Raw genomic sequence first — 55896 nt, forward strand, 5'->3', positions numbered from 1 at the left:
TCTTTGCTCCTTGAAAGATTAAAAGAGTCGGGTCTCTCTGTATCCCGGCATTATCCATCATATAACGCCAAAAAGTAAGCGATGACAAACACATTACATGTAAGCAGTCACGGCATCACATTCTGTTAAACCTAAGTTTAGCCGATATACACAACTTCAACCTGACTTTATCGTTGTCGACAACGTTGATGCAAACGCCGCGGAGTACCTGTCCGCGGCATCGGCTAACGCTTATACACCTCATCCTTCAAGCTGCCTCTGCGTTGGCAGCGCGCATTTCCCCCGGTCGCCTACTCGCTGTTCGCTCCCGGGACGCATTCACTTGCCGCCTTGACGTAGCATGAATGATTTTGTGTATATATTTTATAGTTTTGCGCTGACCCAGGCTTGCACACTGGCTAACGCTGCAGGCAGAGCAGCCGCGTCCGTACCACCGGCTTGCGCCATGTCCGGACGACCACCACCCTTACCGCCCACCTGCTGAGCGACCATACCTACCAGTTCCCCTGCTTTGACACGGTCGGTCACGTCCTTAGACACGCCAGCAATCAGAGAAACCTTACCTTCTGCCGCCGTAGCCAGCACGATAATGGTGGAACCCAGCTGATTTTTCAGATCATCAACCATGGTACGCAGCATTTTCGGCTCGACGCCGGCAAGCTCACTCACCAACAGCTTAACGCCATTGATATCAACCGCCTTGCTGGAAAGATTCGCACTTTCCTGCGCGGCAGCCTGTTCTTTCAGCTGCTGAAGCTCTTTCTCCAGTTGACGGGTACGTTCCAGTACGGAACGAACTTTATCGCCCAGATTCTGGCTGTCGCCCTTCAGCAGATGCGCAATTTCGCTTAAACGATCGCTTTGAGCGTGAACGGAAGCAATGGCGCCTTCACCCGTTACCGCTTCGATACGACGAACGCCCGCTGCGGTACCCGACTCGGAAACAATACGGAACAAGCCAATGTCACCGGTGCGACTGGCGTGCGTACCACCGCAAAGCTCGGTAGAGAAATCGCCCATGCTCAGCACGCGAACACGCTCGTCATATTTCTCACCAAACAGCGCCATCGCGCCTTTCGCTTTAGCGGCGTCCAGATCCATCACATTTGTTTCCACCGGCAGGTTACGGCGGATCTGCGCATTCACCAGATCTTCGACCGCACGAATCTCCGACGGTTTCATCGCTTCGTTATGAGAAAAATCAAAACGCAGCAGTTTATCGTTCACCAGCGAACCTTTCTGCGCAACGTGCGTGCCCAAAACCTGGCGCAGCGCGGCGTGCATCAGGTGCGTCGCCGAGTGATTCAGACGAATACGATCGCGACGCGCTTCGTCCACGTCAGCCTGTACTGCATCGCCCACTTTCAGAGAACCCGCAGACAACGTGCCGAGATGACCGATCGCCTGACCATATTTTTGCGTGTCGCTGACAGCAAAGGCAAAGCCTGCGCCTTTCAGTTCGCCTTTATCACCAACCTGACCGCCGGACTCGGCATAGAATGGCGTCTGGTCCAGAACCACAACCGCGTCCTGACCGGCGTTGATTACGTCAACCGCTTTGCCATCCACAAACAGTGCGGTGACCTTGCCGTTCAGTTCCAGATGGTCGTAGCCTTTAAACTCAGACGCGCTGTCTACGCGGATCATCGCGTTATAGTCAGCGCCAAAGCCGCTGGCTTCACGGGCGCGACGCCGTTGTTCTTCCATCGCCGCTTCAAAACCCGCTTCATCCACTTTGATGTTGCGCTCGCGGCAAACGTCTGCCGTCAGGTCAACCGGGAAGCCGTAGGTATCGTACAGACGGAAAGCCGTTTCACCGTCCAGCGTGTCGCCCGTCAACTTCGCCAGTTCTTCGTCCAACAGCGCCAGACCGCGCTCCAGAGTACGGGCAAATTGCTCTTCTTCGGTTTTCAGCACCTGCTCAACCTGAGCCTGCTGGCGCTTCAATTCTTCACCCGCCGATCCCATGACGTCAATCAGCGGACCGACCAGCTTGTAGAAGAACGTCTCTTTCGCGCCAAGCATGTTGCCATGGCGCACCGCACGACGAATGATGCGGCGCAGCACGTAGCCGCGGTTTTCGTTCGACGGCATCACGCCATCGGCGATCAGGAATGCGCAGGAACGAATGTGGTCGGCGATAACGCGCAGCGACTTGTTGCTCAGGTCGGTGGCGCCGGTCACTTTCGCCACCGCCTCAATCAGCGTGCGGAACAGGTCGATTTCATAGTTCGAGTTAACGTGTTGCAGAACCGCGGCAATACGTTCCAGCCCCATACCGGTATCGACTGACGGCTTCGGCAGCGGCTCCATTGTGCCGTCAGCCTGGCGGTTAAACTGCATAAAGACGATATTCCAGATCTCAATGTAGCGATCGCCGTCTTCTTCCGGGCTGCCCGGAGGCCCCCCCCAAATGTGATCGCCGTGGTCGTAGAAGATCTCGGTGCACGGACCGCATGGACCGGTATCACCCATCTGCCAGAAGTTGTCGGACGCATAGGCCGCACCTTTATTGTCGCCAATGCGAATAATGCGTTCGCGTGGAATACCGACTTCTTTTTCCCAGATTTCATAGGCTTCGTCGTCTGTTTCATAGACGGTCACCCACAGACGCTCTTTCGGCAGGGCGAACCAGTTTTCACCGGTCAGCAGTTCCCATGCATACTGGATGGCATCGTGTTTGAAATAGTCGCCGAAGCTGAAGTTGCCCAGCATTTCGAAGAAGGTGTGGTGACGCGCAGTGTAACCGACGTTTTCCAGGTCATTGTGCTTACCGCCCGCGCGCACGCAGCGCTGGGAAGTGGTCGCGCGGGAATAATTACGCTTGTCGAGGCCAAGGAAAACATCCTTGAACTGATTCATCCCGGCGTTGGTAAACAACAAAGTGGGGTCATTGTTTGGTACCAGGGAGCTGCTGGCAACTACCTGATGTCCCTTACTATGGAAAAAGTCGAGAAACGCCTGACGGATCTCAGCGGTGCTCTTGCTCATAATTATCCTGAAATCAAGCTACACGTCATCTTTCAAACCGCCTCTGTACTGGCTGCGAGCTTCCTCGCCTGCCGCCCTGATGCGGCTTGAATGACGTTGTGTATTTAAGGAATATTCGTCGCGAACGCAGGTTACCGCAAAGCAACCCACGCCCGAACGGAAAAAGTGGGAATAAGATAAGTTTTCTTTAGTGGGAAGTAAAATCCCGTATGCGCTCAATCGTCAAAATTTCGCCATATCTCCTGGATATCCTCCATCAGATAGCCGCGATAGAGTAGAAAGCGCTGTATTTTTACCTTTTCTGAAAATGCCGCGGGCAGCGGTTCGCCGTATTTGCGGGTAGCCTGATCGCGCGCGAGGGTACACCAGTCAATTTCACATTCGCGCAGCGCTTTTTCGATAGCTTCCCGGGCAATGCCTTTCTGGTTGAGTTCCTGGCGGATGCGCGCCGGGCCATACCCTTTCCGGCTACGGCTGGCGATAAAGCGCGAAACGAAGCGGCTGTCATCCAGATACCCGTGCTCATGGCACCAGGCTACCACCCGTTCGTAATCCTCTGCCGTGGCATCAATCTCCTCGGGGCCGTTTTTCCCCATGACCGGCGCGGCCAGTTTGCGGCGTAACTCCTGTTCGCTGTGATCGCGCACAGCCAGAATGCGGACAGCGCGATCGAGCAGGCGGGCATAAACGGGTCGGCGTGGTGTCGGTTCGCTCATAACTCCCTTCAGATTCAGCAATGCAAAAGGGCCGCATAAATGCAGCCCTTGAGTGTAACTTAACCTTTTGCCAAATGGCGGTTTCGCGCGATCCGGCTTACGGTCGCCTGAAGATTAAAAATCTTCGTTGGTTTCTGCAACACCTTCACCGTCATCAACGGAGAAATCTGGCGTTGAGTCCTGGTTGTTGAGCAGCAGCTCGCGAACCTTTTTCTCGATCTCTTTCGCGGTAGCCGGATTTTCTTTCAACCAGGCGGTCGCATTCGCTTTACCCTGCCCGATTTTCTCACCGTTGTAGCTGTACCAAGCACCGGCTTTCTCAATCAGCTTCTCTTTGACGCCCAGATCAACCAGTTCGCCATAGAAGTTGATGCCTTCACCGTAGAGGATCTGGAACTCTGCCTGTTTGAACGGTGCGGCGATTTTGTTCTTCACCACTTTCACGCGGGTTTCGCTACCCACCACGTTATCGCCCTCTTTCACCGCGCCGATACGGCGGATGTCCAGACGAACAGAGGCGTAGAATTTCAGCGCGTTCCCCCCGGTTGTGGTTTCCGGGTTACCGAACATAACGCCAATTTTCATACGGATCTGGTTGATGAAGATCAGCAGCGTGTTGGACTGCTTCAGGTTACCCGCCAGCTTACGCATCGCCTGGCTCATCATACGCGCCGCGAGGCCCATGTGAGAGTCGCCGATTTCACCTTCGATTTCCGCTTTCGGCGTCAGGGCCGCGACGGAGTCGACAACGATAACGTCTACAGCGCCAGAGCGCGCCAGCGCATCACAGATTTCCAGCGCCTGTTCGCCAGTGTCCGGCTGAGAACACAGCAGGTTGTCAATATCAACGCCCAGCTTGCGCGCATAGATTGGATCCAGCGCATGTTCCGCATCGATAAACGCACAGGTTTTCCCTTCACGCTGCGCAGCGGCAATCACCTGCAGCGTCAGGGTGGTTTTACCGGAAGATTCCGGCCCGTAGATTTCGACGATACGGCCCATTGGCAGACCGCCCGCGCCGAGTGCGATATCCAGAGAAAGCGATCCGGTCGGGATGGTTTCCACATCCATAGAGCGGTCTTCACCCAGACGCATAATGGAGCCTTTACCAAATTGCTTTTCAATTTGGCCCAGTGCTGCCGCCAACGCTTTCTGTTTGTTTTCGTCGATAGCCATTAACTACTCCTGTCATGCCGGGTTCCGCTTGCGCTTAACCGGATAGTGAATTCTGTACTGTTGAAACAATTATACTGTATGCTCATACAGTATCAAGTGTTTTGTAGAAATTGTTGCCACAGCGTACGTAACGCATAGAGGGTCGCCTGTCGCCGCACGGCATCGCGGTCGCCACTGAAGCATTCCCGCCGGGTAATCCCCTCTCCGCGCGCGCTGGCGAAAGCGAACCAGACGGTGCCGACGGGCTTCGCTTCACTGCCGCCATCCGGTCCGGCAATGCCGCTGATTGAAACCGCATAATCAGCGCGGGCGGCTTTCAGCGCGCCTATCGCCATTTCTACTACCACCGGTTCACTGACCGCGCCATGTTGGGCAAGCGTCTCTTCCCGTACGCCGATCATTTGCGCTTTCGCTTCATTACTGTAAGTGACAAAACCGCGTTCAAACCAGGCGGAGCTGCCAGCAATATCCGTAATGGCCTTCGCCACCCAGCCGCCCGTACAGGATTCCGCTGTTGTCACCGTCGCGCCGCGCGCGTTTAACGCCATTCCGACCTGTTCGCTTAACTGCATCAGTTCACTGTCAGTCATTTCGGCCTCTGTCAGTTAAAAATCCTGCCGGACAAGATAGCACTTTCCCACCCGAGATGGGGACGAGGTGATGATTTTACGAGGGGGATTCAGAAAAAACGTCCAGGTTTAACAGGCGGAGACAGCATTGCCTTATCCGGCCAACAGCAAGCCGGGTGAGCCGGATAAGTTGTCAGGGCCGCCATCCGGCAGCCTGGACGATTACTGGACCCGCGCCAGCGCTACCGCCTGACCTAACTGCCAGACCGCCATCGCATAATGGGTACTATGGTTGTAACGGGTAATCGCGTAGAAGTTTGGAAGGCCGTACCAGTACTGATACCCGGTGCCAATATCCAGACGTAACAAGCTTGCTTCGCGATGGTTACCCAACGGCTGCTGCGGCGTTAAGCCCGCGGCGGCAAGCTGCGACACACTGTATTTTGTTTTGAAGCCATTGGCCAGTCCCGGCGCCTGACCGTTGGCCATCACCGCCACCGTATCGCCTTTCACCCAGCCGTGTGCTTTAAAGTAGTTCGCTACGCTGCCGATGGCATCGACCGGATCCCAAAGATTGATATGGCCGTCGCCGTTAAAGTCCACCGCGTACTCTTTATAGGACGACGGCATAAACTGACCGTAACCCATGGCCCCGGCGAAAGACCCTTTCAGATCCAGCGGATCGTCTTGTTCATTGCGCGCCATCAACAGGAAGGTTTCCAGCTCGCCAGAGAAATACGCCGCGCGGCGCGGATAGTTGAAGGAGAGCGTCGCCAGCGCGTCAAGAATGCGCGTTTTCCCCATTACGCGGCCCCAGCGGGTTTCCACGCCGATAATGCCGACGATGATTTCCGGCGGCACGCCATACACCTGCCAGGCGCGGTTGAGCGCATCTTCATACTGATTCCAGAATGCCACGCCGTTTTGCACGTTATCCGGCGTTATGAACTGTTTGCGATAACGCAGCCATGCGCCGTTAGGGCCGGCTGGCGGCTGCGTGGTCGGCGCCTGCCTGTCCATCAGGCGCAGCACATAATCCAGGCGTTTCGCCTGCGACAGGATCTCCTGCAACTGTTGGCGATCAAAGCCATGTTTGCTGACCATCTTATCGATGAACTGCTGCGCATTGGGGTTATTGGCAAAATCGCCGCCCATCTGCATGACATTGTGCTGAGGCTTAAGCAGGAAGCCGCCAGACGGCGTCCCGGTGGTCGTTTGAGTCTCTTGCGGTTTCGGTTTGCTGCTACAGGCAGCCAGTAACACAAAAAGGGGAAGTAACGCTACATAACGACGCTTGAACATGTGACATCCATTAACCAGATTCAGCCAGAGGGAAGTATGGTAAAGCATCCTCCGTCCCACAAGGAAGCGCGAGACGCGCTCCTTCACATAATTTACCTGTTCGCCCCCTTTACTCCTTCTCTTTCTGTTCCTATTCGCACACAAACTTTCAATTTAAAATATTTTACTTTCATTTTGAGATCAAAATAACACTTTTAAATCTTTCGATTTGATTAAAATAAAGCACCAATTGGCAAGATAACAACAATCCCTACAGGAGAGAACAATGATCGACACCATTACACATGGAGCAGAGTGGTTCATCGGGCTGTTCCAGAAAGGCGGAGAAGTGTTTACCGGCATGGTGACCGGCATTCTTCCGCTGCTAATAAGCCTGCTGGTCATCATGAACGCGCTGATCAACTTTATCGGCCAGCAGCGTATAGAACGTTTTGCCCAACGCTGCGCCGGAAATCCGCTGTCCCGTTACCTGATTCTGCCGTTCATCGGTACGTTTGTGTTCTGTAACCCTATGACCCTGAGTCTTGGTCGTTTTATGCCAGAGAAATACAAGCCCAGCTATTACGCGGCGGCATCCTACAGTTGCCACTCCATGAACGGCCTGTTTCCGCATATCAACCCCGGCGAACTGTTCGTTTATCTGGGCATCGCCAGCGGTTTAACCACGCTTGGCCTGCCCCTCGGCCCGCTTGCGGTGAGCTATCTGCTGGTTGGCCTGGTGACTAACTTCTTCCGCGGCTGGGTCACCGATCTCACCACCGCGATTTTCGAGAAAAAAATGGGTATCCAGCTTGAGCAGAAAGTGCATCTTTCAGGAGCAACATCATGACGCGTATTCGTATCGAAAAAGGCACCGGCGGCTGGGGCGGCCCGCTTGAACTGGATGTCGTCGCAGGTAAAAAAATCGTCTATATCACCGCGGGCACGCGCCCGGCGATTGTCGACAAACTGGCAAGCCTGACCGGCTGGCAGGCGGTCGATGGCTTTAAAGAGGGCGAACCGCCGGAAGCGGAGATTGGCGTGGCGATCATTGACTGCGGCGGCACCCTGCGCTGCGGAATTTACCCGAAACGCCGTATTCCGACGGTAAACATTCACTCCACGGGGAAATCGGGGCCGCTGGCCCAGTACATCGTCGAAGACATTTACGTTTCCGGCGTGAAAGAAGAAAACATTAGCGCGATCGGCGATGCAGAAGCTGCGCCGCAACCGACAAGCGCCACGCCTCCGGGACGTGATTACGACCCCCATAAAAAGATCACCGAACAGAGCGACGGCCTGCTGGCGAAAGTCGGCATGGGAATGGGCTCAGCGGTAGCCGTTCTGTTTCAGTCTGGTCGCGACACCATCGACACGGTACTGAAAACCATTCTGCCGTTTATGGCGTTCGTCTCCGCCCTCATCGGCATCATCATGGCGTCGGGACTTGGCGACTGGATCGCCCACGGTCTGGCGCCGCTAGCCAGCCATCCGCTGGGGCTGGTGACACTGGCGCTGATCTGCTCCTTCCCGCTGTTGTCGCCGTTCCTCGGCCCGGGCGCAGTGATCGCCCAGGTGATCGGCGTCCTGATCGGCGTGCAAATTGGTCTGGGCAATATTCCGCCGCACCTGGCGCTGCCAGCGCTGTTCGCCATTAACGCCCAGGCGGCCTGCGACTTTATCCCGGTTGGCCTGTCACTGGCGGAAGCCCGTCAGGATACGGTGCGCGTCGGCGTGCCGTCGGTACTGGTCAGTCGCTTTCTGACCGGCGCGCCAACGGTACTGATCGCCTGGTTTGTATCCGGCTTTATTTATCAATAAGAGGTGTTGAGATGACCGTCATTTACCAGACCACAATTACCCGCATTGGCCAGAGCGCGCCGGATGCGCTGTGCGACCAGATGCTGATCACCTTCCGCGAAGGCGCGCCGGCGGATATCGAAGAGTTTTGCTTTATCCATTGCCATGGCGAACTGAACGGCACGCTGCAACCCGGCGCGCAATGTGAACTGGGTCAGCATCGCTATCCGGTCACCGCCGTCGGCAGCGTGGCGGAACAGAATTTACGTGAACTGGGGCATATCACCCTGCGCTTCGACGGACTGAACGAAGCGGAATTTCCCGGCACCGTGCACGTCGCGGGGCCCGTACCGGACGATATCGCGCCGGGCTGTATTTTGAAGTTTGTCGCTTAAGGAGAGAAAAATGAATCAGGTTGCCGTTGTCATTGGCGGAGGACAAACCCTGGGGGCGTTCCTGTGCCATGGGCTTGCAGCAGAAGGGTATCGCGTGGCGGTTGTCGATATTCAAAGTGATAAGGCCGCCAACGTCGCGCAGGAGATCAACGCCGAATATGGTGAAGGTATGGCTTACGGCTTCGGCGCCGACGCCACCAGCGAACAGAGCGTTCTTGCGCTCTCTCGCGGCGTGGATGAAATCTTTGGGCGCGTGGATCTGCTCGTCTACAGCGCGGGGATCGCGAAAGCGGCGTTTATCAGTGACTTCCAGCTGGGCGATTTTGACCGCTCATTACAGGTGAATCTGGTCGGATATTTCCTCTGTGCGCGTGAATTTTCCCGTCTGATGATTCGTGACGGTATTCAGGGACGCATTATTCAGATCAACTCTAAGTCCGGTAAAGTCGGTAGTAAGCATAATTCCGGCTACAGCGCGGCGAAGTTCGGCGGCGTCGGATTAACTCAGTCGCTGGCGCTGGATCTGGCGGAATACGGCATTACCGTACATTCGCTGATGCTGGGCAACCTGCTGAAGTCGCCAATGTTTCAGTCGCTACTGCCGCAGTACGCCACCAAGCTTGGCATTAAGCCGGACGAGGTGGAACAGTATTATATCGATAAAGTCCCGCTCAAACGCGGCTGCGATTATCAGGATGTCCTGAACATGCTGCTGTTCTATGCCAGCGCGAAAGCGTCATACTGTACCGGACAATCAATCAACGTCACTGGCGGTCAGGTGATGTTCTGATAGTCACATAGCCCGGTGGCGCTACGCTTACCGGGCCTGTAAACCCCGGGTCTGTTAGCCGGATAAGGCGTCACCGCCATCCGGCATTCACGTAAGGAGCACACGATGGTTTCCGCACTGATTACCGTCGCCGTTATCGCCTGGTGCGTTCAACTGCTACTGGGCGGCTGGCAAATCGCCCGTTTCAACCGCGCGTTTGACCAGCTATGCCTGCAAGGCCGGGTTGGCGTAGGACGTTCAGGCGGACGTTTTAAGCCCCGCGTCGTGGTCGCCATCGCGCTCGACAAAAATCAGCGCGTAACCGATACGTTGTTTATGAAAGGACTGACAGTATTCGCCAGACCAATAAAAATTCCTGCCCTGCAGGGTAAACATCTTAATGAATTACAGCCTGATGTGATCTTTCCCCATGATCCGCTGTCGCAGAATGCACTATCATTGGCGCTTAAACTGAAACATGGATAATTTCGTTGTGAATGCTAATAGCTTGCGAAATTATCATTTCGAAACTTCAATTCAGGGTAATCACGCCTATGAAACCTCGTCAGCGTCAGGCTGCCATTCTGGAGCATTTGCAAAAGCAGGGGAAATGCTCGGTTGAGGAACTGGCCCAGTACTTTGACACCACGGGCACCACCATTCGCAAGGATTTGGTCATTCTGGAAAATGCCGGTACCGTCATTCGCACCTATGGCGGCGTAGTGTTAAACAAAGAAGAATCCGATCCGCCTATCGATCACAAGACGTTGATCAATACGCATAAAAAAGAACGCATCGCCGAAGCGGCTGTCAGGTTTATCCATGATGGCGATTCGATCATTCTGGATGCCGGAAGCACCGTATTACAGATGGTGCCAATGCTCACCCGCTTCAGCAATATCACCGTCATGACCAACAGCCTCCATATTGTTAACGCCTTGTCAGAGCTGGACAACGAACAAACCATCCTGATGCCCGGCGGCACCTTTCGTAAAAAATCTGCGTCATTTCACGGTCAGTTGGCAGAGAACGCCTTTGAGCAGTTCAGTTTTGATAAACTCTTTATGGGCACCGACGGCATTGACCTCGACGCAGGCGTCACCACCTTTAACGAGGTCTACACCGTCAGCAAAGCGATGTGTAACGCCGCGCGCGAAGTCATACTGATGGCCGACTCGTCGAAGTTTGGCCGCAAAAGTCCCAACGTTGTTTGCAGTCTGGAGAGCGTCGATAAGCTAATTACCGATGCTGGTATCGATCCGGCGTTTCGTCAGGCGCTGGAAGAAAAAGGGATAGACGTGATCATAACCGGAGAAACAAATGAGTGATGCACTACTGAACGCTGGCCGTCAAACACTGCTGCTGGAACTGCAGGAAGCCAGCCGCCTGCCGGAACGCCTGGGTGACGATTTTGTTCGCGCTGCCAACACCATTATCCACTGTGAAGGCAAAGTGATTGTCTCGGGTATTGGCAAGTCCGGGCATATCGGCAAAAAAATCGCCGCAACCCTCGCCAGCACCGGCACCCCTGCCTTTTTCGTTCATCCGGCGGAAGCGCTACACGGCGATCTCGGGATGATAGAAAGCCGGGACGTGATGCTGTTTATCTCCTATTCGGGCGGCGCTAAAGAGCTGGATCTGATCATCCCGCGCCTGGAAGACAAATCCATTACCCTGCTGGCGATGACCGGCAAGCCGAACTCACCGCTGGGTCTGGCGGCCAAAGCCGTTCTGGACATTTCGGTCGAACGGGAAGCCTGCCCGATGCACCTGGCCCCCACGTCCAGCACGGTGAACACCCTGATGATGGGCGACGCGCTGGCAATGGCGGTGATGCAGGCGCGCGGCTTCAATGAAGAGGATTTTGCCCGCTCGCATCCGGCGGGAGCGCTCGGGGCGCGTCTGCTGAATAAGGTGCATCATTTGATGCGGCGCGACGACGCGGTGCCGCAGGTTCAGTTGTCCACCAGCGTGATGGATGCCATGCTCGAATTAAGCCGTACCGGACTCGGCCTGGTCGCCGTCTGTGACGCGCAAATGCAGGTCAAAGGCGTCTTTACCGACGGCGACCTGCGCCGCTGGTTAGTGGGCGGCGGCGCGCTGACCACGCCAGTCAGCGAAGCGATGACCCACAATGGCATTACGCTTCAGGCCGACAGTCGCGCTATCGACGCCAAAGAAATCCTGATGAAACGCAAAATCACCGCCGCGCCGGTGGTTGATGAAAACGGCAAGCTCACCGGCGCCATCAACCTGCAGGATTTCTACCAGGCCGGGATCCTGTAGCTGCTTTTATTTTTCAGGCTGCAAATTACATCAGAGTATGCAATTTGCAAGTCCTGATGGGCTTAAAGGATATGATTCACCGGGATTACCCTGTTATGTCCTTGAGCAGTATATTGTGCGCCGCGGAGATACCGCGGCCATACTCAGTATTACCGCTGAGGTATTAGCTGAAATTGACCTCAGTTTTGTAAAAGTGAACTTAAAAGATTAAAGCAAATAATTTAATCTGGTTATACATTTGTGGGAAAACATCTATTTGCATTGCATCTAATGCTTATGTTTATAATAAGAAGAATTAATTTTTACTTCTGAGTAATAACAATGAATATTGCTCACATCAATAAATTACATTCTTTCATGAAAAATAAATATGATTCATATTTTTGAGTACGCAAATTCCAGCATGCTAAAAAAAGGAGAAATAAATGCCAATCCCAGCTTATATGTGGCTTAAGGACGATGGCGGCGCTTTAATTAAAGGTGGCGTAGATGTTAAAGACAGGGACTACACAATTGAAGTTAAAGGATTTCACCATAACCTCATGATCCCTACTGACAACGCAACCGGCAAAGTAACCGGGACACGCATGCATTCACCGATGCTCATCGTAAAAGATTTCGACTGCTCCAGCCCTTATCTCTATAAGGCCGTAGCAACCGGGCAAAAACTCCAGTCCGCAGAAATTAAATGGTACCGTATTAACGATGCCGGAATGGAAGCTGAATACTTCAACATGTTACTTGAAGGGGTGCGTATTGTGTCTTTTTCCCCAGCGATGGCCACAGGAAATAACCTAAATGAGAACCACATGGAAACCGTGGAAATGCGTTACGAGAAAATCACCTGGAAGCACAACGACGGAAACATTATTTTCACTGACTCCTGGAATGACCGACAGACAGTCTAAGCATATGGGGCAGAACGCCCCTTAATCATACAACCAGCGGCCAGCCTTTGCGGATTCAATGATCATTTCAAGGGTGAGCGATTTAAGCTGCCGCCCAACCCATTCCTTTTTGCGCTTCCACTGCCACCAGTACAGTTCCGGCATAAAGTAGTTGTCCAAATTAAAATTACTGTGCTCGATGCCATAGCGGGTGAACAGGTCAATGAGCATATCTTCGAGATCTTCTGGCACAAAATTAAAGTATTCCTGTAGCGCCCACTCTTTCTGAGCAGGGCGTTTGCGCTCGCTGTAGTTCTCGGTGACGTAAATTAAAAATTCTTGTTCATCAGGTAATAGCATTAGAAATAGGTCCATGCGATCCGATCCTTCGGCCGCGCTATCTGGTTGTATTTGTTTCTCGTCTCTTGGGCAACAAGGGCGAAAATAATGACTGCCTGAGCATAACCTACATATGGAACGGCTCTGCCTACTGCTGAGCCAATCTTGTTTGTATAACTTTTTCTGCCCATGCCGATAGTGGTTTCGACTCTCAATCCATCCGGAAAGCGGGCATCTTTAAAAATCCGACGGGCTAGTTTAGAGGCTACGCTGGTGCGAGAACCTGTCGCCCCCAAAACCTGCCGTTTAGGCAGCAGAGGTAGCCCCGCCAAAATAGTAGCGGCGGTTTCAACTGATACTCCCAAATGGTTTGCAAGCCCTTCCGCAAAGATAAGCCAGAATAACTCCGTTGGCGTTACGTTCTCGTTGCCGTGATAAAAATATGTGCCGCCCAGTTCTTCTACTGTATCCATCTCTTCATCCCTGTTAGTCGCTTGCAATACAATAAGTCCTTATAACTACCAGATACACTGTTGTATTAAACAAGCACTATAAAAATGTGAATCGGACCAGAACGTCCCCGCGCGTACTCTAACTTTTCAACCCCAGACGCTTCGCCAGCCGGTGCAGATTGGCGACGTCCATTTCTAACGCCCGGGCGCTGGCCGCCCAGTTGTGATGATGCTGCGCCAGCGCACGGCGGATCGTCTCGCGCTGAAACGACTCGGTAGCATCACGCAGATTAACCGCCTGCGGCATCTCCGGCGCAACGTCTGTTTGTACAGCGGGGGCATCGTCCAGGCGAGCGAAATGCTGCGCTTCCAGCACCACTTCATCCCCTGCCCGTGTCGCCCGCGCCAGCACCACTGCGCGGTGAATCGCATGCTCCAGCTCGCGGACGTTACCCGGCCAGGCATAGTTCAGCAGATAATTTCGCGCCCCCGGACTCAGCGCCACCCGGGAAAGACCCAGCCGCAACCGGCACTGCTCGCAGAAATAGCCCGCCAGCAGCACCGCATCCTCCCCGCGCTCGCGCAGCGGGGGAACGGACAGCGGAAAAACGCTCAGGCGGTGGAACAAGTCAGCACGAAAGCGCCCTGCCATCACCTCTTCGCGCAGGTCGCGGTTGGTGGCCGCCAGTACGCGTACGTCCACCCGCAGACTGCGATCGTCGCCAACCCGCTGAATATCGCCGTACTGTAAGACGCGCAAAAGTTTGGCCTGCAACGCCAACGACAGCTCGCCGATTTCATCCAGAAACAGCGTACCGTTATCGGCCATTTCAAATTTCCCGCTACGGTTGCTGATGGCCCCGGTAAACGCGCCTTTGACATGACCAAACAGTTCGCTCTCCGCCACGCTTTCCGGCAACGCGGCACAGTTCAGATACACCAGCGGATTTACCGCGCGCGGCGAACCTTCATGAATCGCTTTTGCCACCAGCTCTTTCCCGGTACCCGTTTCGCCGCTGATCAGAACGTTGAGATCGGACGCCGCCACAATCTCAATCTCTTTTTTCAACTGCATCATGCCGGGCGACAGGCCAATCATCTGCGTCTCTTTTACCTGGCCGAAATCGGTCGTCGAACCGGGCAGCATATTCTGGCTTTCCAGCTGTTCTATCAGCAGCGCATTGCTGAGCGCGCCAGCGGCCAGCGCGGCGATAAGGCGGAGCTCCTCATCGCTAAAAACGTCAAACTGGTCGGGCTCCATACCATCAAGAGTTAGCGCGCCGATCAGGTTTTGCCCGGCAAACAGCGGCAGGCCGATGCAGGCATGCACTTTTAAACTCTCCTGACCGGGAATCAGCCCATCGTAGGGGTCAGGCAGATCGCTGTCTGCGGGAAAACGCACCACGTCCCCGGCGCGGGCGATGGCTTCCAGACGCGGGTGACCTTCCAGGGTAAAGCGCCTGCCCAACACGTCCTGCGCCAGACCGTCGATCGCCAGCGGAATAAACTGGCGCGCCTCATAACGCAGCAGCGCGGAAGCATCGCACTCCAGCACCTGGCGTAGCGTGGTTATCAGGCGCTGAAAGCGATCCTGATGCCCGACGCCGCGCTGTAATTCGATGGCGATCCCCGCCAGTACGTCAACGGAAAAACTCATGGCTACCTCATTGTCATTTTGACAATACATAATGTCATATTGACATCATTAATCATAGTCTTTTTGACTATCACTATAAATATAAAAACTAACAAATCATCAAAAAATCAAAGAGATAAATAGTTGGCACGTAACCTGCAATAAGCAAAACAACACTTTTGAACAACGCTGAATTAATTGAGGTTGCTATGTCTATTCTGGTTAAAAATAACATTCATTGGGTTGGCCAACGTGACTGGGAAGTACGCGATTTTCACGGCACCGAATACAAAACGCTGCGCGGCAGCAGCTATAACAGCTATCTGATTCGCGAAGAAAAAAACGTACTGATCGACACCGTTGATCATAAATTCAGCCGCGAATTCGTACAGAATTTACGGGGTGAAATTGACCTTGCGGATATCGATTACATCATCATTAACCACGCGGAAGAAGATCATGCCGGGGCGTTGACGGAGCTAATGACTCAGATCCCGGACACGCCAATCTACTGCACCGCCAACGCCATCGATTCGATCACCGGCCATCACCATCATCCGGAATGGAACTTTAAGGTAGTGAAAACTGGCGACACACTGGATATCGGCAACGGCAAACAGCTGATCTTCGTCGAAACCCCGATGCTGCATTGGCCGGACAGTATGATGACCTACATGACCGGCGATGCGGTGTTGTTCAGTAACGACGCCTTCGGCCAGCACTACTGCGATGAACGTCTGTTCAATGATGAAGTGGATCAAACCGAACTGTTTGAACAGTGCCAACGCTACTACGCTAACATCCTGACGCCGTTCAGCCGCCTGGTGACGCCCAAGATCACTGAAATCCTCGGCTTTAACCTGCCGGTCGATATGATCGCCACCTCCCACGGCGTGGTCTGGCGCGATAATCCCACGCAAATCGTTGAACTGTATCTGAAATGGGCGGCGGACTACCAGGAAGATCGCATCACTATCTTCTATGACACCATGTCCAACAATACCCGCATGATGGCGGATGCCATCGCCCAGGGGATTAACGAAGTTGACCCAAACGTGGCGGTAAAAATCTTTAACGTCGCCCGCAGCGACAAAAACGAAATCCTGACCAACGTCTTCCGATCCAAAGGCGTACTGGTCGGTACCTCGACGATGAATAATGTGATGATGCCAAAAATCGCCGGACTGGTGGAAGAGATGACCGGCTTGCGCTTTCGTAACAAGCGCGCCAGCGCTTTTGGTTCTCACGGCTGGAGCGGCGGCGCGGTTGATCGTCTCTCTACCCGACTGCAGGATGCCGGCTTTGAGATGTCCCTGAGCCTGAAGGCGAAATGGCGTCCGGATCTGGACGCGCTGGAACTGTGCCGTCAGCACGGGCGCGACATTGCCCGTCAGTGGGCGCTCGCACCGCTGCCGGAAGCCGCGCCGAAAGCGGTAGCAGCAGAAAGCGCGCCAGTTGAAACCCCAGCGGCCGCCGATCTCGGCCCCTGCATGCAGTGCAGCGTCTGCCAGTGGATCTACGACCCGGAAAAAGGTGAGCCGCTGCAGGACGTCGCACCGGGTACGCCGTGGAGTGAGGTTCCGGACAACTTCCTGTGCCCGGAATGCTCTTTAGGTAAGGACGTGTTCGACGAGCTGGCGACGGAGGCAAAATGAACCGGGGAATCGTTATCATTGGTTCGGGCTTTGCCGCCCGCCAGTTAGTGAAAAACATCCGTAAACAGGACGCGGAAATCCCGTTAACCCTGATTGCCGCCGATAGCATGGACGAGTACAACAAACCCGATCTCAGCCATGTGATAAGCCAGTCGCAACGCGCCGACGATCTCACCCGCCAGTCGGCGGGCGAGTTTGCCGAACAGTTCAACCTGCGCCTGTTCCCGCATACCTGGGTGACCGACATCGATGCCGACGCCCACGTGGTGAAAAGTCAGGATACGCAATGGCAGTATGAAAAGCTGGTCCTTGCCACGGGCGCGGCAGCCTTTGTTCCGCCCGTCCCGGGACGTGAGCTAATGCTCACGTTAAACAGCCAGCAAGAATACCGCGCCTGTGAAACGCAGTTGCGCGACGCCCAGCGGGTGCTGATTGTCGGGGGAGGTCTTATCGGCAGCGAATTAGCGATGGATTTTTGCCGTGCGGGCAAGGCGGTCACGCTGATCGACAACGCCGCCAGCCTTCTCGCCTCGCTGATGCCGCCGGAAGTAAGCAGTCGCTTACAGCACCGGCTTACCGACATGGGCGTGCATCTGCTGCTGAAGTCTCAGTTACAGAGTCTGGAAAAAACCGCCACCGGTATTCGCGCCGCGCTGGATCGCGAACGCAGCATCGAAGTGGATGCCGTGATTGCCGCCACCGGCCTGCGACCGGAAACCGCGCTGGCGCGCCGCGCCGGTGTGAACGTGAATCGCGGCGTCTGCGTGGATACCTGTCTGCAAACCAGCAACGCGGATATTTATGCCATTGGCGACTGCGCAGAAATCAACGGTCAGGTACTGCCATTCCTGCAACCAATACAGCTTAGCGCAATGTACCTGGCGAAAAACCTGCTCGGCGGCAACGCGCCGCTGAAACTGCCCGCCATGCTGGTAAAAGTCAAAACCCCGGAACTGCCGCTGCATCTTGCCGGAGAAACCCAGCGACGCGATCTCGCCTGGCAGATCAGCGCGGAATCCGACGGAATGGTGGCAAAGGGGATGAACGAGGAAGGGCAACTTTGCGCCTTTGTCGTGAGCGAAGACCGCATGAAAGAGGCCTTCGCCCTGCTGAAATCGTTGCCGGCGTAACGCCTGCCGCGCCCTCCGGCCACAATGCCCCTGCTTTATTAACCTCACGAACACGGACGTTCATTATTGCTTGTTGCTTTGCCCCGGCAGTCCCGGGGCTTTTTTATTTATGCCGCGCCAGCCAGCGCGCCGCCGCAATTACGCCCTGCCCAAACGAAAGTCCGCCATCGCCCGCCGGGAGCTGCTGCGGAAACAGCAGATTAAAATCAGACAGGTGAACCATCAGTCGCGCCCGCAACAAACGGTTGTGCATCACGCCGCCGCTAAAGACCAACGTGGAGATCCCCCGCGCAGTGGCCTGCTTGCGCATCATCGTGGCAAACCCTTGCGCCAGCGCGTCATGGAATGCCCATGCGCGTTCTGCCTGCGGGGCTTGCCAGTCCAGCCATTGCCGCCAGAAGGTCGCCAGATCCAACAGGTTTCCGCTCAACGGTAACGTCACCGGATGTGAAACATCGTCGCACTGAACGGCCAGCGCTTCCAGCGCACAGGCGGCTTCGCCTTCATAGCTGAGCGACGTGGGCGCGCAGCCCAACGCCGCCGCTACAGCGTCAAATAAGCGACCACAGGAAGAGGCCAGCGGCGCGTTGATCCCTCGCTCAATGGCGCGGGCTAGCACGGGCCAGTTCTGCTGCTGCGCCGCGGCGGTTTCTGGCGACTGCTGCCAGTCAGGAACAAACTGCAGGCACTGGGCGAGCAGATTGCGCCAGGGTTGAATCGCGGCGAGATCGCCCCCCGGCAGCGCCACGGCTGGCAGCCCGCCGAGATGTTCACAGTCCTGGTAATTTACCCGCAGACATTCGCCGCCCCACAGCGCGCCCGCCTCTCCCATGCCGATACCGTCCAGGGTCAGGGCGATAACATCGCCGCCGTCCAGCGGCCAGCCGTGTTCGGCCAGACAGGCCGCCGCATGGGCGTGATGATGAAGCACCGTTTCCGTCGGCAACGCCATCTCGCCAGCCCACTGGCTGGAGACATAACCCGGATGGGCATCGCAAACCAGCCTCTGGGGCGTAAAGTCGTAGATGTTCTGGATCAAGCGCAGCGCCTCGCGCCACTGGCTCTGGATGCCATCATCGCTCAGATCGCCCAGATGTTGGCTGAGAACCGCTTGCCCGCCACGCACCAGACAGAAGGTATTTTTCAGATCCGCCCCCAGGCACAACATCGGCGGCAGGTCGCGAAATCCCGGCGGCAGCGTCAGCGCGTCCGGCACATACCCGCGCGAACGCCGCAGCATTTCACCGCTTTCGCGTACCACCGAATCGTCCATTCGCTGCACAATGTCGCGGTTATGCAGCAGGAATCCGTCGGCGATGGCCTGCAAATCGTCCAGCGCCTGCGTATTGGTGATGGCTGGCGGCTTGCCGCTAAGGTTGCCGGAGGTCATGACCAGCGGAAAACCCAGTTCCTGTAACAGCAGATGTTGCAACGGATTGGCTGGCAGCATGACTCCCACTTCGTTGAGGCCGGGGGCTATGGCCTCGCATAATGCAGCCACGTGCCGTTTGTCGATCAGCACAATCGGTGCGGCGGGCGTGCGCAACACGTTGCGCGCCGCTTCCGGCAAGCCGCGATCGTCAGGCAACATCACCGCCAGCGGTTTCGCCGGACGACGCTTACGCATGCGTAGCGTGGCCACCGCCCGGGAATTTCGTGCGTCGCAAGCCAGATGAAATCCGCCAATGCCCTTAACGGCAACGATTCCCCCCGCTTTCAGCACGTTGACCGCCGTTATCAGCGCGGCGTCTTTTTCTGCACGTTCTTCGCCGCTCCGCCATTCAAGGTGCGGACCGCAGGCCGGACACGCCACCGGCTGGGCGTGAAAGCGACGGTCATGGGGATCGCGGTACTCTTTTTCACATGCTGGACACAGCGGAAAGGCCGCCATGACGGTGTAAGGACGGTCGTAGGGCATCGCGCGAATAATCGTAAAGCGCGGACCGCAGTGCGTACAGTTGATGAAGGGATAACGGTAGCGCCGTTCGCCAGGCGCGTTCATTTCCGCCAGACATTCCGGGCAGGTCGCCGCATCGGGCACGATCTGCGTGTTCATGGCGCCGCCCGCGCTTTGTCGGATGGTAAATTCCGCAGGAGGCAGCGACCAGGTAAACGGCTCTCTCTCTACGCTGTCAATCCGCGCAAGCGGGGGACAATGTTTGTGAAGCGCGGTGATAAACACTGCGGGGTCTTCCAGCAAACGCACCACCACGCCGTCGCCATCGTTGCAGACATCGCCATGCAACTGCAGATGCTGCGCCAGTTGCCAGACAAAAGGGCGAAATCCAACGCCCTGCACTTTGCCCCGAATGCGCAGCGCTACGCCAGCATGGTTGATTGTTTCCATCGTCTTCTCTCACCGTGATCCGCACTGTACCGGAAGGCGGCTTCGCCTCCTCCGGCCTACCAATTGTCGCGCTTGCGGGCCTGATAAACGCAGCGCCATCAGGCATAAAAGCTGAACTATTTTACGCGGATTTTCAGCGATCAGAACAGCAAAGACGCAGAGGAATCCAGCGCGGCGCGGCGACGTTTTTCCGCACTGAGCTGCTCGAGCTTATTGCGGTCAACGCAAATCAGCGCATGGGTCGGGCAGGCTTCCATACACGCCGGTCCCGCTTCGCGGTGATGGCACAGGTCGCATTTGTTGGCTTCCGCTTTTTCCGCACGAACATTCAGCCCTGCTCCGCTGTTGCGAACAACCGGACGTACGACCACTTCCATCGCGCCATACGGACAGGCCACCACGCAGGTTTTACAACCAATGCAGCGCTCTTGCATCACGTGAACAAAGCCTTTGTCGCGGCTGATGGCGCCGTTCGGGCAGACATTGGCGCAGGGTGCGTCTTCGCACTGGCGGCACAGCGTCGCGGTAGAAACATTTACGCCTTTAATGACATGAATGCGGGGTAAAAAGGTTTCAGGGGTCAGGGACGCGCAGTCCTGGTTTTCCTGATGGGAGACCACGCAGGCCACTTCACAGGTACGGCAACCAATGCATTTATTGGCGTCTGCAATGATGAAACGGTTCATCAATTTCTCCAGCAATGACAGTTCGTGCGCCTGAGCATTCACAAATCATGCCAGTTTTTATCTTATTGTTATATATAACAATTTAAAAAAATTAGCCCACCAGAAAGGTGTCATCGTCACGAATGACGATGACGGATGACAACCCTTACTGACCCGAGCGGGAAATCAGGGAATCACGTGGGATAAGCGTACCGGTAAAGGTCTTCGGCGGCGTGAACGCCCCGCCATCGAGCATAAAGATGAGACGCCCCATGGTTTCCTGAATCATCTCGGTCACCGGGATCTTCACGCTGGAAAGCGCCGGAAGGGTATACGGCGCCAACGCAATGTCATCGAAACCGATCACCGACACCTGCGCCGGTACCGCCAGCCCGCTGTCGTGTAGCTGCTTCATCGCGCCGATCGCCATGTCGTCATTACTGGCGACCAGCGCGGTAAAGGCCACATTGCGCGAAAGCAGCGTTTTTACCCCCGCCGCGCCGCAGGCTGGCGTCCATTTACCTTTGACGATCAGTCGTTCGTCGACGGCGATACCGTGTCGGGTCAGCGCGTCTTTATAGCCTGACAAACGCTCAACCCCGGTGGGCGAATCCATCGAGCCGGTAATAAAGGCGATGTGCCGGTGCCCGGCAGCAATCAGTTCCGCCACCGCGTTGAAACTGGTTTGCTTGTGATCGCACCAGACGCAGTGGCTGCTGTTTTTACGCAGCCGGCGGTTCAGCACCATAATCGGTTGCGAATGGCTATCAATGATCTCATCGATCTCATCGACGCTGAGAAAACGCGGATAAATCATGATCGCGTCGCAGCGCAAATCCAGCAGGTACTGAATCGCCTGGCGCTCTTCCCTGGCGCTGTGTTTACCATCGGCCAACAGCAACTGACGTCCTTTGTCCTCCGCCATCCGCGCGGTATGAAACAAGAGCTCGCTAAAATAGACGCCATAATAAAGGGTATTGGTCACCACCAGGCCGAGCGTCTGGGTGGATTTCGCCGCCAGACTGCGCGCCAGAAGATTGGGACGATAACCGCTTTCTTCTACCGCCTGAAACACGCGATCTTTTGTCTCCTGGCTGACGTAGCCATTCCCTGAAAGCACCCGCGAAACCGTCGCTTTCGACACCCCGGCCCGCTTCGCTACCTCCAGCATCGTCGTCATATTTTATCTTCCTTTTCCCGCAATGTGACGCAGTGTACTGCACCGCTGCGTGGTTGTCCCTGATGGTAAAACAGAGGCAAAAAACATAAGTGATAAAAATCACATTTATGAAAAATAGTAATTTTTATCTATTGCCGAACAAAGACAAACTATTCATGATTTTGTGGAACCGGTTTCTCATAAGCGTTTCGTAACCGACGCTCGCTCACCCGACCGTACGGCATAAATTAAACGTACCCTACTGATAAAACAGGATAAAAATCCTATGTCAAAAAACTATGCAGCGCTGGCGCGCGCCGTGGTGACGGCTCTGGGCGGCGTCGACAATATCAGCGCAGTGACGCACTGCATGACGCGCCTGCGTTTCGTGATCAAAGATGATTCGCAGGTTGACGGCGCCACGTTGAAATCCATCAGCGGCGTACTCGGCGTTGTTCGCAGTGACAACCAGTGCCAGGTGATCATCGGCAATACCGTGTCCCAGGCTTATCGCGACGTCGTCAGCCTGCTGCCGGGCGAAATGCAGCCCGCAGAACCCGAAGGGAAACCGAAACTGACGCTGAAGCGGATAGGCGCGGGGATCCTTGATGCGCTGATCGGCACCATGTCGCCGCTGATCCCGGCGATTATCGGCGGATCAATGCTGAAACTGCTGGCCATGATCCTTGAGATGACTGGCGTACTGGAGAAAGGCTCCTCCACTCTGACACTTCTGACGGTGATTGGCGACGGCGCGTTCTTCTTCCTGCCGCTGATGGTCGCCGCGTCCGCCGCCATCAAATTCAAAACCAATATGTCGCTGGCCATCGCGATTGCGGGCGTGCTGGTGCATCCGAGCTTTATCGACCTGATGGCGAAAGCGGCGCAGGGCGAGCATGTGGAGTTTGCCCTGATCCCGGTCACGGCGGTGAAATATACCTATACGGTCATCCCGGCGCTGGTGATGACCTGGTGCTTGTCGTACATCGAACGCTGGGTCGATCGCATTACGCCTGCGGTCACCAAAAACTTCCTTAAACCGATGCTGATCGTGCTGATTGCCGCCCCGCTCGCTATCGTCCTGATCGGGCCGATTGGGATCTGGATCGGAAGCGCGATCTCTGCGCTGGTCTACACCATTCACGGCTATCTTGGCTGGCTCTCCGTCGCCATTATGGGGGCGCTCTGGCCGCTGCTGGTGATGACCGGGATGCACCGCGTTTTCACGCCGACCATCATTCAGACCATCGCCGAAACGGGCAAAGAAGGCATGGTGATGCCCTCTGAAATCGGCGCGAACCTGTCATTGGGCGGCTCCTCCCTTGCCGTGGCATGGAAAACTAAAAACCCGGAGCTGCGGCAGACCGCGCTGGCCGCTGCCGCCTCCGCCATCATGGCGGGCATTTCCGAACCGGCGCTGTACGGCGTGGCGGTACGTTTGAAACGTCCGCTGATCGCAAGCCTTATTAGCGGCTTTATCTGCGGCGCGGTCGCCGGTATGGCGGGGCTCGCCAGCCACTCCATGGCGGCGCCAGGCCTGTTTACCAGCGTACAGTTCTTTGATCCCACCAATCCGATGACCATTGTCTGGGTGTTTGGCGTCATGGCGCTGGCGGTGGTGCTGTCATTCGTGCTGACGTTACTGCTCGGCTTTGAAGACCTCCCCGTTGAAGACGCTGCCGCGCAGGCGCGGAAACACCACGGCGCCCAACCGAACACTGCAAAAGAGGCCAGCGTCTGACTGGCATTAACTGAGGTTTACTATGTCTGTATTTCCGCAAGGATTCTTATGGGGCGGCGCGCTCGCCGCTAACCAGTCTGAAGGGGCGTATCGCGAAGGCGGCAAAGGGCTGGCCACCGTGGATATGATCCCGCACGGCGAGCATCGCATGCCGGTTAAGCTGGGTCTGGAAAAGCGTTTCGAACTGCGGAATGACGAGTTTTACCCAAGCCATGAGGCGATCGACTTTTACCATCGCTACAAAGAGGATATTGCGCTCATGGCGGAAATGGGCTTCACCGTTTTTCGCACCTCGATCGCCTGGAGCCGCATTTACCCGAACGGCGACGAACTGACGCCCAACGCAGAGGGAATTGCCTTTTACCGCGCCGTTTTTGCCGAATGTAAAAAGTACGGTATCGAACCGCTGGTCACTCTCTGCCACTTCGACGTGCCAATGCATCTGGTCACGCAATACGGCTCGTGGCGCAACCGCAAAATGGTGGACTTCTTCACCCGCTACGCGCGCACCTGCTTTGAAGCGTTTGACGGTCTGGTGAAATACTGGCTGACCTTCAATGAAATTAACATCATGCTGCACAGTCCCTTTTCGGGGGCCGGTCTGGTGTTTGAAGAAGGCGAGAATCCGGATCAGGTGAAATATCAGGCCGCCCATCATGAGCTGATCGCCAGCGCGCTGGCGACCCAAATCGCCCATGACATTAACCCGCAGAACCAGGTTGGCTGTATGCTGGCGGGCGGTAATTTTTATCCTTACTCTTGCAAACCGGAGGACGTATGGATGGCGCTGGAGAAAGACCGCGAAAACCTGTTCTTTATCGACGTACAGGCGCGCGGCGCCTACCCGGCTTATTCCGCTCGCGTGTTTCGTGAGAAAGGCGTGGTGATTGAGAAAGCGCCGGAAGATGATGCGATCCTGAAAAATACCGTCGATTTCGTGTCGTTCAGCTACTACGCCTCGCGTTGTGCGTCGGCGGAGATGAACACGCAAAACACCCGTGCGGCTAACGTGGTTAAATCGCTGCGCAACCCCTATCTTCAGGTCAGTGACTGGGGCTGGGGCATCGACCCGCTCGGTCTGCGCATCACTATGAACATGATGTATGACCGCTATCAGAAGCCGCTGTTCCTGGTGGAAAACGGCCTCGGCGCCAAAGATGAGATCGGTGTGAACGGTGAAATTAACGACGATTACCGTATCAGCTACCTGCGTGAACATATCCGCGCCATGGCCGACGCCATTGAGGATGGCGTACCGCTGATGGGCTACACCACCTGGGGCTGCATTGACCTGGTGTCTGCGTCGACCGGTGAGATGAGCAAGCGCTACGGTTTTGTCTACGTCGACCGCGACGACGCCGGAAACGGCACCCTCGAACGAACCCGTAAAAAGTCGTTCTGGTGGTACAAAAAAGTGATTGCCAGCAACGGCGAAGACCTGGCGTAACCAGATTGCCGGATGACCCTTATCCGGCAGTTCCTTCCCTTTCGTTACATCTCTTGCATTTAAATTACGGAATCCGCCTTCCAGTTTCAGGTTTGCCCCGACGCATTTTTACTGGCATTTTATACAGTAATCACATCCACCGTGGTAACAAGGAATCGTTTATGACGTTTGAAACTGACACGCATAATGCCGCAATCAGTAAACCGTTTCGTCGCTTAAAGGTCAGCTATGTCCGCAAGCGGCATGAAGATCGTAAAACCGGTAATACGCGGCGCTACAGTCGGCACGCATCGTTGACCATCAACGGAGACTGGCTGGAACAGGCGGGGTTTCCCACCGGAACGATCGTTAATGTGGCGGTAATGCACGGAAAACTGATTATTGAGCAGGCGAAAGAGTAAAGAGCACGGCATAGCGCGGAGACAACCACAGAAGCCTGATGATGTTTCGCTTATCCGCCTGACGCACTGAATTGATGGAGAACCGTTTGCCGGATCAGGCGCTGACAGCGCTATCCGGCAATGTGCTTTCGCGTTTTCAGTCGCCTGAAATCACGCCTCCTGCGTCTCAAGCTGAGCGAAACCGCCGTGCCCTTCCCATCCGGCAAGGCGTTGATAGACGGTTTCCACCGCATCCTTGATCGGCTGGGTCATCGGATAATAAAAACCGACGATATCCGGCTGAATGCCTAAGAATATCACTTCGCCGACATCGTCTCTGAGCTGGTCGATGAGATAGTTCAGCGGCATATTATGGGTGGTCATCATGAACATTTCGGCGATGTCATCAGGATCGATAACGCGGATCTCTCCGGGATTCAGTCCCATATCGGTCGCGTCGACGATCAGCAGCAGATCCGGTCGCAGCTCGCGGATCGCCACGATGTCGTTTTCTGGCGCGCTACCGCCGTCAATCACGACCCAACCTCCCTGTGGCTGGGCGGCGCATTTCTCCGCCAGCAGCGGACCCGCGCCATCGTCGCCCATCATACTGTTACCGACGCACAATAAAACATCAGTCACGCAGCCTCCTCACCATCAGATAAATGGCGCTTTCCTGGTGAATATCATGCAACATGCCGAGCATTTGTTTACTCCACGCCTGCTGCTGCGGAGTTTGCCGCGCGAGCGCGTTGTCAAACGCCCGCGCCAGCATTTGCACATGATTAAAATCGATCACGATCTCGCCGTACTTCGGCACCCCTTCCATTTTCCGCCGAGCTTCACTGCCTGCTTCCAGCGTGGCAATCCATGCAAGATACGCATCCCATGGGCAGGTCAACGCCGCCTCCAGGCAGTCGATGACCCCCAGGTGGTGACCAATCGCCAGGCTGTAATAGACAACCTGCTGCGCCTCGGCGGGCGTTGCATCGTTCTCATCAATAAACTTACGGCTCAGTTGACTGAACACCACCGTTTCACTCATCGGATGCGAGCCTCTTCAACAACCTGGTTCAGATGGGTAACGATCTCGGTCAGGCGCGGATCGTTTTCCGCCTCCAGCCAGCGCGCCACCTGATGCTCTCCTTTACCTAACTGGTTGAGATAATCGTCGGCGATCTGTCGCCCATAACGGTAACCCGCCAGTCGGCGCGCCGCGCGATCCACCTTCACACGCAGCGGCTGCACCATGTCAGGATGCAAAATTTCCGCCGCCTGTTCGTCACATTCCCCCGGCGCGCGCGCACGGATTTTTTGCTCCAGCAGCCCCAGCGCCATCGCAAAACCGTACAGCGTTGCCGCAGGGGTGGGAGGACAGCCCGGAATGTAGACATCGACCGGCACGATTTTATCGGTACCGCCCCAGACGCAGTACAGGTCGTGGAAAATCCCGCCGCTGTTGCCGCATGCGCCATAAGAGATGCAAATCTTCGGGTCCGGCGCGGACTGCCATGCGCGCAGCGCAGGTGAACGCATCGCGCGGGTCACCGCGCCGGTAAACAGCAGTATGTCCGCATGGCGCGGCGACGGAACTACCTTGATGCCGAAGCGTTCGGCGTCAAACAACGGTGACAGGGTGGCGAAAATTTCTATTTCGCAGCCGTTACAGCCGCCACAGTCCACGCGGTAAACGTAAGCCGAACGCTTGATGTTTTTCAGTAACGACGCCTTCATGCTGGCGATTGATTCGTCCACCGTCATCGGCACCGGAATGCCGTTGGCGTCGCGTGGGCCTAATAATGTGCTCATCAGCTGGCCTCTTTCATATGGCGAGTCAGTTCAATACGGTCGGACGGCACCAGGCATTTCTGACGCTTGCAGTCCGGGCAGGTCTCAAAACTTTCACGGTGATGCTCCGCACGGCTGTCGCCGTTATGCTTCAGTAGGGCGATGGCGTAGTCGATCTCCTTTTGCACCGCGAAAGGACGGTTGCATACGCGGCAGTTGCACAGCGCAAAGCGAGACTGCTGCAGGAAATCCTCTTTTTTCCACACCGCCAGTTCATATTCCTGAGAAAGCCGGATCGCCGCCGTCGGGCAGACTTCTTCACAGCGCCCGCAGAAAATGCAGCGTCCGAGATTGAACTGCCAGGCCAGTTCATTAGCGGCCAGATCGGTTTCAACGGTCAGCGCATTCGACGGACAGGCGTTAACACAGGCCGCGCAGCCAATGCACTGCTGCGGGTTGTGCTCCGGTTTGCCGCGGAAATTTTTATCAACCGCAATCGGCTCCAGCGGATAAGACGACGTCGGCGCGCCGGTTTTAATCACTTTTTTGATAAAGGTAAACATGGCGACTCCTTATTTCAGCGGCGAGTTTTTACGCTCAATGCTGTAGCGCTCAAGTTCTTTGTACGGCACGACCTTGCTTTTCTTCTTGCGCACATCAACCACGGTCATGCGGTCGGTACAGGAGTAGCAAGGATCGAGGCTACCGATAATCAGCGGCGCGTCGGAAACGGTGTTGCCGCGCAGCATGTAACGCAGGGTCGGCCAGTTGGCGTAGGTTGCCGCACGGCAGCGCCAGCGGTACAACTTCTGGTTGTCGCCGGTCATGCTCCAGTGGATATCATCCCCACGTGGCGCTTCCGAGAAGCCCAGCGCGAAGCGGTGCGGAATGTAGGTGAACCCTTCCACCATCAGCGGGCCGCCCGGCAGGTTGTCCAGGCCGAAGTCGATCATGTTCAACGAAGTGTAAACCTCGTTAATACGCACTTTCAGACGAGAAATCACGTCGCAGCCTTGCTCACTGTGGACTTCCATCGGCAGCAGACCGTAACCAACGAACGGGTGATCGGCGCGGGTATCACGGGCATGACCGCTGGCGCGCACCATCGGGCCGACGTTGCTGAAGTCGCGGGCAATTTCCGGGTCAAGACGACCGATACCCACGGTGCGCTGCTCCATGTTGGGCGTGCTGAGCAGCATATCCACCAGTTCCTGTACGTCGCGACGCATCTGCTGGGCCAGTTGACGGGTCTGGATCATGTCGTCCTTCAGCAGGTCACGACGAATTCCGCCGATCAGATTAAGACCGTAAGTTTTACGCGCGCCAGTGAGGATCTCCGCCATTTTCATGGAGGTTTCACGCACGCGGAAAAACTGCATAAAGCCGGAGTCAAACCCGGTGAAGTGACAGGCCAGACCGAGGTTCAGAAGATGGGAGTGCAGACGCTCCACCTCCAGCAGAATGGCGCGGATCATCTGCGCGCGTTCCGGCACCTGAATGCCCATCGCGTTTTCAACGGAAGTGGTGTAGGCGGTGCTGTGAGCGAAACCGCAGATACCGCATACGCGATCCGAAAGGAAAGTCACCTCGTTGTAACCCATACGGGTTTCCGCCAGCTTTTCCATGCCGCGGTGGACGTAGAACAGACGGTAGTCAGCGTCGATAATGTTTTCACCGTCAACGAACAGGCGGAAGTGTCCCGGCTCGTCAGAGGTGACATGCAGTGGGCCGATCGGCACCACGTTATTTTTCTTGTCGCCCAACTCGTTGATAAATTCGTAGGTTTCAGCGACGGTCGTCGGCGCGGGGCGCTGGCGATAGTCCATGCTGTCTTTACGCAGTGGGTAGAGTTCGTCCGGCCAGTCGTCCGGCAGCACCAGACGGCGCTCATCCGGCAGGCCGACCGGGATCAGCCCGTACATATCGCGCACTTCGCGCTCGCCCCAGACGGCAGCGGGCACGCGCGGCGTAACAGATGGATATTCCGGTTTGTTCGGGTCCACTTCCACACGCACTGTGATCCAGCACTTCTGGCCCTGCTCCATCGACAGCACGTAGTAAACCGCGTAATGCCCGCACAGCTGGCGTTCGTCATTACCAAATAAGACCGAGAGCCAGCCGCCCTGTTTATAGTAGAGAAACTCAACCACTTCCGGCAGGTAATTCACCTTCACGGTAAGGGTGAGCTGATCTCGGGTCTGCCAGGCTTCGTCCAGCACCACGCCAGGAAAAGCCTGGTGCAGTGCCGCAAGGTAGTGTTGACCTAATTTTTCTTCAGACATGCTCAAACTCTCTTCAATCACGCCACCAGCAAGGAGACGAACGCTAAAAACGCAAACCCAAAACCAGCCCAGGTCACGCGGGAAGTGGCGCAAAAACGCAAACGCGCCATGCTGTTTTCGAACAGGGCGATCGCCAGCACGCCGATGAACAGCTTGGCGACGGCAATCACCAGCGCCAGCAGCAGACCGCCCATGCTGAACGTTTCCATTTGCCCCCACGGCAGGAACACGCCGACGAACATCTGCAACACCACCAGTTGCTTGAGGCTGATGCCCCATTTCAGTACCGCAAAGCCGCTACCGCTGTATTCCGTCAGCGGGCCTTCCTGCAACTCCTGCTCCGCTTCCGCCAGGTCAAACGGCAGTTTGCCCATCTCGATAAAGGTGGCGAACGCGCAGGCGCACAGCGCGAGGATCAGCGGGATACTGCGGGCCGCAGGCCAGTGGTAAATCGTATCGGTGATATTGCTGATGTGGGTGGAACCCGCCACCTGCGCGGCGACCCACAGCCCCAGCAGCAGAATCGGCTCCACCAGCACGCCGAGCATCGCTTCACGGCTGGCACCGATGGCGGTGAACGGACTGCCGGTATCCAGACCGGCGATGGCGAAAAAGAAACGGGCGATGGCGAACAGGTAAATCAGGGTGATCAGATCGCCCAGTTGCGGCAGCGGCGAACCGACGGTCACCACCGGCAGCGCGGTGGCGATAGTCAGCATCACGCCAACCATCACAAACGGCGTCAGACGAAACACCCAGCCGGAGTCGGCAGGGGCGATGCTTTGTCGACCGAGCAGTTTGATAATGTCGCGATACTCCTGCAGAACGCCCGGCCCGCGGCGATTGTGCAGACGGGCGCGCGCCACGCGGGTCACGCCGGACAACAGCGGCGCAGCGGCAAATAACACCAGCGCCTGAATTAACGGATATAAGACACTCATTCTCAGGCTCCTCGTGAAACCACAATCACCACCAGTACCACCAGTTCAATCAGCGCCAGGCGACGGAACAGCAACGGCGCCGCCGCGTTCTGCCAGCCCGGCACCAGCGAAACCGGATTCAGCCATTTGCGCAGTTTGAGGACGGGCGCGAAAGCCTCCTTCACCGGCATGGCAAAGCCGTGCGCGGTAATGACCATCGACTGCTCATGATCGTAACCGCAGACCCACGCCGCACCGCGCGAACGTGACGGCAGGCGGTTGCCCTTAAACATTGCCATGATGATGAACGGCAGCAGCGGACAGGCGATCAGCAGCAGTGCGATCATGGGTTGTGAAACCGTGGTGTTCGCCGTTTCCAGCGGTAGCGGAACGGCTGTGGCGATCATCGGCAGCAGCCACGGCGCGGCGACGCCGCCCAGCACGCAGCAAATCGCCAGCGCCACCACGCTTACGCCCATCAGGATCGGCGCACAGCAGGCGTTTTCCGCTTCTTTAGTGCGCGGTGCGCCAAGGAAGGCGACGCCAAACACTTTCGCCATACACATCACCGCCAGCGCGCCGGTAATCGCCAGGCCAACCGCCAGCAGCGGCCCCAGCAGGCGACCCACAAAGGCCCCGCTGGTACCCAGTTTGAAGAACGATTGATAGATCACCCACTCACCTGCGAAGCCGTTCAGCGGCGGCAGCGCGGCCATCGCCATCAACCCCACCAGCATCGCGACAGAAATGACTGGCATACGCTTACCGATGCCGCCCAGCTTTTCAATGTCGCGGTGACCGGTACGGAACCAGATGCTGCCAGCCCCCAAAAACAGTACGCTTTTAAACAGGCTGTGGTTCACCAGGTGATACAGCCCGCCGGTCAGCCCCAGCGCAATTAACGCCGGTTGATTCAGTGCAATGCCGGTGATGCCCGCGCCGAGACCGAGCAGGATAATGCCGATGTTTTCCAGCGTGTGGTAAGCCAGCAGACGCTGGATGTTATGTTCCATCAGCGCATACAGACCACCGACAAAAGCAGTGATCATCCCAAGCACCAGCAGCGTAACGCCCCACCACAGCGGCGCGTTGCCGCCAATCAGCGACAGCGACAGGATGCCCAGCAGTCCGACCTTCATGACCACGCCAGAGAACAGCGCCGCGGCTGGCGCGCTGGCGTTTGCGTGCGCCTGCGGCACCCAGCCGTGCAGCGGAATAATCCCTGCCAGCAGGCCAAAGCCGATGACGCCAAGCAGCCAGATATCCGAGCCCAGCGGTAGCGTCTGGGTGCGCACGTCCAGCAGACGCAGTTCCAGCGTGCCGTAGCGCTGCCACACCAGCCAGCAGGCGATCGCCAGCAGCAGCGTACCGAGACGCCCCAGCGCAAACCACAGCTTGCCCTCTTTACTGCATCCGGTCAGGAACACAGCGCACAGCGCCATAATTTCCGCCATCACCACCAGTGTGCCGAGGTTACTGGCCACCACCGCGCAAACTGCCGCCGCCATCAGCAGGTTCACCAACAGGCCGTTAGCGTTAACCTGCGGGTGACGATGCCAGTCGATGTTATAGAGGCTGACGAACAGTCCGCACAGTCCGAGGGTGATCAGCCAGATCGCATTCAGCGGGGTGATTTGTACGCTATGACCGATCGCCGGCATAAGGCCGCTGACGGCAGTTGCGCTGATGAGCACCGTAAAACCCGCGCCAGCCGCACACAGGCTGCCGACCGCGCCGCCAACCCCGGCGATCCAGCCGCTCAGCGCTTTATGAAACGAAAACAGAAATGCCAGAACCGCGGCGGCGGCGAACCAGGCCACGCCGCTGGTGACTAATGAAATTGCGCTCATTTTGCATCCCCACTCTGAGCCTGCTGAAACAAGGTGAGATCGCCGAAATCGGTGTTAAAGGTCAGCTCACGCTTACGTTTGCTGGCGCGGGCGATATCCATGTTATTTACCAGATGCAGGGCTTTGGTCGGACACATCCGCACGCAGGCCGGGCCTTGTTCGTCGAAGCTGCACAGATCGCACTTCACCGCGATAGCCCGTACGCCAGGCACCCAGTCCAGCAGCGTGCTGACGCGAGCCGGCGCGGGTGGCGCGGGCGGCGCTTTTGGTGTATTCGCGTTCGCCGGAATATGCAGCGGTCGGCTGCCGGAAAATTCAATGGCGCCAAACGGGCAGGCGATGCCGCACAGTTTGCAGCTGACGCACAGGCTTTCATTAAGCTGTACGGCGCCATCCACCCGGTTAATGGCGTTAACCGGACACACGGTGGCGCAGGGCGCGTCTTCACAATGGTGGCACAGCTGCGGCGCAGATTCTTTTTCGTTAAGCATCACTTTCAGGCGCGGCATAGACTGCAGGCCGTGCTGGCGATGCGTCTCTGAACAGGCGGCTTCACAGGTGTGGCAGCCGATACAGAGCGTGGAGTCAGCAATTACAAAACGATTCACCAGGCATTCCTCAGGTGATAGTCATTTTTGACGAAAAGATGGCGATGAAATGTCATTTTCGACACTTATCGACACACCTGTCCCTAAAAATTCCCGTGACGACACGTACGGCGACGTCACGATGTCAAACGGGTCGTGTCCCGGTCTTACGCTGCCGGGCTTTCACCCGCCGCCAGTTGGCTCAGATTGATCGGCGAACCGCTCTCGACGGCGGCATACAGACGGTCATAAACGCTGGCGATTTTGTCGAGATAGTGTTCCAGCACCTGCTCGCGGTCGCGGTTGCTGATCCGACCGTCCACACTGCCTTCAATGCTGAGCTGGGCTTGCGCAATCAACTGTTTATCTTCACCGTCTTTCGTTTCGACGTAGTATTCAATGGTGTGGCTGTTAAAGCCCTCCGCCATCGTCACGTAGATGCGAAAGTGTTCGAACAGGACGAAGCACAGGTCTTTATCCGGCGCGCAGCTCATCGCATGATGCAGCCGCGCTTTTGACAGGGTGATCCCCTGGACCAGCGAATTGCAGTAAATATGCCACTGGTCCTGTAGGCGACGATGCCGCTGCGCGATGTAGTCGGCTTTTTCGCTTATTTCCCAAATAGTCATGACAGGTTACCCGTTTAACTGAGATAGCCAGCCATAAGCATATTCCATGCCACTTTTTAACTCTTTGTTTTTAATAATTTTTAAAATTTACCCTTCGCTTTCGTCGCGCGAATGACATGTCATTTCGTCATCGTCGTCATCAGCGAGCCTTAACAATAATCATGCTGGCACGCTTATTGCTTAACCCTGGCCATCACATCGGGAGGCAACATGCACGAAATCACCCTTTGCCAGCGGGCGCTGGAATTGATCGAACAGCAGGCCGCTGCGCATGGCGCAAAACGCATAACTGGGGTCTGGCTCAAAATTGGCGCATTTTCTTGCGTTGAAAGCAGCGCTCTCTCCTTTTGTTTTGATCTGGTATGCCGTGGCACTGTTGCGGAAGGTTGTAAACTGCACCTCGAACAGCAAGAAGCCGAATGCTGGTGCGAGTGCTGTCAGGAATACGTCACGTTACTGACCCACCGCGTACGCCGTTGTCCGCAATGCAACAGCGATACGCTACGCATCGTGGCAGACGACGGCTTACAGATTCGGCGAATTGAAATTGATGGAACAGAAGATTAAGCCGGGCGGCGGTTGCGCCTTATCCGGCAGAAAGCCTGTAACAAGAAAGAGACCAGGAGTGAGCAATGTGTACAACGTGCGGTTGCGCTGAAGGCAACCTTTATATAGAGGGTGATGAGCATAACCCGCATTCGGCGTTTCGTAGCGCGCCTTTTGCCCCGGCAGCCCGCCCGGCGCTGAATATTACCGGTATTAAAACGTCTGCCTTCACCCCGAGCCAGAGCGAAGAAGGCGATCTGCATTACGGACACGGCGAAGCCGGCACCCACGCGCCGGGCATGAGCCAGCGCCGCATGCTGGAAGTAGAAATCGACGTGCTGGATAAAAATAACCGTCTGGCCGAGCGCAACCGCGCCCGCTTCGCCGCCCGTCAACACCTGGTGCTCAACCTCGTCTCCAGCCCTGGTTCCGGTAAAACCACCCTGCTCACCGAAACGCTGATGAAGCTGAAAGACCGGGTTCCCTGCGCGGTCATTGAGGGCGACCAGCAAACGGTCAACGATGCCGCGCGCATTCGCGCGACCGGCACGCCAGCGATTCAGGTCAACACTGGCAAAGGCTGCCATCTCGACGCACAGATGATTGCCGACGCCGCGCCACGCTTACCGCTTGACGATAACGGCATCCTGTTTATCGAAAACGTCGGCAACCTTGTCTGCCCGGCCAGCTTCGATCTCGGCGAACGCCACAAGGTCGCGGTGCTTTCCGTTACCGAAGGTGAAGACAAACCGCTGAAATACCCGCATATGTTTGCCGCCGCCTCGTTAATGCTGCTTAACAAAGTCGATCTGCTACCGTACCTCAATTTTGACGTAGAGAAATGCATGGCCAGCGCCCGGGAAGTCAACCCGGACATCGAGATCATCCTCATTTCCGCCACCAGCGGCGAAGGGATGGAGAAATGGCTCAACTGGCTGGAGGCACAGCGATGTGCATAGGCGTTCCCGGCCAAATCCGCGCCATTGACGGTAACCAGGCCAAAGTCGACGTCTGCGGCATCCAGCGCGACGTCGACCTGACGCTGGTCGGCAGCCATGACGAAAACGGCGCGCCGCGTCTCGGTCAATGGGTACTGGTGCACGTTGGTTTCGCGATGAGCGTCATCAACGAAGCCGAAGCGCGCGACACCCTCGACGCGCTACAAAACATGTTTGATGTAGAGCCGGACGTCGGCGCTTTGCTGTACGGCGAGGAAAAATAATGCGTTTTGTTGACGAATACCGCGCGCCGGAACAGGTGATGCAGTTGATTGAGCACCTGCGCGAACGCGCCGCGCTGCTGCCTTACACCCCTGAACGTCCGCTGCGCATTATGGAAGTCTGCGGCGGTCATACCCACGCAATCTATAAGTTTGGTCTCGACCAGTTGCTGCCGGAGAACGTGGAATTCATTCACGGCCCGGGCTGCCCGGTCTGCGTACTGCCAATGGGGCGCATCGACAGCTGCGTTGAAATCGCCAGCCACCCGGAGGTGATTTTTTGTACCTTTGGCGACGCCATGCGCGTACCCGGCAAACAGGGGTCGCTGTTACAGGCGAAAGCCCGCGGCGCGGATGTGCGCATCGTTTATTCGCCGATGGATGCCCTTAAACTGGCGCAGGAAAACCCGACGCGCAAAGTGGTGTTCTTCGGTCTGGGTTTTGAAACCACCATGCCAACCACAGCCATTACCTTACAGCAGGCGAAACAGCGCGACGTGCAGAACTTTTACTTTTTCTGCCAGCACATCACCCTCATTCCGACGCTGCGCAGCCTGCTTGAGCAGCCCGACAACGGCATCGACGCGTTCCTCGCGCCGGGCCACGTCAGCATGGTGATTGGCACCAACGCCTATGATTTCATAGCACATGAGTTCGATCGTCCGCTGGTGGTCGCCGGATTCGAACCGCATGATCTACTGCAAGGCGTAGTGATGCTGGTTGAGCAGAAAATAGCGGCCCACAGCCAGGTGGAAAACCAGTACCGCCGCGTGGTGCCCGACGCCGGAAATCTGCTGGCGCAGCAGGCGATCGCCGAGGTGTTTTGCGTGACCGGCGACAGCGAGTGGCGCGGTCTGGGGGTGATTGAATCGTCCGGCGTGCATTTGACGCCTGATTATCAGCGTTTTGATGCTGAAACCCACTTCCGTCCGGCGCCGCAGCAGGTTTACGACGACCCGCGCGCGCGCTGTGGCGAAGTGCTGACCGGCAAATGTAAGCCGCATCAGTGTCCGTTGTTTGGCAAAACCTGTAACCCGGAAAGCGCATTTGGCGCGTTGATGGTGTCTTCAGAAGGCGCATGTGCCGCCTGGTATCAGTATCGTCAGCAGGAGTGTGAAGCATGAACAGCGTACAACTCGCCCACGGCAGCGGCGGACAGGCCATGCAGCAGCTGATTAACAGACTGTTTATGGAGGCCTTCGCCAACCCGTGGCTCGCCGAGCAGGAAGACCAGGCGCGGCTGGAACTGGCGCAACTGGTGGCCGAAGGCGATCGGCTGGCCTTTTCGACCGACAGCTACGTTATTGACCCGCTGTTTTTCCCCGGCGGCAATATCGGCAAGCTTGCGATCTGCGGCACCGCCAACGACGTGGCGGTCAGCGGCGCTGTTCCGCGCTATCTCTCCTGCGGCTTTATCCTTGAAGAAGGCCTGCCGATGGAGACGTTGAAAGCCGTGGTGAGCAGCATGGCGGCGACCGCGCGCGAAGCAAATATCGCCATCGTCACCGGCGACACCAAAGTCGTGCAGCGCGGCGCGGCGGACAAGCTGTTTATCAACACCGCCGGAATGGGGGCGATTCCTGCCAGCATCCACTGGGGCGCGCAAACCCTGTCTGCGGGCGATGTGCTGCTGGTCAGCGGCACCCTTGGCGACCACGGCGCCACTATCCTCAACCTGCGCGAACAGCTCGGGCTGGACGGCGAACTGGTCAGCGACTGCGCGGTGCTGACGCCGCTGATTCAGGCCCTGCGGGATATTCCGGGCGTGAAGGCGCTGCGCGACGCCACCCGCGGCGGCGTCAACGCGGTGGTCCATGAATTTGCCGCCGCCTGCGGTTATGGCATTGAGCTGTCCGAATCCGCACTTCCCGTAAAGCCTGCCGTTCGGGGAGTATGCGAGCTGCTGGGGCTGGACGCGCTCAACTTTGCCAACGAAGGCAAACTGGTGATTGCCGTGGAACGTGATGCGGCAGAAGCGGTGCTGGCGGCGCTGCATGCGCATCCGCTGGGGCGCGACGCCGCGCTGATTGGTGACGTGGTCGAGCGTAAAGGCGTGCGGCTGGCGGGTCTGTACGGCGTGAAGCGAACGCTCGATCTCCCGCACGCCGAGCCGCTGCCGCGGATCTGTTAAGTTCGTTATGTTGCCGGATGACGCTAAATGCTTGTCCGGCCAGTACAAGCGGGTCGACCCAGTGGCCCGCAATAAACGCAAAAGAATACCTATAATTTAACTCACTTTTCTCACCGCGCAGCGGTACTTTCCTGGAAAAGCAACATGTCGTATACACCGATGAGCGATCTCGGGCAGCAAGGATTGTTCGATATCACTCGTACATTATTACAGCAGCCCGACCTGCAATCGCTGAGTGAGGCGCTTTCGCAGTTGGTAAAGCGCTCTGCGCTTGCCGACAGCGCGGCGATAGTGTTGTGGCAAGCCGAAACGCAGCGCGCATCGTATTACGCCACGCGCGAACAGGGTAAACCCGTCGCTTATGAGGATGAGACGGTGCTGGCTCACGGGCCGATTCGTCGGATCCTCTCCCGTCCTGACGCCCTGCACTGTCACTATACCGAGTTCAGCGAGACCTGGCCGCAACTGGCATCCGGCGGTCTGTACGAGCCCTTCGGGCATTACTGCCTGCTACCGCTGGCGGCGGAAGGACGCATTTTCGGCGGCTGCGAGTTTACCCGCCGTGAAGAAAGTTCCTGGAGCGAAAAAGAGTACCAGCGCCTGCAAACCTTCACCCAGATCGTCGGCGTGGTGGCAGAGCAGATCCAGTGCCGGGTAACCAATAACGTCGATTACGAACTTCTGTGCCGGGAGCGCGATAACTTCCGTATTCTGGTCGCCATCACCAACGCGGTGCTCTCGCGTCTGGATATGGACGAACTGGTGAGCGAAGTCGCCAAAGAGATCCATCATTATTTCAACATTGACGACATCAGCATCGTTCTGCGCAGCCACCGGAAAAACAAACTCAATATCTATTCCACGCATTATCTCGATCAGAATCATCCCGCGCACGAACAGAGCGAAGTCGATGAAGCCGGTACCCTGACCGAACGGGTGTTTAAAAGCAAAGAGATGCTGCTTATCAACCTCAATGAACGGGATGCGCTGGCGCCATATGAACGGATGCTGTTTGAAACCTGGGGTAATCAGATCCAGACGCTGTGCCTGTTGCCGTTGATGTCAGGCAATAGCATGGTCGGGGTGCTGAAACTGGCGCAGTGCGAAGAAAAAGTGTTTACCACCGCCAACCTGAAGCTGCTGCGCCAGATTGCCGAACGTGTGGCGATCGCCGTCGATAACGCGCGGGCGTATCAGGAAATCCACCGTCTGAAAGAACGTCTGGTGGACGAGAACCTGGCGCTGACCGAACAGCTCAACAACGTCGACAGTGAGTTCGGCGAGATCATCGGTCGCAGCGAGGCAATGTACAGCGTGCTGAAGCAGGTAGAGATGGTCGCGCAAAGCGACAGTACGGTGCTGATCCTCGGTGAAACCGGCACCGGGAAGGAGTTGATTGCCCGGGCGATTCATAACCTGAGCGGCCGCAACGCACGCCGGATGGTGAAAATGAACTGCGCGGCAATGCCCGCCGGACTGCTGGAAAGCGATCTGTTCGGTCATGAGCGCGGGGCGTTCACCGGCGCCAGCGCGCAGCGGATAGGCCGTTTTGAGCTGGCGGATAAAAGTTCCCTGTTCCTGGATGAAGTGGGCGATATGCCGCTGGAGTTGCAGCCGAAACTGTTGCGCGTGTTACAGGAGCAGGAATTTGAACGGCTGGGCAGCAACAAACTGATCCAGACCGATGTGCGCCTGATTGCCGCCACTAACCGCGATCTGAAAAAAATGGTTCTCGACCGCGAGTTTCGCAGCGATCTTTACTACCGGCTGAATGTTTTTCCGATCCAGTTGCCGCCGTTGCGCGAGCGCCCGGAAGATATTCCACTGCTGGTCAAAGCGTTTACCTTCAAGATCGCCCGCCGTCTGGGACGCAATATCGACAGCATTCCGGCGGAAACCCTGCGTACGCTTAGCAGTATGGAGTGGCCGGGTAACGTACGTGAACTGGAAAACGTTATTGAGCGCGCCGTACTGCTCACCAGAGGCAACGTGCTCCAGCTCTCGCTACCGGATATGGGAATGCTCACGCCTCACACGCCGCCGGTGGCGACCGAAGTGGCGCAGGACGGCGAGGATGAGTACCAGTTGATTATGCGCGTATTAAAAGAGACCAACGGCGTGGTTGCGGGGCCGAAAGGCGCAGCCCAGCGTCTGGGCCTGAAGCGCACCACCCTGCTGTCGCGCATGAAAAGACTGGGTATTGATAAGGACGCGCTGGTGTAAGAGGCCATTGACGAATAAGGCGCAGACGCCTTATTCGTCCTACCCGTTCAGCCCTCTTCCCTGCGCTTCTTACGCTGAAATTTTTCGGGCAGCGCCGGAACGGGACGTTTATCGTCAATCAAATGCTGAACGGTGAGGATCGGATGCCGCCAGAGCATTCTCGGCCCCGCCCAGCGCATGATCTGCTTCATTTCCTCGCGCTTAGCGGGCTGGTAACAGTGCACCGGACACTGTTTACAGGCCGGTTTTTCCTCGCCAAACACGCATCTGTCCAGCCGCTTTTGCGCATAGGCGAACAGCGCGTCATAGTGCCCTGATTCGTCAGACGCCTGCGGACACTGGCTTTCGTATAGCGCGATCATCTTTTTAATCGTCAATTTTTCACGAGCAATACGCTTGCCGGTCATGATGTGCCCTCCGCAGCATTAAGATGCATTTATTCTACAACTTAACTATTCACGACACTATCCCCCGAAGGTGACAGGTTTCTCACCGGTCAGTCAAATAAGAATTATTTTCATTTAACTGTATCTTATCTATACCTTGTGCTATATAACATAGCAAAGGCTATATTCGATGAATAATTAACCACTTTATTATGAGGGATACTATGCCGCACCTGCCCCGTTTAACATCGTTCCTGTTCACTGGCGCACTTGCCGTTTTTGCGCTGTCGCCTGCGTATGCAAAAGAGAAATTCAAAGTCATTACCACCTTCACGGTGATCGCTGACATGGCGCGAAATGTCGCGGGCGATGCGGCAGACGTCAGCTCCATCACCAAGCCCGGCGCAGAAATTCATGAGTATCAACCCACACCTGGCGACATTAAACGGGCACAAGGCGCGCAGTTGATCCTCTCTAATGGCCTGAATCTGGAACTGTGGTTTGCCCGCTTTTACCAGCATTTGGACGGCGTACCGGAAGTCACGGTCTCAAACGGCGTGAAGCCAATGGGCATCAGCGAAGGTCCCTATAACGGGAAGCCTAATCCGCACGCGTGGATGTCGGCAGAAAACGCCTTAATCTATGTCGATAATATTCGCGCTGCACTGGTGAAATACGATCCGGACAACGCCGCGGTTTACCAGAAAAACGCCGAGACCTATAAAGCGGAAATCCGCAAGGCGCTGGCTCCGTTACAGGCCGAACTGGCGAAGATCCCCGCCGACAAACGCTGGTTGGTCACCAGCGAAGGGGCTTTCTCTTACCTTGCGCGCGATAACGGGCTGAAAGAGCTTTATCTCTGGCCAATCAACGCCGATCAGCAGGGCACGCCGAAACAGGTGCGCAAAGTGATCGACGCCATCAAAGCGCACCACATCCCTGCGGTATTCAGTGAAAGCACCGTCCCGGATAAACCTGCCCGCCAGGTGGCGCGGGAATCCGGCGCACACTATGGCGGCGTGCTGTATGTCGACTCCCTGAGCGCGGCAGACGGTCCGGTTCCGACCTATCTCGAGCTGCTGCGCGTCACCACTGAAACAATCGTCAAAGGGATTAACGACGGTCTGAGGAGCCAACCATGAGTCCATCTGCGATTACCGTGAATCAGCTGACGGTGACGTATCGCAACGGTCACACCGCGCTGCGGGATGCCACGTTTCAGGTGCCGGGCGGCTCCATCGCCGCGCTGGTCGGGGTGAACGGCTCGGGAAAATCGACGCTGTTTAAGGCGCTAATGGGCTTTGTCCGGCTGGCTGCAGGGAATATCGCCATTCTGCAACAGCCGGTGAGCAAGGCGCTGAAGCACAATCTGATCGCTTATGTGCCGCAGTCCGAAGAAGTGGACTGGTCTTTTCCGGTGCTGGTGGAAGATGTGGTGATGATGGGACGCTACGGTCACATGGGCTGGCTGCGGCGAGCGAGCGCGGAAGATCATGCGCGCGTCGACGCGGCGCTGGCACGGGTAGATATGCTGGCGTACCGCCACCGCCAGATTGGTGAACTGTCCGGCGGGCAAAAAAAACGCGTATTTCTTGCCAGAGCGATTGCCCAGGAGGGTCAGGTGATCCTGCTGGATGAACCTTTCACCGGTGTGGACGTTAAAACCGAAGCCCGCATTATTGCGCTGTTGCGTGAACTGCGCGACGAGGGGCGCACCATGCTGGTGTCGACGCATAATCTCGGCTCGGTAACCGAGTTTTGCGATTACACCGTGATGATCAAAGGCACGGTGCTGGCTAGCGGCCCTACCGATACCACCTTTACCGCCGAAAACCTGGAACTGGCGTTCAGCGGCGTTTTGCGACACGTCGCGCTCAGCGGCGGCGAAGAACATATTATTACTGATGATGAACGCCCGTTTATCGCCCGCCGTACGGTTGAGGGAGGCCAATGATGAACTGGCTGACCGAGCCGTTTGGCTATCAGTACATGCTCAATGCAATGTGGGTCTCGGCGATGGTCGGCGGCCTGTGCGCGTTTCTCTCCTGCTATTTGATGCTCAAGGGTTGGTCGCTGATTGGCGATGCGCTGTCGCATTCGATCGTGCCCGGCGTCGCCGGGGCGTATATGCTGGGTCTTCCCTTCTCTGTCGGCGCGTTTCTTTCCGGCGGCCTGGCGGCGGGCAGTATGTTGTTTCTTAATCAGCGCTCCCGGTTAAAAGAGGACGCCATTATCGGTCTGATTTTTTCCTCATTTTTTGGCATCGGACTGTTTATGGTGTCGCTAAACCCGATGTCGGTGAATATTCAGACGATAATCCTCGGTAACGTGCTGGCTATCGCGCCGGAAGACATTCTGCAGTTAGCAATTATCGGCGTGGTTTCTTTGCTCATCCTGTTGTTAAAGTGGAAAGACCTGATGGTCACCTTCTTTGATGAAAACCACGCCCGTTCGATTGGCCTGAACCCGGGTCGTCTGAAGCTGCTGTTTTTTACCCTGCTGTCGGTGTCGACCGTTGCCGCCCTGCAAACCGTTGGAGCCTTTCTGGTGATCTGCCTTGTGGTCACGCCCGGCGCAACGGCCTGGCTGTTAACCGACCGCTTTCCGCGTTTACTGACTCTCGCTGTCGCCATTGGCAGCCTGACCAGCTTCTTCGGCGCCTGGCTCAGCTACTGGCTGGACGGCGCCACCGGAGGAATTATCGTGGTCCTGCAAACATTACTGTTTTTGCTGGCGTTTATTTTTGCGCCGAAGCACGGACTGCTCGCTAACCGACGTCGCGCACGTCTTAAGGAGCCGTCATGTTCTTAAGCACACTGCTTGAGCCTTTTCAGTTCGACTTTATGCTGAACGCCCTTGCCGTTTCCGTCATTGTCGCTATTCCCTGCGCGCTGCTGTCGGTCTTTCTGGTGCTGAAAGGCTGGGCGCTCATGGGTGATGCCATGAGTCACGCGGTGTTTCCGGGTATTGTGCTGGCGTATATCGTCGGTATTCCGCTGGCTATCGGCGCGTTTATCGCCGGGCTGTTTTGCGCTGTCGCCACGGGCTTTCTCGACGATAACAGCCGCATCAAACGCGATACCATCATGGGGATCGTATTCTCTGGTATGTTTGGCGCAGGGCTGGTGCTGTACGTGTCAATTCAGTCTGAAGTGCATCTGGACCATATTCTGTTCGGCGACATGCTTGGGGTATCGCTGGTCGATATTCTGCAAACCGCGCTTATTGCCCTGGGGATCGCGCTGATTATCGGCGTAAAATGGAAAGATTTGCTGCTGCACGCTTTCGATCCCCATCAGGCGAAAACCTGTGGGCTGAACACCACGCTGCTGCATTACGGTCTGCTGTGCATGATCGCCCTGACCATTGTCGCGACGTTAAAATCGGTCGGCATTATTTTGTCGATTTCTTTGCTGATCGCCCCTGGCGCGATTGCCATTCTGCTCACCCGCCGTTTTGGCCACGCGCTGTTGCTGGCGGTGTTGCTGTCGACGATCAGCGCGTTTCTCGGGGTCTATTTATCCTTTTTCTTAGACAGCGCCCCTGCGCCAACGATTGTTGTGCTGTTTACGGTGATTTTTATCGTCGCGTTTATTTATTCATCCCTTCGCGATCGGCGATCTGAAATGCGGAGCCGCCAGCCCGTCTGATTTCGTGGCATAAAGAGGATCGCGACGTAGCGCTCCTCTTTTACGCTGATAAAATCGTTGAATGACATCGTTCGTGACCAAATTCACAATTGAATGCACAAAGATTAGACAAAAAGAGAAAATAACATAATGTATATTCGTGACTAATGGAGAACGTACATTATGAACATCCTGACCACATCTTATAAAATGTCCAAATGGTTTAATATTGACACCGTTATTGTCAATCACCGTCCTTAACGCCACATACGCCTCCACCGCAATATCATTGCAGGCTATTTATTTAGCCAGTAACTGATATCCCATACTTGTTTTTATGATTTCTGTTTCACCGCAGCGGTTTTGACTCGCCCTGATAAATTGGCGAAGGTCAGTCGTTTCGGCGATCTACGGTTAATCATAAAGACGAATTCGTATTGCGTCAGAAAAGTGGTTTTCATATTTCATGAATAACCCCGGGAATCGCGCGCCCAAAATAAAGATTAAAGGATGACATCATGAATAACTTTAAACATCTGCCAGAACCTTTTCGTATTCGCGTTATTGAACCGGTAAAACGCACCACCCGGGAGCATCGTGACAATGCGATTATTAACGCCGGGATGAACCCCTTCCTGCTGGATAGCGAAGATGTCTTTATTGATCTGCTGACTGACAGCGGCACCGGCGCCGTCACGCAAAATATGCAGGCGGCAATGATGCGCGGCGATGAAGCATACAGCGGCAGCCGAAGCTATTATGCGTTATGCAAAGCGGTGAACGATATTTTTGGTTATCAGTACACCATTCCAACGCACCAGGGGCGCGGCGCTGAACAAATCTACATTCCGGTGCTAATCAAAAAACGCGAGCAGGAAAAAGGCCTCGATCGCAGCAAAATGGTGGCTTTTTCCAACTATTTCTTCGACACCACCCAGGGTCATAGCCAGATTAACGGCTGTACCGTTCGCAACGTCTACATTAAGGAAGCGTTTGATACTGCCGTTCGCAATGACTTTAAGGGTGATTTTGATCTGCAGAGTCTGGAGCATGAAATTGAAACCGTCGGCCCGAATAATGTCCCTTATATCGTGGCGACCATTACCTGTAACTCGGCGGGTGGCCAGCCGGTTTCGCTCGCGAACCTGAAAGCGATGTACGCTATCGCGAAGAAGTACGATATTCCGGTGGTAATGGACTCGGCGCGCTTTGCGGAAAACGCCTGGTTTATTCAGCAACGCGAGCCGGGTTATCAGGACTGGACCATTGAAGAGATCACCCGCGAGACCTACAAGTATGCGGATATGCTCGCCATGTCAGCGAAGAAGGATGCCATGGTGCCAATGGGCGGGCTGCTGTGCATTAAAGACGACAGTTTCCTCGATGTGTATACCGAATGCAGGACGATTTGCGTGGTGCAGGAAGGCTTCCCGACATACGGCGGGCTGGAAGGCGGCGCAATGGAGCGTCTGGCCGCGGGCCTCTACGATGGGATGAACCAGGACTGGCTATCCTACCGCATCGCGCAGGTTCAATACCTGGTAGACGGCCTGGAAGCCATCGGCGTGACCTGTCAGCAAGCGGGCGGGCATGCGGCATTCGTCGACGCCGGTAAGCTGCTGCCGCATATTCCTGCTGAGCAGTTCCCGGCCCAGGCGTTGGCCTGCGAACTGTATAAAGTCGCGGGCATTCGCGCCGTCGAGATTGGGTCATTCCTGCTTGGCCGCGATCCGAAAACCGGCAAGCAGCTACCGTGTCCGGCCGAGCTGCTGCGCTTAACCATCCCCCGCGCGACGTACACCCAAACGCATATGGACTTTATTATTGAAGCGTTCGGACACGTCAAAGAGAATGCCCATAATATTAAAGGGTTAACCTTCACCTACGAGCCAAAAGTCTTACGTCACTTTACCGCGCGACTCGCGGAAGTGTAATTAACCCTGACGCCAGCGGCGTTATCGCCTTGATAACGCCGCTGGCGAATTCATGCCTGGCATTATTGATATTCCTGACGACAACACCTAATTAGCCGTTATCATTAAGGGAACGCCATGGACGAAGACGCAAATAAAAAACACTCCTCATTTTGGGGAATTATGGTGATTGCCGGCACCGTTATTGGTGGCGGGATGTTTGCTTTACCGGTTGACCTTGCTGGCGCGTGGTTTTTCTGGGGGGCGTTTATTTTAATTATCTCCTGGTTTTCCATGTTGCATTCCGGGTTATTGTTACTAGAAGCCAACCTTAATTACCCCGTAGGATCCAGCTTTAACACGATTACGAAAGATTTAATAGGCGCGAAGTGGAACATCATCAGCGGCATCACCGTCGCTTTTGTGTTATATATTTTGACCTATGCCTATATTTCGGCGAACGGGGCAATCATTAGCGAAACCATTGCGATTAACACCGGCACACAGGTGAATCCGAGGATCGTGGGCATAGGTAGCGCAATCTTCGTCGCCAGCATTTTGTGGATCAGTTCTCTCGCCGCCAGTCGCATCACCTCTTTTTTTCTCGGCATTAAGATCATTGCCTTTATCGTGGTGTTCGGCTCATTCTTCTTTCAGGTTGACTATTCCATTCTCAGGGACATCGCCGAGCCACAGGCCAATCGCACCTATCTGCCCTATATTTTGATGGCGGTTCCGGTCTGCCTGGCTTCGTTCGGTTTTCACGGCAATATTCCCAGCCTGATTATCTGTTACGGCAAGAGAAAGGATAAGCTGATCAAAAGCATCGTCTTTGGTTCACTGTTGGCGCTGGTGATTTATCTGTTCTGGCTGTACTGCACGATGGGCAATATTCATCGCAGCAACTTCAAGGAGATCATCGCCTCAGGCGGCAATGTTGATTCGCTGGTAAAGTCATTTTTAGGCACTAACCAACATGGCATTATCGAGTTTTTCCTGCTGATCTTTTCTAACCTTGCGGTAGCCAGTTCATTCTTTGGCGTCACGCTGGGGCTGTTCGACTACCTGGCGGATCTGTTCAAAATCGACAATTCCCCCCTCGGGCGATTCAAAACCCTGCTGTTTACCTTTTTACCTCCGGCTGCGTTGTACCTGCTGTTCCCAAACGGTTTTATCTACGCGATTGGCGGAGCCGGGCTGTGTGCCACCATCTGGGCGGTTATCGTGCCGGCATTCCTTGCGCTGAAATCGCGTGAACGCTTTCCGGATAAAATGTTCACCGTATGGGGCGGCAGAGCGATCCCCATGGTGGTGATCTTGTTCGGCATTACGGTCATTCTTTGCTGGTTCGGCAGCACATTTAACCTCCTGCCACGGTTTGGCTAAACCGAAATGGAATGAGGATCGAGAAGTCTCGATCCTCGCTTTCCCTGAGTTGCTTATCTCCGTTATCATAAGCCCCTTATGTGATAACAACGAAAACGAAAAGCATCGCAATCCGTTTAAATTCAGGGAACTGGACACAACTTCATGAGTACAATCGATAATCTCGACGCCCATACCCCCATGATGCAGCAGTATCTCAAGCTGAAAGCCCAGCATCCTGAGATCCTGCTTTTTTACCGCATGGGTGACTTTTACGAACTGTTTTATGACGATGCGAAACGTGCGTCGCAGTTGCTCGATATATCGCTGACCAAACGCGGCGCGTCGGCGGGCGAACCGATTCCAATGGCGGGCATCCCCCACCATGCCGTCGAAAACTATCTCGCGAAGCTGGTCAATCAGGGCGAATCAGTCGCTATTTGCGAACAGATTGGCGACCCGGCCACCAGCAAAGGTCCGGTTGAACGTAAGGTGGTTCGCATTGTCACACCCGGCACCATCAGCGATGAAGCGCTGTTGCAGGAGCGCCAGGACAACCTGCTGGCCGCCATCTGGCAGGACAGCAAAGGCTACGGCTACGCGACGCTGGATATCAGCTCCGGGCGCTTTCGTCTGAGCGAACCCGCCGACCGCGAAACGATGGCTGCCGAGCTGCAACGCACCAACCCGGCAGAATTACTGTACGCGGAAGATTTCGCCGAGATGGCGCTGATTGAGGGGCGCCGTGGGTTGCGTCGTCGCCCACTATGGGAATTCGAGATTGATACCGCCCGCCAACAGCTTAATTTGCAGTTTGGCACCCGGGATCTGATCGGTTTCGGCGTCGAAAACGCGCCGCGTGGGCTTTGCGCCGCAGGATGCCTTTTGCAGTATGTAAAAGATACCCAACGCACCTCTCTGCCGCATATCCGTTCCATCACCATGGAGCGCCAGCAGGACAGCATCATTATGGATGCCGCTACGCGTCGTAATCTGGAAATCACCCAGAATCTGGCGGGCGGCGTGGACAATACGCTGGCCTCGGTGCTCGACTGCACCGTGACCCCGATGGGCAGCCGTATGCTCAAACGCTGGCTGCATATGCCGGTGCGCGACATCAACATCCTCACCGAACGTCAGCAAACTATCGGCGCGTTACAGGATGCCACTGGCGACCTGCAACCGGTGCTGCGTCAGGTCGGTGATCTGGAGCGTATCCTCGCGCGTCTGGCCCTGCGAACCGCCCGTCCTCGCGATCTCGCCCGTATGCGTCACGCCTTCCAGCAGCTTCCGGAACTGCGCGCGCAACTGGAGTCGGTAAACAGCGCCCCCGTGCAGAAGCTGCGCGAAAAGATGGGCGAATTTGCTGAACTGCGCGATCTGCTGGAGCGCGCCATCATCGACGCGCCGCCGGTGCTGGTCCGTGACGGCGGCGTTATCGCACCGGGCTACAACGAAGAGCTGGACGAATGGCGCGCGCTGGCTGACGGCGCGACCGACTATCTCGACCGGCTGGAGATCCGCGAGCGCGAACGTACCGGACTGGACACCCTCAAAGTCGGTTTTAACGCCGTACACGGTTACTACATTCAGATTAGCCGCGGGCAGAGCCACCTGGCGCCAATCAACTACGTCCGCCGTCAGACGCTGAAAAACGCCGAGCGCTACATTATACCGGAGTTGAAAGAGTACGAAGATAAAGTGCTCACCTCTAAGGGCAAAGCGCTGGCGCTGGAAAAACAGCTTTATGACGAACTCTTCGACCTGCTGCTGCCACATCTGGCAGATCTGCAGCAAAGCGCTAATGCGCTGGCGGAACTCGACGTGCTGGTGAACCTGGCAGAGCGCGCTGACACGCTCAACTATACCTGCCCTGTCTTCACCGATAAGCCGGGCATTCGCATTACCGAAGGCCGTCATCCGGTGGTTGAGCAGGTACTCAATGAGCCGTTTATCGCCAACCCGCTGGATCTCACGCCGCAGCGGCGGATGTTGATTATCACCGGGCCGAACATGGGGGGTAAAAGCACCTATATGCGTCAGACCGCGTTGATCGCGCTGCTGGCATACATTGGCAGCTATGTGCCCGCCCAGAAAGCGGAGATTGGTCCGATTGATCGCATTTTCACCCGCGTCGGCGCGGCAGACGATCTGGCTTCCGGCCGTTCCACCTTCATGGTGGAGATGACTGAAACCGCCAACATTTTGCATAACGCCACCGAGAACAGCCTGGTGCTGATGGATGAAATCGGACGCGGCACCTCCACTTACGACGGCCTGTCGCTGGCATGGGCCTGCGCGGAAAACCTGGCGAATAAGATCAAGGCGCTGACGCTGTTTGCGACACACTACTTCGAGCTGACCCAATTACCGGAAAAAATGGAAGGGGTAGCCAATGTCCATCTGGATGCGCTGGAACATGGCGATACCATCGCCTTTATGCACAGCGTGCAGGACGGCGCGGCCAGCAAAAGCTATGGTCTGGCGGTGGCGGCGCTGGCGGGCGTGCCGAAAGAGGTGATTAAGCGCGCGCGCCAGAAGTTACGCGAGCTGGAAAGCATTTCGCCGAACGCTGCCGCTACGCAGGTCGATGGCACGCAGATGTCCCTGCTGTCGATGCCAGAGGACACTTCTCCTGCCGTGGAAGCGCTGGAAAATCTCGATCCGGATTCGCTGACGCCGCGCCAGGCGCTGGAGTGGATTTATCGGCTCAAAAGCCTGGTGTAACCGTTATCGCCCGGTGGCGTTGCGCTTATCGGGCCTACGGCGTTAAGAATTCGTAGGCCCGATAAAGCGTCATCGCTATTCGGTTCTGTATTAACGTTTATCTTCTGCCAGCAACGGCGGGATAGCGGGCACCATCGGCGCGTCGTCGATATCCTTCTGCGTCATGCGAAACGCCTCGGGATAATGCTCGCGGCGGGTACGGCGTAGCGGTTCGGTATCGCGCCAGGTATACAGGCAATGCTGACACTGGTAAACCGTCCAGACCCCCTTCACCGGCGAGGTCGCCATCACTTCAATCTGCTCATCGGCACAACGTGGACAAATCATCTGCTCCTCCTTATTTACGGTTAGCCAGCATGGCGGTCAGTTTCTCCGCCCAGGCTTTGGTTTCCGGGAGATCGCAGACCGGCTGGCTGTAATGTCCGCGATTGTCCGGCGCAACCGGCGTGGTGGCGTCAATAATCAGCTTGTCGGTGATCCCCGCCGGACTTGAACCGGGATCCAGCTCCAGCACCGACATATTCGGCAACTGCACCAAATCTCCCGCTGGATTGACCTTCGACGACAGCGCCCACATCACCTGCGGCAGATTGAACGGATCGACATCTTCGTCAACCATAATCACCATCTTTACGTAGCCCAGACCGTGCGGCGTGGTCATCGCGCGCAGGCCCACGGCGCGGGCAAAACCGCCGTAGCGCTTTTTGGTTGAAATAATCGCCAGCAGGCCGTGGGTGTACATCGCGTTTACCGCCTGAACCTCCGGGAATTCCGCTTTCAGTTGCTGATACAGCGGTACGCAGGTCGCCGGTCCCATCAGATAGTCGATTTCAGTCCATGGCATCCCGAGATAAAGCGACTCAAAAATCGGTTTGCTGCGGTAAGAGACTTTATCAATACGCACCACCGTCATATTGCGTCCGCCGGAGTAGTGGCCGGTAAACTCCCCGAACGGCCCTTCGATCTCGCGCTTACGGCTTTCGATGACGCCCTCGAGGATCACTTCGGAGCCCCAGGGTACGTCAAAGCCAGTCAGCGGGGCGGTGGCGATGGGATACGGGCTTTCGCGCAGCGCGCCGGCCATTTCATATTCCGACTGATCGTACTTCAGCGGCGTGGCGCCCATCAGAGTGATGATCGGATCATTACCGAGGGTAATCGCAATCGGCAGATCCTCACCGCGCTCTTCCGCTTTATGCAGATGCAGCGCGATGTCATGCATCGGCACCGGTTGCAGACCAAGTTTGCGCTTGCCTTTGACTTCCATGCGGTAAATCCCGACGTTTTGCTTGCCGAAGCTGTCCGGGTCAAGCGGATCGCGGGAGACCATGCAGGCTTTATCGAGGTAAAAACCGCCGTCACCGTCGTTCAGTCGAAACAGCGGCAGGATGTCGAAAAGGTTGATCGCATCGCCGTCAACGGTGTTTTCCGCCCATGCCGGATTCGCCCGGCGTTCCGGCGCAACGGGAAAATGATCCCAGCGACGAATAAACTCATCTATTTGCTTTTTTACCGGCGTATTCGGTGGCAACCCCAGTGAGATCGCGTGGTTTTGCCACGAACCGATGGTGTTCATCGCCACGCGCGCGTCGGTGAAGCCACGAATGTTATCAAACCACAGCGCGGGCGCGCCGTCGCCAATACGTCCGGTGGCGTTAGCGGCTGCCGCCAGATCCGGCTCGGCGCTCACTTCTTCACCGATCTTCAGCAGTTGCCCCTGCTCGTCCAGCGCCTGTAAAAAGCTGCGTAAATCATCAAATGCCATTATTCATTCTCCTGAGAAAAATTCCGCTCCTGCTGCAACCCCTGCCAGCGGCGGGCGTGGGGATGCTCAAGCGCGAACTGGTCGAGTACGCGCGCCACGATATGCTGAGTGATGTCATCTACGGTTTGTGGATGGTTGTAGAACGCGGGCATCGGCGGCACCATTGCCACGCCCATGCGGGATAAGGCAAGCATGTTCTCCAGATGCAGGGTGCTAAGCGGCATTTCGCGCGGCACCAGCACCAGTTTGCGCCCCTCTTTCAGCACCACGTCGGCAGCGCGCCCCACCAGGCCTTCGGCATAGCCTGCGCGAATACCGGCCAACGTTTTCATACTGCACGGAATGACGATCATGCCGTCGGTACGAAAGGATCCCGAGGAGATCGTTGCCGCCTGATCCGCCGGGCTATGACAGTAATCAGCCAGTGCCGCAACGTCCCGCGCCCGCCAGGGCGTTTCCAGCTCAATGGTGGTTTTGGCCCACTTTGACATCACCAGATGCGTTTCCACCTCCGGCATCTGCCGCAACACCTGAAGCAGCGCCACGCCAAGCGGCGCGCCTGTTGCGCCGGTCATCCCAACAATCAGTCTCATTCATCGCCTCAATATTGTTCGTATACGAACGTTTGCATTAAAATACGCCAGCGATGAAGTAACAACAAGATCCTGAAAATTGCACCGCACGGATCGCTTAAAACGGCTGCATTAAAAAACCGGTAAGAAACCGCTATGATAGAAGCCGATACGCAAACCGGAGTTCCCATGGCGTTACGAAACACAGCGTTTCACCTGTTACGGCAACTTTTTCAGCAGCATACCGCACGCTGGCAGCATGAATTACCGGAGCTGACCAAACCTCAGTACGCCGTCATGCGCGCTATTGCCGAGCGCCCTGGCATTGAGCAGGTCGACCTCACCGAGGCTGCGGTAAGTACGAAAGCTACGCTGGCGGAGATGCTAAGCCGAATGGAAAAACGCGGGCTGGTGAGGCGAGAAAACGATCCGCTGGATAAACGTCGTCGCTTTGTTTTTCTCACTGCGCAAGGCGAAGCATTGCTGACAACGACGATGCCGCTGGGCAACCGCGTGGATGAGGAATTTCTGGGGCGGCTAAGCGAAGAAGAGCGCGAACAGTTCACGCGACTGGTGCGTAAAATGATGGAATGATTTTCCTGGTGCGGCTCACGCCTTATCCGGCCTGAAGCCCGTTCCCCTGGACTTGCCGGACAATCCCCAAAAAAAAGACCAGCCTCACAGAGACTGGTCTTTCTTGATGGAACTTTGCTTACTCGCGGAACAGCGCTTCGATATTCAGTCCCTGAGTCTGCAAAATTTCCCGCAGACGACGCAGACCTTCAACCTGAATCTGACGAACACGTTCACGCGTGAGACCAATTTCGCGGCCCACATCTTCCAGTGTCGCAGCTTCATAACCCAGCAGACCGAAACGACGTGCCAGCACTTCACGCTGTTTGGCGTTCAGTTCGAACAGCCATTTGACGATACTCTGCTTCATATCGTCATCCTGCGTGGTGTCTTCCGGACCGTTGTCTTTTTCATCGGCCAGGATATCCAGCAACGCTTTTTCGGAGTCGCCACCCAACGGGGTGTCCACCGAGGTAATGCGCTCGTTAAGACGAAGCATGCGGCTAACGTCATCAACCGGTTTATCCAGTTGCTCTGCGATTTCCTCCGCGCTCGGTTCGTGGTCCAGCTTATGGGACAACTCACGGGCGGTACGCAGGTAAACGTTCAGCTCTTTTACAATGTGAATAGGCAGTCGAATGGTACGGGTTTGGTTCATAATCGCCCGTTCAATCGTCTGGCGAATCCACCAGGTTGCGTATGTTGAGAAGCGGAACCCGCGTTCCGGGTCAAACTTCTCGACGGCACGGATAAGCCCCAGATTGCCCTCTTCGATCAGGTCCAGCAACGCCAGACCACGATTGCCGTATCGGCGGGCAATTTTCACCACCAGACGCAGGTTGCTTTCAATCATCCGACGGCGTGAGGCAACATCTCCGCGCAGTGCGCGACGCGCGAAATACACTTCTTCTTCGGCTGTTAGCAGTGGCGAATATCCGATTTCACCAAGGTAAAGCTGAGTCGCGTCCAACACACGCTGTGTGGCCCCCTGCGATAACAGCTCCTCTTCAGCCAACTCGTTATCACTGGGTTCCTCTTCAACTAAGGCTTTTTCGTCAAAAACCTCAACTCCGTTCTCATCAAATTCCGCGTCTTCATTTAAATCATGAACTTTCAGCGTATTCTGACTCATAAGGTGGCTCCTACCCGTGATCCCTTGACGGAACTAGCAAGTGTCAGCCAGGTTCCGTCGATTTATCGCTGCGGTAAATAACGCAGCGGGTTTACGGATTTCCCCTTGTAACGAATTTCAAAATGCAAGCGTGTAGAACTGGTTCCGGTGCTACCCATGGTCGCTATTTTTTGCCCCGCCTTCACTTCCTGTTGTTCCCGGACCAGCATTGTATCGTTATGGGCGTAGGCACTCAGGTAATCATCGTTATGTTTGATGATAATAAGATTACCGTAACCGCGCAGCGCGTTACCGGCATACACGACGCGGCCATCTGCGGTCGCGACAATTGCCTGTCCTTTGCTGCCTGCAATGTCGATCCCTTTATTGCCCCCTTCGGTAGCGCCAAAGTTTTCGATCACTTTGCCTTCCGTCGGCCAGCGCCATGTTGAAATTGGCGAACTGGTAGACGTACTGCTTGCAGTCGATTCGGTTGTGCTAACCGCCGGAGCCGTTACAGGCGCTGTGACAACTGTCCCAGCAGGCTTGTTGTTAGGCAACATTTTGTTAGCACTTTGTTCACCTGAATTCTCAGAATACGTAATTGTCGGTTTCGACGCAACAGCGACGGCGGAATTTTGTGCAGGGTTGGTCACAACTCCTTGCGCGGCCGCATCGGCCTGGGTGATCGCATTTCCGCCCGTGATTGGCGCACCGGACGCATTGCCGACCTGGAGGGTCTGCCCGACATTCAGGCCATACGGGGCCGGAATGTTATTCCGTTGCGCAAGATCGCGGAAGTCGTTGCCGGTGATCCACGCGATATAAAATAGCGTATCGCCCTTTTTAACGGTGTAGGTACTGCCGCCGGTATAGCTACCTTTCGGAATGTTCCCATACTGACGATTGTACACAATACGACCGTTTTCCATCTGAACGGGTTGCTCCGCAACGGGCTGGATTTGCGTCGGTTGACTCACCGGACGCTGGACTGGCTGAATTTGCGGCGTTTGCTGCTGTGCGGTATTCGCGCTCCCCATTGTCGGCGGGGGCGTAATCAGCATCCCAGAATTCGTGTTCGCAGGGGCGCTGCCATTAACGGAACTGACTGGCGCTGGCGGATTAGAGGAATTTGAACAGCCTGCCAGCCATAACGAAACCAGTGACAATGCCGCGATGCGGCTGACGGTGAATTTTGGGCTTCCCGCGCTCATTTATCCCCCAGGAAAAAATTGGTTAACAACCAGTGACATAATAACCATGAAAGCACTGGAAAACGTCTTCACAATACGCTGACCTGTTGCAAAATAACCAGGAAAACTCCAGGTATTCGGGCCGTTTCCTATGCCAGTTCGCCCTTGACCAGGGGAACAAAACGCACGGCTTCCACGGTGTCGATAATAAATTCGCCGCCCCGACGACGCACCCGTTTCAGAAACTGATGCTCATCGCCCACGGGCAAAACGAGAATGCCGCCTTCGTCCAGCTGCGTCATTAACGCAGTCGGGATCTCCGGCGGTGCTGCCGTCACAATGATAGCGTCAAACGGCGCACGTGCTTGCCAACCTTGCCATCCATCGCCGTGACGAGTTGAAACATTGTGTAAATCAAGCTGTTTCAGGCGACGGCGCGCCTGCCATTGCAGCCCTTTGATGCGTTCGACCGAGCAGACATGGTGCACCAGATGCGCCAGTATCGCCGTCTGATACCCGGAACCCGTGCCGATCTCCAGCACCCGCGACTGCGGCGTCAGCTCCAGCAATTCGGTCATACGCGCGACCATATAGGGCTGCGAGATCGTCTGCCCCTGTCCTATCGGTAGCGCGATGTTATCCCAGGCTTTATGTTCAAACGCTTCA

56 protein-coding genes (1 of these 56 only partly in view) are annotated in these 55896 nt (G+C 56.0%); 29 read left to right on the forward strand and 27 right to left on the reverse strand.

The window, feature by feature from the left end:
* Positions 1-363: 363 nt before the first annotated feature.
* From alaS to mltB, 5 genes are all read right to left on the reverse strand, one after another.
* The gene (gene alaS, locus OOJ60_RS06350) at positions 364-2991 is read right to left on the reverse strand and encodes an alanine--tRNA ligase (RefSeq protein ID WP_205612264.1); all 2628 of its coding nucleotides are present in this window, start codon (positions 2989-2991) and stop codon (positions 364-366) included.
* A 215-nt stretch (positions 2992-3206) separates the two neighbouring features.
* Positions 3207-3707, reverse strand: a complete 501-nt coding sequence (gene recX, locus OOJ60_RS06355; protein WP_205612265.1) for a recombination regulator RecX — start codon at positions 3705-3707, stop codon at positions 3207-3209.
* 114 nt (positions 3708-3821) lie between these two features.
* Positions 3822-4883, reverse strand: a complete 1062-nt coding sequence (gene recA, locus OOJ60_RS06360) for a recombinase RecA (RefSeq protein WP_042288561.1) — start codon at positions 4881-4883, stop codon at positions 3822-3824.
* A 92-nt stretch (positions 4884-4975) separates the two neighbouring features.
* Positions 4976-5473 (reverse strand): nicotinamide-nucleotide amidase, encoded by a 498-nt coding sequence (pncC, locus tag OOJ60_RS06365; protein ID WP_042288563.1) that lies wholly within the window; start codon positions 5471-5473, stop codon positions 4976-4978.
* A 201-nt stretch (positions 5474-5674) separates the two neighbouring features.
* Complete coding sequence (mltB, locus tag OOJ60_RS06370; RefSeq protein ID WP_199957117.1) at positions 5675-6754, reverse strand: lytic murein transglycosylase B; 1080 nt, start codon at positions 6752-6754, stop codon at positions 5675-5677.
* Between the two features lie 265 nt (positions 6755-7019).
* On the opposite strand from mltB, the gene srlA reads away from it, so the two are divergent.
* The 8 genes from srlA to OOJ60_RS06410 all read left to right on the forward strand — a co-directional run bounded on the left by srlA (position 7020) and on the right by OOJ60_RS06410 (position 12891).
* Positions 7020-7583, forward strand: a complete 564-nt coding sequence (gene srlA, locus OOJ60_RS06375) for a PTS glucitol/sorbitol transporter subunit IIC (protein WP_042288566.1) — start codon at positions 7020-7022, stop codon at positions 7581-7583.
* Positions 7580-8554 (forward strand): PTS glucitol/sorbitol transporter subunit IIB, encoded by a 975-nt coding sequence (srlE, locus tag OOJ60_RS06380; RefSeq protein ID WP_042288569.1) that lies wholly within the window; start codon positions 7580-7582, stop codon positions 8552-8554. Before srlA ends, srlE begins: the two co-directional genes overlap by 4 nt.
* 11 nt (positions 8555-8565) lie before the next feature.
* Entirely contained in the window at positions 8566-8928 is a 363-nt protein-coding gene (srlB, locus tag OOJ60_RS06385) for a PTS glucitol/sorbitol transporter subunit IIA (RefSeq protein ID WP_042288572.1), read from the forward strand.
* 10 nt (positions 8929-8938) lie between these two features.
* Complete coding sequence (srlD, locus tag OOJ60_RS06390; protein WP_042288575.1) at positions 8939-9718, forward strand: sorbitol-6-phosphate dehydrogenase; 780 nt, start codon at positions 8939-8941, stop codon at positions 9716-9718.
* A 105-nt stretch (positions 9719-9823) separates the two neighbouring features.
* The gene (gutM, locus tag OOJ60_RS06395; protein ID WP_042288578.1) at positions 9824-10183 is read left to right on the forward strand and encodes a transcriptional regulator GutM; all 360 of its coding nucleotides are present in this window, start codon (positions 9824-9826) and stop codon (positions 10181-10183) included.
* 68 nt (positions 10184-10251) lie between these two features.
* A complete protein-coding gene (gene srlR, locus OOJ60_RS06400; protein ID WP_042288582.1) occupies positions 10252-11025 on the forward strand; it encodes a glucitol operon DNA-binding transcriptional repressor SrlR in 774 nt (257 codons plus the stop codon).
* On the forward strand, positions 11018-11983 hold the full coding sequence (gutQ, locus tag OOJ60_RS06405; protein ID WP_042288584.1) for an arabinose-5-phosphate isomerase GutQ: 966 nt from the start codon (positions 11018-11020) through the stop codon (positions 11981-11983). The genes srlR and gutQ overlap by 8 nt, the downstream gene beginning before the upstream one ends.
* A gap of 425 nt (positions 11984-12408) precedes the next feature.
* On the forward strand, positions 12409-12891 hold the full coding sequence (locus tag OOJ60_RS06410) for an Hcp family type VI secretion system effector (RefSeq protein WP_205612266.1): 483 nt from the start codon (positions 12409-12411) through the stop codon (positions 12889-12891).
* A 21-nt stretch (positions 12892-12912) separates the two neighbouring features.
* Here OOJ60_RS06410 and OOJ60_RS06415 read toward each other — a convergent pair whose 3' ends face one another.
* The 3 genes from OOJ60_RS06415 to norR all read right to left on the reverse strand — a co-directional run bounded on the left by OOJ60_RS06415 (position 12913) and on the right by norR (position 15318).
* Positions 12913-13230, reverse strand: coding sequence for a DUF1493 family protein (locus OOJ60_RS06415; protein WP_205612405.1), 318 nt, complete (start codon positions 13228-13230; stop codon positions 12913-12915).
* Positions 13230-13682: an STM2901 family protein gene (locus OOJ60_RS06420; protein ID WP_060569421.1), complete on the reverse strand. Its 453-nt coding sequence runs from the start codon at positions 13680-13682 to the stop codon at positions 13230-13232. The genes OOJ60_RS06415 and OOJ60_RS06420 overlap by 1 nt, the downstream gene beginning before the upstream one ends.
* A gap of 118 nt (positions 13683-13800) precedes the next feature.
* Positions 13801-15318, reverse strand: coding sequence for a nitric oxide reductase transcriptional regulator NorR (gene norR / locus OOJ60_RS06425; RefSeq protein ID WP_205612267.1), 1518 nt, complete (start codon positions 15316-15318; stop codon positions 13801-13803).
* Between the two features lie 188 nt (positions 15319-15506).
* Between norR and norV the strand changes: the two genes are divergently transcribed.
* Positions 15507-16952, forward strand: coding sequence for an anaerobic nitric oxide reductase flavorubredoxin (gene norV / locus OOJ60_RS06430; RefSeq protein WP_060569419.1), 1446 nt, complete (start codon positions 15507-15509; stop codon positions 16950-16952).
* Positions 16949-18082 carry an NADH:flavorubredoxin reductase NorW gene (gene norW / locus OOJ60_RS06435; RefSeq protein ID WP_200035404.1) on the forward strand — a complete coding sequence of 378 codons (1134 nt, stop codon included), beginning with the start codon at positions 16949-16951 and terminating at the stop codon, positions 18080-18082. Before norV ends, norW begins: the two co-directional genes overlap by 4 nt.
* A gap of 103 nt (positions 18083-18185) precedes the next feature.
* Here the strand turns inward: norW and hypF are convergent, their stop codons facing one another.
* The 3 genes from hypF to OOJ60_RS06450 all read right to left on the reverse strand — a co-directional run bounded on the left by hypF (position 18186) and on the right by OOJ60_RS06450 (position 22274).
* Entirely contained in the window at positions 18186-20429 is a 2244-nt protein-coding gene (gene hypF / locus OOJ60_RS06440) for a carbamoyltransferase HypF (protein WP_205612268.1), read from the reverse strand.
* Between the two features lie 140 nt (positions 20430-20569).
* Complete coding sequence (gene hydN, locus OOJ60_RS06445; RefSeq protein ID WP_042288595.1) at positions 20570-21115, reverse strand: electron transport protein HydN; 546 nt, start codon at positions 21113-21115, stop codon at positions 20570-20572.
* Between the two features lie 145 nt (positions 21116-21260).
* Positions 21261-22274 carry a LacI family DNA-binding transcriptional regulator gene (locus OOJ60_RS06450; protein ID WP_060569416.1) on the reverse strand — a complete coding sequence of 338 codons (1014 nt, stop codon included), beginning with the start codon at positions 22272-22274 and terminating at the stop codon, positions 21261-21263.
* A 265-nt stretch (positions 22275-22539) separates the two neighbouring features.
* Here OOJ60_RS06450 and ascF point away from each other — a divergent pair, with 265 nt between their 5' ends.
* The 3 genes from ascF to OOJ60_RS06465 all read left to right on the forward strand — a co-directional run bounded on the left by ascF (position 22540) and on the right by OOJ60_RS06465 (position 25842).
* Positions 22540-23994 (forward strand): PTS cellobiose/arbutin/salicin transporter subunit IIBC, encoded by a 1455-nt coding sequence (gene ascF / locus OOJ60_RS06455; protein ID WP_042288601.1) that lies wholly within the window; start codon positions 22540-22542, stop codon positions 23992-23994.
* 22 nt (positions 23995-24016) lie between these two features.
* Positions 24017-25441, forward strand: a complete 1425-nt coding sequence (locus OOJ60_RS06460) for a 6-phospho-beta-glucosidase (RefSeq protein ID WP_060569415.1) — start codon at positions 24017-24019, stop codon at positions 25439-25441.
* Positions 25442-25602: 161 nt separating this feature from the next.
* Positions 25603-25842 (forward strand): SymE family type I addiction module toxin, encoded by a 240-nt coding sequence (locus tag OOJ60_RS06465; RefSeq protein ID WP_042288608.1) that lies wholly within the window; start codon positions 25603-25605, stop codon positions 25840-25842.
* 150 nt (positions 25843-25992) lie between these two features.
* Here the strand turns inward: OOJ60_RS06465 and hycI are convergent, their stop codons facing one another.
* From hycI to hycA, 9 genes are all read right to left on the reverse strand, one after another.
* Positions 25993-26463, reverse strand: a complete 471-nt coding sequence (gene hycI, locus OOJ60_RS06470; RefSeq protein WP_205612269.1) for a hydrogenase maturation peptidase HycI — start codon at positions 26461-26463, stop codon at positions 25993-25995.
* A complete protein-coding gene (locus OOJ60_RS06475; protein WP_042288612.1) occupies positions 26456-26866 on the reverse strand; it encodes a formate hydrogenlyase maturation HycH family protein in 411 nt (136 codons plus the stop codon). Before OOJ60_RS06475 ends, hycI begins: the two co-directional genes overlap by 8 nt.
* Positions 26863-27630 (reverse strand): formate hydrogenlyase subunit HycG, encoded by a 768-nt coding sequence (gene hycG, locus OOJ60_RS06480; protein ID WP_205612270.1) that lies wholly within the window; start codon positions 27628-27630, stop codon positions 26863-26865. The genes OOJ60_RS06475 and hycG overlap by 4 nt, the downstream gene beginning before the upstream one ends.
* Positions 27630-28172: a formate hydrogenlyase subunit HycF gene (gene hycF / locus OOJ60_RS06485; protein ID WP_042288620.1), complete on the reverse strand. Its 543-nt coding sequence runs from the start codon at positions 28170-28172 to the stop codon at positions 27630-27632. The genes hycG and hycF overlap by 1 nt, the downstream gene beginning before the upstream one ends.
* A gap of 9 nt (positions 28173-28181) precedes the next feature.
* Positions 28182-29891: a formate hydrogenlyase subunit HycE gene (gene hycE, locus OOJ60_RS06490; RefSeq protein WP_205612271.1), complete on the reverse strand. Its 1710-nt coding sequence runs from the start codon at positions 29889-29891 to the stop codon at positions 28182-28184.
* Between the two features lie 17 nt (positions 29892-29908).
* Positions 29909-30832, reverse strand: a complete 924-nt coding sequence (locus tag OOJ60_RS06495) for a respiratory chain complex I subunit 1 family protein (RefSeq protein WP_042288625.1) — start codon at positions 30830-30832, stop codon at positions 29909-29911.
* A gap of 2 nt (positions 30833-30834) precedes the next feature.
* Entirely contained in the window at positions 30835-32661 is a 1827-nt protein-coding gene (gene hycC, locus OOJ60_RS06500; protein ID WP_205612272.1) for a formate hydrogenlyase subunit 3, read from the reverse strand.
* Positions 32658-33269 (reverse strand): formate hydrogenlyase subunit HycB, encoded by a 612-nt coding sequence (gene hycB, locus OOJ60_RS06505; RefSeq protein WP_012907204.1) that lies wholly within the window; start codon positions 33267-33269, stop codon positions 32658-32660. The genes hycC and hycB overlap by 4 nt, the downstream gene beginning before the upstream one ends.
* Positions 33270-33415: 146 nt before the next feature.
* Positions 33416-33877: a formate hydrogenlyase regulator HycA gene (gene hycA / locus OOJ60_RS06510; protein ID WP_042288635.1), complete on the reverse strand. Its 462-nt coding sequence runs from the start codon at positions 33875-33877 to the stop codon at positions 33416-33418.
* A gap of 210 nt (positions 33878-34087) precedes the next feature.
* Between hycA and hypA the strand changes: the two genes are divergently transcribed.
* The 6 genes from hypA (at position 34088) to flhA (ending at position 39996) form a co-directional block, all read left to right on the forward strand.
* Positions 34088-34444: a hydrogenase maturation nickel metallochaperone HypA gene (hypA, locus tag OOJ60_RS06515; protein WP_042288638.1), complete on the forward strand. Its 357-nt coding sequence runs from the start codon at positions 34088-34090 to the stop codon at positions 34442-34444.
* Positions 34445-34509: 65 nt separating this feature from the next.
* Complete coding sequence (hypB, locus tag OOJ60_RS06520; protein WP_042288643.1) at positions 34510-35382, forward strand: hydrogenase nickel incorporation protein HypB; 873 nt, start codon at positions 34510-34512, stop codon at positions 35380-35382.
* Positions 35373-35645, forward strand: coding sequence for a hydrogenase 3 maturation protein HypC (gene hypC, locus OOJ60_RS06525; RefSeq protein ID WP_042288645.1), 273 nt, complete (start codon positions 35373-35375; stop codon positions 35643-35645). The genes hypB and hypC overlap by 10 nt, the downstream gene beginning before the upstream one ends.
* Positions 35645-36766, forward strand: coding sequence for a hydrogenase formation protein HypD (gene hypD, locus OOJ60_RS06530; protein WP_205612273.1), 1122 nt, complete (start codon positions 35645-35647; stop codon positions 36764-36766). Before hypC ends, hypD begins: the two co-directional genes overlap by 1 nt.
* Complete coding sequence (gene hypE / locus OOJ60_RS06535; RefSeq protein ID WP_205612274.1) at positions 36763-37773, forward strand: hydrogenase maturation carbamoyl dehydratase HypE; 1011 nt, start codon at positions 36763-36765, stop codon at positions 37771-37773. Before hypD ends, hypE begins: the two co-directional genes overlap by 4 nt.
* Positions 37774-37917: 144 nt before the next feature.
* On the forward strand, positions 37918-39996 hold the full coding sequence (gene flhA, locus OOJ60_RS06540) for a formate hydrogenlyase transcriptional activator FlhA (protein WP_181822631.1): 2079 nt from the start codon (positions 37918-37920) through the stop codon (positions 39994-39996).
* A gap of 47 nt (positions 39997-40043) precedes the next feature.
* Here the strand turns inward: flhA and OOJ60_RS06545 are convergent, their stop codons facing one another.
* Positions 40044-40403: a nitrous oxide-stimulated promoter family protein gene (locus OOJ60_RS06545; protein WP_042288659.1), complete on the reverse strand. Its 360-nt coding sequence runs from the start codon at positions 40401-40403 to the stop codon at positions 40044-40046.
* A 203-nt stretch (positions 40404-40606) separates the two neighbouring features.
* Between OOJ60_RS06545 and sitA the strand changes: the two genes are divergently transcribed.
* The 8 genes from sitA (at position 40607) to mutS (ending at position 50016) form a co-directional block, all read left to right on the forward strand.
* Complete coding sequence (gene sitA / locus OOJ60_RS06550) at positions 40607-41524, forward strand: iron/manganese ABC transporter substrate-binding protein SitA (protein ID WP_200035411.1); 918 nt, start codon at positions 40607-40609, stop codon at positions 41522-41524.
* A complete protein-coding gene (gene sitB, locus OOJ60_RS06555; protein WP_042288665.1) occupies positions 41521-42336 on the forward strand; it encodes an iron/manganese ABC transporter ATP-binding protein SitB in 816 nt (271 codons plus the stop codon). The genes sitA and sitB overlap by 4 nt, the downstream gene beginning before the upstream one ends.
* Positions 42336-43193 carry an iron/manganese ABC transporter permease subunit SitC gene (sitC, locus tag OOJ60_RS06560; RefSeq protein WP_181823239.1) on the forward strand — a complete coding sequence of 286 codons (858 nt, stop codon included), beginning with the start codon at positions 42336-42338 and terminating at the stop codon, positions 43191-43193. The genes sitB and sitC overlap by 1 nt, the downstream gene beginning before the upstream one ends.
* Positions 43184-44032, forward strand: a complete 849-nt coding sequence (gene sitD, locus OOJ60_RS06565) for an iron/manganese ABC transporter permease subunit SitD (RefSeq protein WP_205612275.1) — start codon at positions 43184-43186, stop codon at positions 44030-44032. Before sitC ends, sitD begins: the two co-directional genes overlap by 10 nt.
* Positions 44033-44194: 162 nt before the next feature.
* Positions 44195-44272: a tryptophanase leader peptide gene (gene tnaC, locus OOJ60_RS24830; RefSeq protein ID WP_072014995.1), complete on the forward strand. Its 78-nt coding sequence runs from the start codon at positions 44195-44197 to the stop codon at positions 44270-44272.
* A 257-nt stretch (positions 44273-44529) separates the two neighbouring features.
* The gene (gene tnaA / locus OOJ60_RS06570; RefSeq protein ID WP_042288670.1) at positions 44530-45945 is read left to right on the forward strand and encodes a tryptophanase; all 1416 of its coding nucleotides are present in this window, start codon (positions 44530-44532) and stop codon (positions 45943-45945) included.
* A 117-nt stretch (positions 45946-46062) separates the two neighbouring features.
* A complete protein-coding gene (tnaB, locus tag OOJ60_RS06575; RefSeq protein ID WP_205612276.1) occupies positions 46063-47310 on the forward strand; it encodes a low affinity tryptophan permease TnaB in 1248 nt (415 codons plus the stop codon).
* A 144-nt stretch (positions 47311-47454) separates the two neighbouring features.
* The gene (mutS, locus tag OOJ60_RS06580; protein ID WP_205612277.1) at positions 47455-50016 is read left to right on the forward strand and encodes a DNA mismatch repair protein MutS; all 2562 of its coding nucleotides are present in this window, start codon (positions 47455-47457) and stop codon (positions 50014-50016) included.
* Positions 50017-50106: 90 nt separating this feature from the next.
* Here the strand turns inward: mutS and OOJ60_RS06585 are convergent, their stop codons facing one another.
* Genes OOJ60_RS06585 through OOJ60_RS06595 form a run of 3 tightly spaced genes read right to left on the reverse strand, consistent with a single transcriptional unit; the run spans position 50107 to position 52374 of the window.
* Positions 50107-50343 carry a non-oxidative hydroxyarylic acid decarboxylases subunit D gene (locus tag OOJ60_RS06585; RefSeq protein ID WP_060569400.1) on the reverse strand — a complete coding sequence of 79 codons (237 nt, stop codon included), beginning with the start codon at positions 50341-50343 and terminating at the stop codon, positions 50107-50109.
* 10 nt (positions 50344-50353) lie between these two features.
* Positions 50354-51781, reverse strand: coding sequence for a non-oxidative hydroxyarylic acid decarboxylases subunit C (locus tag OOJ60_RS06590; RefSeq protein ID WP_205612278.1), 1428 nt, complete (start codon positions 51779-51781; stop codon positions 50354-50356).
* Entirely contained in the window at positions 51781-52374 is a 594-nt protein-coding gene (locus OOJ60_RS06595; RefSeq protein ID WP_060569398.1) for a non-oxidative hydroxyarylic acid decarboxylases subunit B, read from the reverse strand. The genes OOJ60_RS06590 and OOJ60_RS06595 overlap by 1 nt, the downstream gene beginning before the upstream one ends.
* A gap of 168 nt (positions 52375-52542) precedes the next feature.
* On the opposite strand from OOJ60_RS06595, the gene OOJ60_RS06600 reads away from it, so the two are divergent.
* Positions 52543-52947 (forward strand): MarR family winged helix-turn-helix transcriptional regulator, encoded by a 405-nt coding sequence (locus OOJ60_RS06600; RefSeq protein ID WP_060569397.1) that lies wholly within the window; start codon positions 52543-52545, stop codon positions 52945-52947.
* Between the two features lie 118 nt (positions 52948-53065).
* Here the strand turns inward: OOJ60_RS06600 and rpoS are convergent, their stop codons facing one another.
* Together rpoS and nlpD are read right to left on the reverse strand one after the other, a co-directional pair.
* The gene (gene rpoS, locus OOJ60_RS06605; RefSeq protein WP_042288692.1) at positions 53066-54058 is read right to left on the reverse strand and encodes an RNA polymerase sigma factor RpoS; all 993 of its coding nucleotides are present in this window, start codon (positions 54056-54058) and stop codon (positions 53066-53068) included.
* A 62-nt stretch (positions 54059-54120) separates the two neighbouring features.
* A complete protein-coding gene (gene nlpD / locus OOJ60_RS06610; protein ID WP_233459309.1) occupies positions 54121-55206 on the reverse strand; it encodes a murein hydrolase activator NlpD in 1086 nt (361 codons plus the stop codon).
* Here nlpD and OOJ60_RS06615 point away from each other — a divergent pair.
* Positions 55112-55333, forward strand: a complete 222-nt coding sequence (locus tag OOJ60_RS06615; protein WP_229264090.1) for a hypothetical protein — start codon at positions 55112-55114, stop codon at positions 55331-55333. The genes nlpD and OOJ60_RS06615 overlap by 95 nt on opposite strands.
* 46 nt (positions 55334-55379) lie before the next feature.
* On the opposite strand, the gene OOJ60_RS06620 is transcribed toward OOJ60_RS06615, so the two are convergent.
* Positions 55380-55896: the 3' portion of a protein-L-isoaspartate(D-aspartate) O-methyltransferase gene (locus OOJ60_RS06620; protein WP_042288697.1), read on the reverse strand. It continues 110 nt past the right edge of the window; the window shows 517 of its 627 coding nt (coding positions 111-627); its start codon lies off the right edge, out of view; the stop codon is at positions 55380-55382.

The sequence above is a fragment of the Citrobacter sp. R4 genome (assembly GCF_026719175.1).
Classification (GTDB): Bacteria; Pseudomonadota; Gammaproteobacteria; order Enterobacterales; family Enterobacteriaceae; genus Citrobacter_A; species Citrobacter_A sedlakii.

What these genes read in the sequence shown, in the direction of transcription:
- tnaA (WP_042288670.1), top strand. Translation starts at nt 44,530, where the DNA reads ATGAATAACTTTAAACATCTGCCAGAACCTTTTCGTATTCGCGTTATT.
- tnaB (WP_205612276.1), top strand. Translation starts at nt 46,063, where the DNA reads ATGGACGAAGACGCAAATAAAAAACACTCCTCATTTTGGGGAATTATG.
- hycE (WP_205612271.1), bottom strand. Translation starts at nt 29,891, where the DNA reads ATGTCTGAAGAAAAATTAGGTCAACACTACCTTGCGGCACTGCACCAG.
- OOJ60_RS06410 (WP_205612266.1), top strand. Translation starts at nt 12,409, where the DNA reads ATGCCAATCCCAGCTTATATGTGGCTTAAGGACGATGGCGGCGCTTTA.
- alaS (WP_205612264.1), bottom strand. Translation starts at nt 2,991, where the DNA reads ATGAGCAAGAGCACCGCTGAGATCCGTCAGGCGTTTCTCGACTTTTTC.
- sitD (WP_205612275.1), top strand. Translation starts at nt 43,184, where the DNA reads ATGTTCTTAAGCACACTGCTTGAGCCTTTTCAGTTCGACTTTATGCTG.
- hypD (WP_205612273.1), top strand. Translation starts at nt 35,645, where the DNA reads ATGCGTTTTGTTGACGAATACCGCGCGCCGGAACAGGTGATGCAGTTG.
- norV (WP_060569419.1), top strand. Translation starts at nt 15,507, where the DNA reads ATGTCTATTCTGGTTAAAAATAACATTCATTGGGTTGGCCAACGTGAC.
- srlB (WP_042288572.1), top strand. Translation starts at nt 8,566, where the DNA reads ATGACCGTCATTTACCAGACCACAATTACCCGCATTGGCCAGAGCGCG.
- mltB (WP_199957117.1), bottom strand. Translation starts at nt 6,754, where the DNA reads ATGTTCAAGCGTCGTTATGTAGCGTTACTTCCCCTTTTTGTGTTACTG.
- OOJ60_RS06600 (WP_060569397.1), top strand. Translation starts at nt 52,543, where the DNA reads ATGGCGTTACGAAACACAGCGTTTCACCTGTTACGGCAACTTTTTCAG.
- OOJ60_RS06475 (WP_042288612.1), bottom strand. Translation starts at nt 26,866, where the DNA reads ATGAGTGAAACGGTGGTGTTCAGTCAACTGAGCCGTAAGTTTATTGAT.
- norW (WP_200035404.1), top strand. Translation starts at nt 16,949, where the DNA reads ATGAACCGGGGAATCGTTATCATTGGTTCGGGCTTTGCCGCCCGCCAG.
- OOJ60_RS06420 (WP_060569421.1), bottom strand. Translation starts at nt 13,682, where the DNA reads ATGGATACAGTAGAAGAACTGGGCGGCACATATTTTTATCACGGCAAC.
- sitC (WP_181823239.1), top strand. Translation starts at nt 42,336, where the DNA reads ATGAACTGGCTGACCGAGCCGTTTGGCTATCAGTACATGCTCAATGCA.
- OOJ60_RS06415 (WP_205612405.1), bottom strand. Translation starts at nt 13,230, where the DNA reads ATGCTATTACCTGATGAACAAGAATTTTTAATTTACGTCACCGAGAAC.
- pncC (WP_042288563.1), bottom strand. Translation starts at nt 5,473, where the DNA reads ATGACTGACAGTGAACTGATGCAGTTAAGCGAACAGGTCGGAATGGCG.
- norR (WP_205612267.1), bottom strand. Translation starts at nt 15,318, where the DNA reads ATGAGTTTTTCCGTTGACGTACTGGCGGGGATCGCCATCGAATTACAG.
- OOJ60_RS06585 (WP_060569400.1), bottom strand. Translation starts at nt 50,343, where the DNA reads ATGATTTGTCCACGTTGTGCCGATGAGCAGATTGAAGTGATGGCGACC.
- hypC (WP_042288645.1), top strand. Translation starts at nt 35,373, where the DNA reads ATGTGCATAGGCGTTCCCGGCCAAATCCGCGCCATTGACGGTAACCAG.
- srlR (WP_042288582.1), top strand. Translation starts at nt 10,252, where the DNA reads ATGAAACCTCGTCAGCGTCAGGCTGCCATTCTGGAGCATTTGCAAAAG.
- mutS (WP_205612277.1), top strand. Translation starts at nt 47,455, where the DNA reads ATGAGTACAATCGATAATCTCGACGCCCATACCCCCATGATGCAGCAG.
- OOJ60_RS06465 (WP_042288608.1), top strand. Translation starts at nt 25,603, where the DNA reads ATGACGTTTGAAACTGACACGCATAATGCCGCAATCAGTAAACCGTTT.
- srlA (WP_042288566.1), top strand. Translation starts at nt 7,020, where the DNA reads ATGATCGACACCATTACACATGGAGCAGAGTGGTTCATCGGGCTGTTC.
- hycA (WP_042288635.1), bottom strand. Translation starts at nt 33,877, where the DNA reads ATGACTATTTGGGAAATAAGCGAAAAAGCCGACTACATCGCGCAGCGG.
- sitB (WP_042288665.1), top strand. Translation starts at nt 41,521, where the DNA reads ATGAGTCCATCTGCGATTACCGTGAATCAGCTGACGGTGACGTATCGC.
- recX (WP_205612265.1), bottom strand. Translation starts at nt 3,707, where the DNA reads ATGAGCGAACCGACACCACGCCGACCCGTTTATGCCCGCCTGCTCGAT.
- hycF (WP_042288620.1), bottom strand. Translation starts at nt 28,172, where the DNA reads ATGTTTACCTTTATCAAAAAAGTGATTAAAACCGGCGCGCCGACGTCG.
- OOJ60_RS06590 (WP_205612278.1), bottom strand. Translation starts at nt 51,781, where the DNA reads ATGGCATTTGATGATTTACGCAGCTTTTTACAGGCGCTGGACGAGCAG.
- OOJ60_RS06595 (WP_060569398.1), bottom strand. Translation starts at nt 52,374, where the DNA reads ATGAGACTGATTGTTGGGATGACCGGCGCAACAGGCGCGCCGCTTGGC.
- rpoS (WP_042288692.1), bottom strand. Translation starts at nt 54,058, where the DNA reads ATGAGTCAGAATACGCTGAAAGTTCATGATTTAAATGAAGACGCGGAA.
- hydN (WP_042288595.1), bottom strand. Translation starts at nt 21,115, where the DNA reads ATGAACCGTTTCATCATTGCAGACGCCAATAAATGCATTGGTTGCCGT.
- srlD (WP_042288575.1), top strand. Translation starts at nt 8,939, where the DNA reads ATGAATCAGGTTGCCGTTGTCATTGGCGGAGGACAAACCCTGGGGGCG.
- gutM (WP_042288578.1), top strand. Translation starts at nt 9,824, where the DNA reads ATGGTTTCCGCACTGATTACCGTCGCCGTTATCGCCTGGTGCGTTCAA.
- hycC (WP_205612272.1), bottom strand. Translation starts at nt 32,661, where the DNA reads ATGAGCGCAATTTCATTAGTCACCAGCGGCGTGGCCTGGTTCGCCGCC.
- hycG (WP_205612270.1), bottom strand. Translation starts at nt 27,630, where the DNA reads ATGAGCACATTATTAGGCCCACGCGACGCCAACGGCATTCCGGTGCCG.
- recA (WP_042288561.1), bottom strand. Translation starts at nt 4,883, where the DNA reads ATGGCTATCGACGAAAACAAACAGAAAGCGTTGGCGGCAGCACTGGGC.
- gutQ (WP_042288584.1), top strand. Translation starts at nt 11,018, where the DNA reads ATGAGTGATGCACTACTGAACGCTGGCCGTCAAACACTGCTGCTGGAA.
- OOJ60_RS06450 (WP_060569416.1), bottom strand. Translation starts at nt 22,274, where the DNA reads ATGACGACGATGCTGGAGGTAGCGAAGCGGGCCGGGGTGTCGAAAGCG.
- sitA (WP_200035411.1), top strand. Translation starts at nt 40,607, where the DNA reads ATGCCGCACCTGCCCCGTTTAACATCGTTCCTGTTCACTGGCGCACTT.
- OOJ60_RS06460 (WP_060569415.1), top strand. Translation starts at nt 24,017, where the DNA reads ATGTCTGTATTTCCGCAAGGATTCTTATGGGGCGGCGCGCTCGCCGCT.
- hypF (WP_205612268.1), bottom strand. Translation starts at nt 20,429, where the DNA reads ATGGAAACAATCAACCATGCTGGCGTAGCGCTGCGCATTCGGGGCAAA.
- flhA (WP_181822631.1), top strand. Translation starts at nt 37,918, where the DNA reads ATGTCGTATACACCGATGAGCGATCTCGGGCAGCAAGGATTGTTCGAT.
- tnaC (WP_072014995.1), top strand. Translation starts at nt 44,195, where the DNA reads ATGAACATCCTGACCACATCTTATAAAATGTCCAAATGGTTTAATATT.
- hypB (WP_042288643.1), top strand. Translation starts at nt 34,510, where the DNA reads ATGTGTACAACGTGCGGTTGCGCTGAAGGCAACCTTTATATAGAGGGT.
- OOJ60_RS06495 (WP_042288625.1), bottom strand. Translation starts at nt 30,832, where the DNA reads ATGAGTGTCTTATATCCGTTAATTCAGGCGCTGGTGTTATTTGCCGCT.
- OOJ60_RS06545 (WP_042288659.1), bottom strand. Translation starts at nt 40,403, where the DNA reads ATGACCGGCAAGCGTATTGCTCGTGAAAAATTGACGATTAAAAAGATG.
- hypE (WP_205612274.1), top strand. Translation starts at nt 36,763, where the DNA reads ATGAACAGCGTACAACTCGCCCACGGCAGCGGCGGACAGGCCATGCAG.
- ascF (WP_042288601.1), top strand. Translation starts at nt 22,540, where the DNA reads ATGTCAAAAAACTATGCAGCGCTGGCGCGCGCCGTGGTGACGGCTCTG.
- srlE (WP_042288569.1), top strand. Translation starts at nt 7,580, where the DNA reads ATGACGCGTATTCGTATCGAAAAAGGCACCGGCGGCTGGGGCGGCCCG.
- hypA (WP_042288638.1), top strand. Translation starts at nt 34,088, where the DNA reads ATGCACGAAATCACCCTTTGCCAGCGGGCGCTGGAATTGATCGAACAG.